Source organism: Algoriphagus marincola DSM 16067 (genome assembly GCF_000429405.1).
GTDB classification, from domain to species: Bacteria; Bacteroidota; Bacteroidia; order Cytophagales; family Cyclobacteriaceae; genus Algoriphagus; species Algoriphagus marincola.
This window is the reverse complement of the sequence record NZ_AUBU01000002.1, coordinates 460,043-517,713: the sequence shown is the minus strand read 5'-3', so window position 1 is coordinate 517,713 and position 57,671 is coordinate 460,043. Positions and strand designations below refer to the sequence as shown.

52 protein-coding genes (2 of these 52 running past the window's edge) are annotated in these 57,671 nt (G+C 42.4%); 21 read left to right on the top strand and 31 right to left on the bottom strand.

Annotated elements, in window-relative coordinates; genetic code table 11:
* A protein-coding gene (locus G457_RS0105360; RefSeq protein WP_026945545.1) for a c-type cytochrome crosses the window boundary here: on the top strand, positions 1-394 show its 3' portion. The gene continues 56 nt to the left of window position 1, outside the view; 394 of the gene's 450 nt are visible here — the last part of the coding sequence; the start codon falls outside the window, past its left edge; it ends in the stop codon at positions 392-394.
* Here G457_RS0105360 and G457_RS0105355 read toward each other — a convergent pair.
* The gene (locus tag G457_RS0105355; RefSeq protein WP_155847088.1) at positions 388-813 is read right to left on the bottom strand and encodes a hypothetical protein; all 426 of its coding nucleotides are present in this window, start codon (positions 811-813) and stop codon (positions 388-390) included. The genes G457_RS0105360 and G457_RS0105355 overlap by 7 nt on opposite strands.
* A gap of 221 nt (positions 814-1,034) precedes the next feature.
* Here G457_RS0105355 and G457_RS0105350 point away from each other — a divergent pair, with 221 nt between their 5' ends.
* A complete protein-coding gene (locus G457_RS0105350; RefSeq protein WP_026945543.1) occupies positions 1,035-1,862 on the top strand; it encodes an aminotransferase class IV in 828 nt (275 codons plus the stop codon).
* 5 nt (positions 1,863-1,867) lie between these two features.
* Here the strand turns inward: G457_RS0105350 and G457_RS0105345 are convergent, their stop codons facing one another.
* From G457_RS0105345 to G457_RS22190, 5 genes are all read right to left on the bottom strand, one after another.
* Positions 1,868-2,275: a hypothetical protein gene (locus G457_RS0105345; RefSeq protein ID WP_051260711.1), complete on the bottom strand. Its 408-nt coding sequence runs from the start codon at positions 2,273-2,275 to the stop codon at positions 1,868-1,870.
* A gap of 98 nt (positions 2,276-2,373) precedes the next feature.
* Positions 2,374-3,741: an ABC transporter permease gene (locus G457_RS0105340; RefSeq protein ID WP_026945541.1), complete on the bottom strand. Its 1,368-nt coding sequence runs from the start codon at positions 3,739-3,741 to the stop codon at positions 2,374-2,376.
* Positions 3,738-4,370, bottom strand: a complete 633-nt coding sequence (locus G457_RS0105335; RefSeq protein WP_026945540.1) for an ABC transporter ATP-binding protein — start codon at positions 4,368-4,370, stop codon at positions 3,738-3,740. The genes G457_RS0105340 and G457_RS0105335 overlap by 4 nt, the downstream gene beginning before the upstream one ends.
* A gap of 4 nt (positions 4,371-4,374) precedes the next feature.
* Positions 4,375-5,550: a hybrid sensor histidine kinase/response regulator gene (locus G457_RS0105330; protein WP_026945539.1), complete on the bottom strand. Its 1,176-nt coding sequence runs from the start codon at positions 5,548-5,550 to the stop codon at positions 4,375-4,377.
* A 42-nt stretch (positions 5,551-5,592) separates the two neighbouring features.
* A complete protein-coding gene (locus G457_RS22190) occupies positions 5,593-9,024 on the bottom strand; it encodes an ATP-binding protein (RefSeq protein ID WP_026945538.1) in 3,432 nt (1,143 codons plus the stop codon).
* A gap of 115 nt (positions 9,025-9,139) precedes the next feature.
* On the opposite strand from G457_RS22190, the gene sucD reads away from it, so the two are divergent.
* Both sucD and G457_RS0105315 read left to right on the top strand, forming a co-directional pair.
* Positions 9,140-10,021, top strand: coding sequence for a succinate--CoA ligase subunit alpha (gene sucD / locus G457_RS0105320; RefSeq protein ID WP_026945537.1), 882 nt, complete (start codon positions 9,140-9,142; stop codon positions 10,019-10,021).
* A gap of 141 nt (positions 10,022-10,162) precedes the next feature.
* Positions 10,163-11,794, top strand: coding sequence for an ABC-F family ATP-binding cassette domain-containing protein (locus G457_RS0105315; protein WP_026945536.1), 1,632 nt, complete (start codon positions 10,163-10,165; stop codon positions 11,792-11,794).
* A 65-nt stretch (positions 11,795-11,859) separates the two neighbouring features.
* On the opposite strand, the gene G457_RS0105310 is transcribed toward G457_RS0105315, so the two are convergent.
* The 9 genes from G457_RS0105310 to G457_RS0105270 all read right to left on the bottom strand — a co-directional run bounded on the left by G457_RS0105310 (position 11,860) and on the right by G457_RS0105270 (position 21,134).
* A complete protein-coding gene (locus G457_RS0105310) occupies positions 11,860-12,609 on the bottom strand; it encodes an NIPSNAP family protein (protein ID WP_026945535.1) in 750 nt (249 codons plus the stop codon).
* A 227-nt stretch (positions 12,610-12,836) separates the two neighbouring features.
* The gene (locus G457_RS0105305; RefSeq protein WP_026945534.1) at positions 12,837-13,532 is read right to left on the bottom strand and encodes a DUF2490 domain-containing protein; all 696 of its coding nucleotides are present in this window, start codon (positions 13,530-13,532) and stop codon (positions 12,837-12,839) included.
* A gap of 48 nt (positions 13,533-13,580) precedes the next feature.
* On the bottom strand, positions 13,581-14,348 hold the full coding sequence (locus tag G457_RS21085; RefSeq protein ID WP_081701379.1) for a carbonic anhydrase: 768 nt from the start codon (positions 14,346-14,348) through the stop codon (positions 13,581-13,583).
* 90 nt (positions 14,349-14,438) lie between these two features.
* Entirely contained in the window at positions 14,439-14,726 is a 288-nt protein-coding gene (locus G457_RS0105295; protein WP_026945533.1) for a hypothetical protein, read from the bottom strand.
* A 125-nt stretch (positions 14,727-14,851) separates the two neighbouring features.
* Positions 14,852-15,718 carry a sugar phosphate isomerase/epimerase family protein gene (locus G457_RS0105290; protein WP_026945532.1) on the bottom strand — a complete coding sequence of 289 codons (867 nt, stop codon included), beginning with the start codon at positions 15,716-15,718 and terminating at the stop codon, positions 14,852-14,854.
* 37 nt (positions 15,719-15,755) lie between these two features.
* Positions 15,756-17,459: a GMC oxidoreductase gene (locus G457_RS0105285; RefSeq protein ID WP_026945531.1), complete on the bottom strand. Its 1,704-nt coding sequence runs from the start codon at positions 17,457-17,459 to the stop codon at positions 15,756-15,758.
* Between the two features lie 793 nt (positions 17,460-18,252).
* The gene (locus tag G457_RS0105280) at positions 18,253-19,557 is read right to left on the bottom strand and encodes a sensor histidine kinase (protein WP_026945530.1); all 1,305 of its coding nucleotides are present in this window, start codon (positions 19,555-19,557) and stop codon (positions 18,253-18,255) included.
* 89 nt (positions 19,558-19,646) lie between these two features.
* Positions 19,647-20,027: a VOC family protein gene (locus G457_RS0105275; protein ID WP_026945529.1), complete on the bottom strand. Its 381-nt coding sequence runs from the start codon at positions 20,025-20,027 to the stop codon at positions 19,647-19,649.
* Positions 20,028-20,093: 66 nt separating this feature from the next.
* Positions 20,094-21,134: an NHL repeat-containing protein gene (locus G457_RS0105270; protein ID WP_035483166.1), complete on the bottom strand. Its 1,041-nt coding sequence runs from the start codon at positions 21,132-21,134 to the stop codon at positions 20,094-20,096.
* 106 nt (positions 21,135-21,240) lie between these two features.
* Here G457_RS0105270 and G457_RS0105265 point away from each other — a divergent pair, with 106 nt between their 5' ends.
* A complete protein-coding gene (locus G457_RS0105265; protein ID WP_026945527.1) occupies positions 21,241-22,065 on the top strand; it encodes a sugar phosphate isomerase/epimerase family protein in 825 nt (274 codons plus the stop codon).
* Positions 22,066-22,211: 146 nt separating this feature from the next.
* Here the strand turns inward: G457_RS0105265 and G457_RS0105260 are convergent, their stop codons facing one another.
* From G457_RS0105260 to G457_RS0105250, 3 genes are read right to left on the bottom strand one after another with little or no spacing between them, the layout of a single operon-like run.
* A complete protein-coding gene (locus G457_RS0105260) occupies positions 22,212-23,507 on the bottom strand; it encodes a TRAP transporter large permease (protein ID WP_026945526.1) in 1,296 nt (431 codons plus the stop codon).
* Between the two features lies 1 nt (position 23,508).
* The gene (locus G457_RS0105255) at positions 23,509-23,997 is read right to left on the bottom strand and encodes a TRAP transporter small permease (RefSeq protein ID WP_026945525.1); all 489 of its coding nucleotides are present in this window, start codon (positions 23,995-23,997) and stop codon (positions 23,509-23,511) included.
* A gap of 1 nt (position 23,998) precedes the next feature.
* Complete coding sequence (locus tag G457_RS0105250; protein WP_026945524.1) at positions 23,999-24,982, bottom strand: TRAP transporter substrate-binding protein; 984 nt, start codon at positions 24,980-24,982, stop codon at positions 23,999-24,001.
* Positions 24,983-25,175: 193 nt separating this feature from the next.
* On the opposite strand from G457_RS0105250, the gene G457_RS0105245 reads away from it, so the two are divergent.
* Positions 25,176-26,807, top strand: a complete 1,632-nt coding sequence (locus G457_RS0105245) for a UxaA family hydrolase (RefSeq protein ID WP_026945523.1) — start codon at positions 25,176-25,178, stop codon at positions 26,805-26,807.
* 4 nt (positions 26,808-26,811) lie between these two features.
* Positions 26,812-28,203 (top strand): tagaturonate reductase, encoded by a 1,392-nt coding sequence (locus G457_RS0105240; protein ID WP_026945522.1) that lies wholly within the window; start codon positions 26,812-26,814, stop codon positions 28,201-28,203.
* Here the strand turns inward: G457_RS0105240 and G457_RS0105235 are convergent.
* The 8 genes from G457_RS0105235 to rpsT all read right to left on the bottom strand — a co-directional run bounded on the left by G457_RS0105235 (position 28,189) and on the right by rpsT (position 35,664).
* A complete protein-coding gene (locus tag G457_RS0105235; RefSeq protein ID WP_026945521.1) occupies positions 28,189-28,953 on the bottom strand; it encodes a zinc-dependent peptidase in 765 nt (254 codons plus the stop codon). The genes G457_RS0105240 and G457_RS0105235 overlap by 15 nt on opposite strands.
* Positions 28,954-29,106: 153 nt before the next feature.
* Complete coding sequence (gene rny / locus G457_RS0105230) at positions 29,107-30,672, bottom strand: ribonuclease Y (RefSeq protein WP_026945520.1); 1,566 nt, start codon at positions 30,670-30,672, stop codon at positions 29,107-29,109.
* Between the two features lie 69 nt (positions 30,673-30,741).
* Positions 30,742-31,026: a cell division protein ZapA gene (locus G457_RS0105225; protein WP_026945519.1), complete on the bottom strand. Its 285-nt coding sequence runs from the start codon at positions 31,024-31,026 to the stop codon at positions 30,742-30,744.
* Entirely contained in the window at positions 31,027-31,311 is a 285-nt protein-coding gene (locus G457_RS0105220; protein WP_026945518.1) for a hypothetical protein, read from the bottom strand.
* A gap of 3 nt (positions 31,312-31,314) precedes the next feature.
* Entirely contained in the window at positions 31,315-33,729 is a 2,415-nt protein-coding gene (gene pheT / locus G457_RS0105215; RefSeq protein ID WP_026945517.1) for a phenylalanine--tRNA ligase subunit beta, read from the bottom strand.
* 113 nt (positions 33,730-33,842) lie between these two features.
* Entirely contained in the window at positions 33,843-34,460 is a 618-nt protein-coding gene (locus G457_RS0105210) for a DUF1684 domain-containing protein (protein WP_026945516.1), read from the bottom strand.
* A 159-nt stretch (positions 34,461-34,619) separates the two neighbouring features.
* A complete protein-coding gene (radC, locus tag G457_RS0105205; protein WP_026945515.1) occupies positions 34,620-35,315 on the bottom strand; it encodes a RadC family protein in 696 nt (231 codons plus the stop codon).
* A 94-nt stretch (positions 35,316-35,409) separates the two neighbouring features.
* On the bottom strand, positions 35,410-35,664 hold the full coding sequence (rpsT, locus tag G457_RS0105195; protein WP_026945514.1) for a 30S ribosomal protein S20: 255 nt from the start codon (positions 35,662-35,664) through the stop codon (positions 35,410-35,412).
* 211 nt (positions 35,665-35,875) lie between these two features.
* Here rpsT and G457_RS0105190 point away from each other — a divergent pair, with 211 nt between their 5' ends.
* The 7 genes from G457_RS0105190 to G457_RS21080 all read left to right on the top strand — a co-directional run bounded on the left by G457_RS0105190 (position 35,876) and on the right by G457_RS21080 (position 42,400).
* Positions 35,876-36,817, top strand: a complete 942-nt coding sequence (locus tag G457_RS0105190) for a zinc dependent phospholipase C family protein (protein WP_248602819.1) — start codon at positions 35,876-35,878, stop codon at positions 36,815-36,817.
* A gap of 93 nt (positions 36,818-36,910) precedes the next feature.
* Positions 36,911-38,383: a tRNA (N6-isopentenyl adenosine(37)-C2)-methylthiotransferase MiaB gene (gene miaB, locus G457_RS0105185; RefSeq protein WP_026945512.1), complete on the top strand. Its 1,473-nt coding sequence runs from the start codon at positions 36,911-36,913 to the stop codon at positions 38,381-38,383.
* A 2-nt stretch (positions 38,384-38,385) separates the two neighbouring features.
* Positions 38,386-39,672, top strand: coding sequence for a sigma-54 interaction domain-containing protein (locus tag G457_RS0105180; protein ID WP_026945511.1), 1,287 nt, complete (start codon positions 38,386-38,388; stop codon positions 39,670-39,672).
* Positions 39,656-40,195: an LPS assembly lipoprotein LptE gene (lptE, locus tag G457_RS0105175; RefSeq protein ID WP_026945510.1), complete on the top strand. Its 540-nt coding sequence runs from the start codon at positions 39,656-39,658 to the stop codon at positions 40,193-40,195. The genes G457_RS0105180 and lptE overlap by 17 nt, the downstream gene beginning before the upstream one ends.
* Before the next feature lie 27 nt (positions 40,196-40,222).
* The gene (locus G457_RS0105170) at positions 40,223-40,960 is read left to right on the top strand and encodes a hypothetical protein (RefSeq protein ID WP_026945509.1); all 738 of its coding nucleotides are present in this window, start codon (positions 40,223-40,225) and stop codon (positions 40,958-40,960) included.
* Between the two features lies 1 nt (position 40,961).
* On the top strand, positions 40,962-41,324 hold the full coding sequence (secG, locus tag G457_RS0105165) for a preprotein translocase subunit SecG (protein ID WP_026945508.1): 363 nt from the start codon (positions 40,962-40,964) through the stop codon (positions 41,322-41,324).
* Positions 41,325-41,467: 143 nt separating this feature from the next.
* Positions 41,468-42,400 (top strand): sterol desaturase family protein, encoded by a 933-nt coding sequence (locus tag G457_RS21080; RefSeq protein WP_035483161.1) that lies wholly within the window; start codon positions 41,468-41,470, stop codon positions 42,398-42,400.
* Positions 42,401-42,410: 10 nt separating this feature from the next.
* On the opposite strand, the gene G457_RS0105155 is transcribed toward G457_RS21080, so the two are convergent.
* Entirely contained in the window at positions 42,411-43,121 is a 711-nt protein-coding gene (locus G457_RS0105155) for a hypothetical protein (RefSeq protein WP_026945507.1), read from the bottom strand.
* A gap of 216 nt (positions 43,122-43,337) precedes the next feature.
* Here G457_RS0105155 and G457_RS0105150 point away from each other — a divergent pair, with 216 nt between their 5' ends.
* From G457_RS0105150 to G457_RS0105140, 3 genes are all read left to right on the top strand, one after another.
* Positions 43,338-43,616, top strand: a complete 279-nt coding sequence (locus G457_RS0105150; RefSeq protein WP_024281503.1) for a co-chaperone GroES — start codon at positions 43,338-43,340, stop codon at positions 43,614-43,616.
* Positions 43,617-43,648: 32 nt separating this feature from the next.
* Entirely contained in the window at positions 43,649-45,280 is a 1,632-nt protein-coding gene (groL, locus tag G457_RS0105145; protein ID WP_026945506.1) for a chaperonin GroEL, read from the top strand.
* Positions 45,281-45,435: 155 nt separating this feature from the next.
* Positions 45,436-45,822 (top strand): response regulator, encoded by a 387-nt coding sequence (locus G457_RS0105140; protein ID WP_026945505.1) that lies wholly within the window; start codon positions 45,436-45,438, stop codon positions 45,820-45,822.
* A gap of 18 nt (positions 45,823-45,840) precedes the next feature.
* Here the strand turns inward: G457_RS0105140 and G457_RS0105135 are convergent, their stop codons facing one another.
* Together G457_RS0105135 and G457_RS0105130 are read right to left on the bottom strand one after the other, a co-directional pair.
* Positions 45,841-46,935: a serine hydrolase domain-containing protein gene (locus tag G457_RS0105135; RefSeq protein ID WP_026945504.1), complete on the bottom strand. Its 1,095-nt coding sequence runs from the start codon at positions 46,933-46,935 to the stop codon at positions 45,841-45,843.
* Positions 46,936-46,951: 16 nt separating this feature from the next.
* Positions 46,952-48,469 (bottom strand): S10 family peptidase, encoded by a 1,518-nt coding sequence (locus tag G457_RS0105130; RefSeq protein ID WP_026945503.1) that lies wholly within the window; start codon positions 48,467-48,469, stop codon positions 46,952-46,954.
* A 152-nt stretch (positions 48,470-48,621) separates the two neighbouring features.
* On the opposite strand from G457_RS0105130, the gene G457_RS0105125 reads away from it, so the two are divergent.
* From G457_RS0105125 to G457_RS0105110, 4 genes are all read left to right on the top strand, one after another.
* Positions 48,622-48,876, top strand: a complete 255-nt coding sequence (locus G457_RS0105125; protein ID WP_026945502.1) for a hypothetical protein — start codon at positions 48,622-48,624, stop codon at positions 48,874-48,876.
* 184 nt (positions 48,877-49,060) lie between these two features.
* Positions 49,061-52,738, top strand: coding sequence for a phosphoribosylformylglycinamidine synthase (gene purL, locus G457_RS0105120; RefSeq protein WP_026945501.1), 3,678 nt, complete (start codon positions 49,061-49,063; stop codon positions 52,736-52,738).
* Between the two features lie 293 nt (positions 52,739-53,031).
* Entirely contained in the window at positions 53,032-54,729 is a 1,698-nt protein-coding gene (locus G457_RS0105115) for an amidohydrolase (protein ID WP_026945500.1), read from the top strand.
* Positions 54,730-54,986: 257 nt separating this feature from the next.
* Positions 54,987-56,318 (top strand): GntP family permease, encoded by a 1,332-nt coding sequence (locus G457_RS0105110; RefSeq protein ID WP_026945499.1) that lies wholly within the window; start codon positions 54,987-54,989, stop codon positions 56,316-56,318.
* A gap of 3 nt (positions 56,319-56,321) precedes the next feature.
* On the opposite strand, the gene G457_RS0105105 is transcribed toward G457_RS0105110, so the two are convergent.
* A complete protein-coding gene (locus G457_RS0105105; protein WP_026945498.1) occupies positions 56,322-57,110 on the bottom strand; it encodes an SDR family NAD(P)-dependent oxidoreductase in 789 nt (262 codons plus the stop codon).
* 10 nt (positions 57,111-57,120) lie between these two features.
* A protein-coding gene (locus G457_RS0105100; RefSeq protein ID WP_322786333.1) for a sugar phosphate isomerase/epimerase family protein crosses the window boundary here: on the bottom strand, positions 57,121-57,671 show its 3' portion. The gene runs 514 nt beyond the window's last position; 551 of the gene's 1,065 nt are visible here — the last part of the coding sequence; the start codon falls outside the window, past its right edge; its stop codon occupies positions 57,121-57,123.

Genomic DNA, 57,671 nt, shown 5'->3' with positions numbered 1-57,671 from the left:
AAGCACCCAAGAGGAGAATTATCTGTCAGAAATCTCCGATCCAGATGTCATGAAATATGCCATACATGGCAAGACACTCTATGAAAACTACTGCGCAAATTGCCATCAGGCTGACGGCAAAGGACTTGGAAAACTCATCCCTCCTCTAAAGGATGCAGACTACTTTCGAGCTAGTATTCCGCGGGCAGTTTGGATCATGAAAAATGGGCAAAAGGGCGAAATAATGGTCAACGGACAAGTCTACGATCAGCCTATGCCTGCCAATCCAAACTTAAAACCACTGGATATCGCTCAGATTTCCACGTACTTGTACAATATTTGGGGCATGAATGAAGGTGTAATTACTTCGGCTGAAGTAGAGAAGTATCTCCAAGAAGCACCAGAGAATTATTGATCTTCCAATAGACTGGAAGCTTTTGCTAAAGCAGTCTTGATGTCCTCATTGACTTTTTGGACCTTGACCATTTGATCCTCTAGGTAGGCCTTTACTTCCTCAGGGCTGCGTTCTCCGTTTTCCTGCTCATATTGTCTCATCCAAACAAACATCCCCTCATGGGCTTGGTTCAGATCATAAGCCAGCGCCTTTAGCTCTTGAACCCTCAAGCTATCCCCTTCTTCATTAGACTCAAGTTCCTCAGCCAGATTCAAAGCCTGTTTTTCAAGGTTTTTCAGTTTACCCATCTGAGGCATCACCTCATCATGAACTGCAATGACTTCATCTCTCAGTTCTTTATTTTGATCCGAAAGGGAAGGACCACAAGAGTAGATAAAAAAGATCGACAACAAAGTGAAAATGTATGAATACTTAGTCATGATTATCAGATATTTTATATTACTAATTCAATTTTTTCTGAGTTTAATTATAGTTTTTACTGCGAAGTAAACCATTAGGCAAATATAGAATTGGATTGGTATTTAAAGCGTACTTTGAAGAAAAATATAAGTTTAAAAATCAATATTTGATTCAAAGGGCTTAATTTCGAATTCAAGTTCTTAGCGGAAATCACCATTCAAATACCACAAATCATTCAATTATGAAACCATACTGTTTTGCAGATGGACAATTCGTCCCAACAAAAGATGCTACCCTCCACGCTTCAGATTTAGGTTTGATCAGAGGTTATGGCATTTTTGATTTTTTTAGGACAGTCAACTATCAGCCTTTGTTTTTGGAAGATTATTTGGATCGGTTCATTCGCTCTGCGGAAAAAACCTTTATTCCACTTCCCTACAGCCGCTCAGAATTAAAAGAAATAGTCACCGAACTTATCCAAAAAAACGATCTCAAAGCCGGTGGAATTCGAATGGTATTAAGTGGTGGAATGTCTGAAAACCATTTTTCCCCTGGAAAAGGAAAGCTATTTCTATTTGCAGAAGAACTCATTTTCCCTGCAAAAGAAAAATATGAGAAAGGCATCAAGTTATTGACTTTGGAACACGTCAGACCTATCGCCAGTATCAAAACCACCAATTATGCTTTGGCCGTATGGCACTCTCATATTTGGAAGGAGCAAGGAGCCGAAGATGTACTTTACCACCAAAATGGATATGTAAGCGAAAGCTCGAGAAGTAATTTTTTCATTGTGAAAAACAATGAAATCATCACCCCTTCTGAACACATACTATTAGGCATTACCCGAAAAAACATTCTAAAACTGGCAGATATCCCTGTCCACATCCGCCCATTAACCCTAAAGGAAACTCTTGAGGCTGATGAAGCTTTTATTACTTCTACTACAAAAATCCTTCTTCCTGTCACCCAAATCGATGAGCAACCTATCGGTACCGGGAAACCGGGCCCTATTTCATTGGACTTATTGAAGCGGTTTAAAAATCTAGAATCGGAGCTTACTAAAGCCTGAAAGCACTATTCAACTAACGTTGCGTCCTGAAGAATATACATGAGTTTTTCAGGATCTTTGGAATTCAAGGTTAGCTTGCCACGTACCTTCACTCTTTTCGAAGTGTATTTGATTGGGTTGGAAAGCATGACTTCCATTACCGTCTCAGGGCCTCCGGAACCACAGAAAAAGCATTCAGCCAAAGGAAGGCTTGATAAAATGATGTGATCCGGCTTAAACATCCCTTCAAAAGGAATGATATAGCCATCAGCCTCTACCATTTTGCCCTCAAGCTTCTGAATATTTTCAGAGAAGACAGGGACATAAAGCTCCCCAAATTCATCCTCACTGATTTTATAACTTACCTCGGCCAGATTTCTCCAGACATTATCTTGCTGAGCGAAAACAAAGTATGGCTTCGCGGCGAGGATCATGAACGCTAATACTAAAATTGGGCTTATTCTTTTCATCGATAAATTTCGGTTTACTATCAAAACAGCTTCAAATTTAAGCTTGTTCGAAAGTTGGTTGTTTATTTTCTTGTCAATTGATTGGCGATACTTGTCTGATAAGCGGACCAAGCGGGGATGGCAGAAGCCAAAACACCCACTGTTAACGCATAAATGACTATCCAAAGTTCAGCAGATAGGAAAGTCCATGCCTGCAGGCCAGCAGCAATCCCTTGTTCATTTTGCGCAGCTAAAATAGAGAGGAAACCATGGCCCAGCAATATTCCTAGTAGAGCTCCTAAGAAAGTCAAAGAAATGCCTTCTAGAAATATCAAAATCAGCAATTGAAATTTACTGGCACCAATAGCCCGGAGTACAGCCAAATCATAGCGCCGTTCTTTCAATGAATTGTAAAGGGCGATAAATATTCCCAAACCTGAAATCGCAATCAGCACAAAAGCCAATCCCTCCAATACTTGAACACCAACTCCAAGGAGCTCAAACAAGCGTGACATCTCGAATGAGGGAGAAGCTGCCTGCATATTCGTATTAGAATTGATCATCCGGGGTAGCTGTACGGCAGCCATGGGGCTTCGGTACTGAACCAGCAAGGTGGTAACCTCACGATCTTGATCCGTTGCCGGGAAACCGCTTTTGGCAACTGGGTGATGGAATTTGGCATCGTGGTCATGATCATGATTTTCGTGATCTTCTTCAGTATTTTCATAGTCATCCTCCTCAAGGTCAACTTCTTCGTTCTGATGCTCATGATCATGAGCAAGGGTATCTTGGTCTTCGCTTGTTTCCGAAGTCGGCTCCTCTTCACCTGATTCTTCTTCATCGTGCGTATACCATACTGACTCTATTGAAGTTAGGACCAGTCTATCTACTACATTTCCTTTTGGCTCCAAAACTCCAACCACTCGAAAATCATGATGATCGTGATCATGACTTCCCACACTAATGCCATGACTTCCCGTAAATGTATCTCCAAGCTTTAGACCAGATTTTTCAGCGACCATTGCCCCTAGCACCACCTCAAAAGGTTCTTCCCAGGCTTTCCCTGAAGAAAATCCGACCTCATACAAACTCAAATAGTCATGATTGGTGCCCACGATCCTGTAACCTTGATAGTTATCACCAAGTGCCATGGGGATAGTCTGCTTGACTAGGCGACTTCTAGAAAGGCGAACCGCCTCATTCATAGGAATATTTCCGACAGGAAAATCAACATGATAGACACTGGAAAGAATCAATTGCAGGGGACTTCCTTTGGCTCCCACCACCAAGTCGATGCCAGCTGCATCTTGCGTCATCTTTTTCTCAAACTGGTCCTGAATCAATAAGAGGACGGTAATAATTGCCAGGCCCAGAGCCAGAAGCAATACATTCAGCCCAGTGGATAAGGGACGAAAGGTCAGGTATTTCCAACTTAATTTAAAAAGGTTCATACGGATTTGACTTCGATGTAATTGGAAATTTGTTCTTTGACACGATGGTCATGCGTAACGATAATCAAGGCTGCCTGGATTTTAGTAGCTTGATCCTGCAGCAACTTGACCACTCGTTCTGCATTTTCGTCATCCAAACTTGAGGTAGGTTCGTCAGCAAGGATAAGTTTGGGACGATTGATCAAGGCTCTGGCGATAGAAACCCGCTGAGCTTCCCCTTCACTCAACTGATTCACAGGAGAATGTGATTTTTTTGATAAATCCAGTTCCTGAAGAAGCTCATCAGCATCTTGCCCATTTTTATTTGAAAAATAGCGCGCCATCATGAGGTTTTCCTTTACGTCAAGCGGTGCGAGTAAATGAGGTTTTTGAAAAACAATCCCAATATTCTCACCCCTAAAACGGTCCATTTTGCCGGAGTCAAGCTGATTAATAGCGGTGCCATCTAAAACAACCGAGCCTGAATGAGGGGAAAGTAATCCTGCAATAAGATTGAGCAAGGTGGTTTTTCCACTGCCTGACTTTCCTAAAACTAAAAGGGACTCTCCACGATCCAGGGAAATATCCTGAAAATGGTACTCCTTTTGACCCGGATGGGAAAACTTTAAATCTTTGGTTTGAAAGAGCATAGGATTATTTTACGGGAATCGATACTTCAAAGGTAGTGCCTTTACCTACTTCGCTCGTAAAATTGATTTCACCCTTCATTACTTCCAAGCACTTTTTTACGATTGACAGGCCAAGCCCCGAACCTTCTACGATTCCCACGTTTCTAGCTCTAAAAAAACGGTCATAGAGTTGGCTTTGTTCTGATTTAGGTATACCAATTCCAGAATCTTCAATTTTTCCTTTTAACATCCCGTCTTCGTAATCCAAATTGAAAATCACCTCTCCATTATCCTTGGAGTATTTGATGGCATTGGACAGCAAATTTTCAAAAACCTGATAGAGTAAATCCTGGTCCGATGTGATTGTCTTTGGCAGTTTTCCCAAATTGGTTTTGACCTTTACGCCGTTTTCCACTCCTGCCTGTGTAGTGTCTAGTACCTCCTTCACAAATGCACCCAAAAACAACTTTTTAGGTTTGTACTCCATTTGATTTGCATCTGCCTTTCCAAAAAATAGCACACTGGTTAGCAGGTTATTAAGTGCTCTGACCGAATTCTCGATCTTAAATGCATGCTTACTAATCTTTTGCTTAAAGGGATGATCCTTTTCGGCGTACATCTGTAATAGTTGAGCTGAGCTAAGAATGGAAGTAAGCGGAGTCTTAAAACCGTGAGAAACATTCAGGACGATCCTCGATTTCAGTTCGTTGATTTCGCGCTCCTTTTCCAAGGCCTTGGTAAGCTCTTTATTGGCTTCGTAAAGCTCAGCTGTCCTAAGCTTCACTTTTTCTTCCAATTCATTATTCAGCTTTTGCAGCTCCTTTTCTTTTCTATCCTTGAATATGGCCAGTTCGATAACCATATTTAATTCTCGGATATTAAACGGCTTAATTACATAGGCACTAGGGTTGGTTCCCACCACCTTATTAAGCGTCTCTGCATCCGAACTCGCACTCAAGTAGACAACAGGAATATCATATTTCTCATTGATTATTTCGGTTGTCTTGATTCCATCTAAGTCTCCTGCCAGATTAATATCCATCATGACAATATCAGCTGGCTGCTGTTCAAGGAGTTCCAAGGCTTTTTCCCCGGTATCAGCCACACCGATTATTTGATGGTTATTTTTTTCAAGAGCTCGCTGAAGCAAAAGTGCCGATACCGAGTCATCTTCTACGATGAGAATTTTTAAGGAAAACATCTAGTCGAGTTCAAATTGGATTAGGTGGGAAAAATACAAAATTTATATTTCCGAAAAGGGAATCTGTACGATTACGGTTGTACCCTTCCCTTTTTCACTATCGATTTGGATTTTTCCTTCCAGCATTTTCACTAGACTATGCGTGATCGTCATCCCTAGTCCTGTACCGTCAAATTTGCGCCCATTACCTGTACTTTCCTGCTCAAAAGGATCAAATACCTTTTCCAAAAATTCAGGGGAAATCCCGATACCCTCATCTTTAACCAAAATATTCAACCAATCATCTTCTTGGGAAACATCTACTTGAATCCTTCCCTTCTCAGAATATTTAATCGCATTACCAATTAAATTATTTAGGATAATGGTTGTAAATCGCTGATCAATGAATCCTTGCACCCCAGTCTTAGGGTAATTTTCCTCCAATATGAGCCCCTTTTTTTCGGCCAAAGAAGATAATGGATATACAATCTTCTTTATGAAAGCGATAACATCAGTTTGTTGCTTAACGATTTCAAGTTTTTTGGCCTCAATTTTAGCCATATCCAAAATGGAATTGATGGTAGATAGCAATCGCTCACCACTTTGAAGAATTATTTCCAACTCGGATAAAAGTTTTGGGTCATTTTTCCGAGTCATCATCACATGCTCGGTGCCTCCCAAAATCACATTTAGCGGAGTTCGAATTTCATGACTGACATTCGACAGGAGACTGGTTTTAAATCGATTAGCCTCTTCTGCACGATCTTTGGCCTCCCTAAGTTTATGTTCGATTTCTTTCTCCACCGTCACATCCCTGAAAACTGTAAGTAACAACCTTTTGCCTTCGAATTGGGAGGGGATTTCTTTGGTATAAACTTCATTTTCCATTTTTCCTAAAGGCCAGAAAACCTGACAGCTAAAAGAAAAACCAGGAAGATTATTCGCTTCAAGTTCTTGCATATACGACTTAAAAAAAACAGAATCATTGATGGCGTCATGGAGAACCTGGCCTAGTAAATTTCCCTCTTTCTGAAGAGACCACTTTTCGAAAACAGGGTTGACTGCTACGATTTCCTGACCATCAAGAGTCAATACTAGTGCATCTTTTGAGCTATCCCAGACATTCTTAAACTGCTCTTCGGCACGAATTTTCTCCTTTTCCTTCTTATCAACTGCCGACTCCAATATCCCTAGCTTTCGAAGCTGAGAACTAAATGAATTGACCAAAAACCCAACCCCAATCAGAAAAAGGGAAACCAAAGCCAAAAACCAGAATCTAAAATAAAAGGGTTGGAGAATCCTCATCTCTGCGGTAGAAATAGTCTCGGTCATCCGGTAATTTTCGTAAGATGACTTTATCTCAAATTGATAGTCTCCCGGTGGAAGATTCGGATAGAAAATTTGATTGGATTGTGGATTTTTTAAAATCTTCCAGCTTCCATCAAAACCTAATAACCGATAGTGCACCCAAAGCTCTTTTTCTCGATTAAATCCAATTGCAGAAAAATCTACCTCAAGGCTATTTTCTTCAAATGGTATTTCCACAGTTTTTCCCCAAGTAATGGCACTCGAGCCTGCATTTATGCGATTTATGGAGATTTTAGGTTTTCCTGAGGCGATGAATTTTTCTTCCTGAAAATAAATAGACAGCCCCTCAATGGTTCCGATCATGATTCGTTGATCGTTTCCCTCTATCAAAGCCCCCCGATTGGTCTCATTATTTGGAAGTCCTAGTTTTTCGGTGAAATGAACTAGCGAGTCTTTGTCATATTTGTAAAAGCCATCATCGGTACCAAACCACAATGCGCCTTTGGAATCTTGAAGAATTGAAAAAACAGGTTTTTTTATTGTACGGCCAGCTGGAAAAAATGGAACTACTGATTCTCCTTGGATCATCTTTAGCCCAGACTCAGTCCCTAATAAAATGCCATCAGGCGTTTCTAGGAAATCATATCCCTCTGCGATACATAGTCCAGGTTTTTGGATCAAAGGGTCTGGATTTTCCAATCTCCCTGCCCTCATCACCATCAATTTCCCATCCCGAAGTTTTTTTGCCTTTCGAAGATGATAAAATCCTTTCTCAAAAATCTCATTAATCTGACGTTCTAAGCCATTTTTAAAAAGGGCTTCTCCTCTATCAGTAATCTTTGCAAAAAAAATATTTTTGGAACTCGTAATGATTAAGCTGTCTCCTTCCACCTGAACGGAGGAAATATTATCACCTTCTGGCGCGGGAAAAATCTCAATTTTCCCGGTATTCAGATCGTATCTTCCCAAACCATTGAGCGTAGCCGAAAACCAAACCGAGTTTTTAGAATCAGTAGAAAAATTTACGATTCGACTTGTAGGGATGCCTTCAGGACTAGGATACTCATAAAGAGTTTCAATGCCTGATCTTGAGAATTTTTGAATTCCATTATTGAAACCCAAAAGATATTCTCCCGTCGGCAAAAGCGTAATCGCCGTCACTTCATTTGCTAAGAGACCTGAATAGGATTTGGTGTAGTTTTGAATAGCAAGGTTATTAATATTGGCAAGTCCTCTGCTACTTGCCAGCCAAAGCAAACCTTCTTGATCAATAAGAAAATCCTGAAGCAAAAAAACCCCAAAAATATCTTGCGAATCGATGATCAGTGATCGTGATGCTCCAAGTCTTCTTTTTCTAAGACTTGAATTGAAATGGTAAAAAACACTCCCCGAGTGAAAACTCAATCCATATAAGTCAGTATCATAAGGGTACGGATAAGTAAAATCCCGATCTACAAGTTTTTCTGGTTGATTTTCATAGGGACCACTTGCTAGGTAGCCGTTGCCCAAAAAATAAAACTCTCCAGTTGCTGGGTTTTCCATGACCATAGCAGGAGGAGAGGGAAGCGGTAGACCCTTAAGTGGGTAAGGCTTCCATTCTCCACCACTTAAAACCAAGGGCTCTTTACCAAGAAAATAAAATACGGGTGAGACAGCAGTTCCTCCAAGAAAAGATAACTTGGAGTTGATTTTATCAGGATCAGAAAGCATTGTAAACCTCCCTTCTTCACGAGAATAATTCAGGCCTTCAGAAGTATTTATGACAAATTCCTTATCAATACCTTTCCCTCTGCTTAGAAATTGTATAAAACTAAACTGAGGTGAATTATCTATTTCCGTAAAAAAGACTTCTTCCCAAGTCCCATAACCACCCTTGAAAAATCGCATTTGTCCCCGGTCATTATACAACCACACGCTTCCGTCCTCATCAATATGCAAAGCGATTTGGTAGTCAAATTTGGCATTTAGGCTATCTGGCAAGGAATAAGTTTGAATTCCATCTGAAAAAAAAACGCCTCGAGTGGTGGAAAACCAAATTCTACCCAAGGTGTCCTGCTCCACTTGAAAAATATTTTGCACCGGCAATCTTACACCTTTGGGATTGGTATCATACTGAAAAGACTGCCCCATTCCTGCAAAAGGGAATATTAAAAAGAAAATGAGGTAAATATCAAACAATCGTTTCATGAGCTCTAAGATAGAAAAAGATCAGAATCGTAATTTTGAATGCATATTGTTTTACATTTCTTTTTGTCAGCGGGTGCTTTCTTTTATTTTTGTGCCAAACTTTATCTAAGCAAGCATGAGTGTACTAGTCAATAAAAACTCCAAAGTAATTGTACAGGGATTTACCGGTTCTGAAGGTTCTTTCCACGCCCAGCAAATGATCGAATACGGCACCCAAGTAGTAGGTGGTGTGACTCCAGGTAAAGGAGGTTCCATGCATTTAGGCAAACCGGTATTCAACTCCGTCGAAGAGGCTGTGGCAGAGACTGGTGCAGACACATCCATTATTTTTGTACCACCTGCTTTTGCAGCAGACGCCATCATGGAAGCAGCAGATGCTGGAATCAAGGTAATCATTGCCATCACAGAGGGAATTCCTGTGTCTGACATGATGAAGGCCAAGCCATACATCAAAGAGCGTGGAGCTGTTTTGATCGGTCCAAACTGCCCTGGAGTTATCACACCAGGAGAAGCAAAAGTTGGAATTATGCCGGGTTTTGTATTCAAAAAAGGTAGAATTGGCATCGTATCCAAATCAGGAACCTTGACCTACGAAGCTGCTGACCAAGTAGCAAAAGCTGGTCTTGGTGTATCTACTGCCATCGGAATCGGCGGAGACCCAATCATTGGTACTTCGACCAAGCAGGCTGTAGAAATGCTGATGAATGACCCAGAGACAGACGCTATCGTCATGATCGGTGAGATCGGCGGAAACTACGAAGCTGAAGCGGCTAAGTGGATTCGTGAGACAGGAAATAAAAAGCCAGTCGTAGGATTTATCGCTGGACAGACTGCACCTCCAGGACGTAGAATGGGCCATGCCGGTGCTATCATCGGTGGAGCGGACGATACAGCAGCTGCCAAAATGCGCATCATGAGAGAAAACGGAATTCACGTTGCAGAGTCTCCAGCTGAGATTGGCGCAACCATGGCTAAAGCCCTAGGGGTAAACGCATGATAAATGTATGATGTCCGATGTTTGATTTCGGATGTTTTGAAAGCCGCTTCGATTGATTTCGGGGCGGTTTTTTTATGATTTGACCAAGTCTGATTTTTCAATATTCAAATCACTACCTTTGCGGCATCAATTCATTTACCTATGATCTCAGTAGATAACGTCGCGGTCATTCACAGCGGCAGCACCCTTTTCAGCAATGTTTCTTTTGCCATCAATCCAAATGATAAAATCGCCCTGATGGGTAAAAACGGAGCCGGCAAATCTACTCTATTGAAAATCATAGCCGGGGAGACCAAGCCAAGTTCCGGGGCTGTTTCCGCACCAAAGGACTTCGTCGTCGCATACCTTCCGCAGCACCTCCTTACTTCAGATGACTGCACAGTGGCTGAGGAAACTGCCAAGGCCTTTTCAAGCTATCTTAATATGAAATCTGAAATCGATCGGATCAATGAGGAATTGACTGTGAGAACGGATTATGAATCGGAAGATTATTACAAGCTGATTGAAAAGGTTTCGGACCTCAGCGAGAAATTCTACGCAATCGAAGAAATTAACTATGAGGCAGAGGTGGAAAAAGTATTATTGGGATTAGGATTTGAAAGAGAAGATCTAACCCGATCTACTTCTGAGTTTTCGGGAGGATGGAGAATGCGTATCGAGTTGGCAAAAATCCTACTACAAGATCCAGATCTTATCCTCCTAGACGAACCAACCAACCATTTGGATATTGAGTCCATTCAGTGGTTGGAGGATTTTCTAATGAATAAGGCCAAAGCAGTAGTGGTTATTTCTCACGACCGGGCCTTTGTAGATAATATCACCACCCGAACGATCGAGGTGACTATGGGTAGAATCTATGATTACAAAGCCAAATACTCCCACTATTTGGAGCTGAGAAAAGAAAGAAGGGAGCAACAGCAAAAACACTACGAAGAACAGCAGCGCTTTATCGCTGAGACCACCGAATTTATTGAGCGATTCAAAGGAACTTATTCCAAAACCCTTCAGGTACAGTCTAGGGTAAAAATGCTTGAAAAATTGGAGCTAGTCGAAGTGGATGAGGTAGACACCTCTGCTTTGAAGCTTCGTTTCCCTCCTTCTCCCCGTTCAGGCAAGTATCCTGTGATTGTAGAGGAATTGAGCAAATCCTACGGAGACCATGTGGTTTTTAAAGATGCTTCAATGACGATCGAGCAAGGACAAAAAGTGGCCTTTGTAGGAAAAAATGGAGAAGGAAAATCTACTATGATCAAAGCGATCATGGGAGAGATTGATGTAGAAGGAAAGTGCGAATTAGGTCACAATGCCCTAGTAGGATACTTTGCCCAAAATCAAGCCTCACTTCTGGACGAAAGCCTGACCATTTTCGAAACCATCGATCAAATAGCGGTAGGAGAAATCCGAACCAAAATCAAGGATTTGCTAGGAGCCTTTATGTTTAAGGGAGATGATATCAACAAAAAAGTCAAGGTGCTCTCTGGCGGGGAAAAGACTCGGTTGGCAATGATCAAATTGTTATTGGAACCAGTGAACCTGTTGATTTTGGATGAACCGACGAATCACCTGGATATGCGGACCAAAGATATCATCAAGGATGCATTGAAGGCTTTCGATGGGACGCTTATTGTAGTATCTCACGATCGAGACTTTTTGGATGGCTTGGTGAACAAGGTGTTTGAATTTGGAAACAAAAGAGTAAGAGAGCACTTCGAAGACATCAATGGATTCCTTCGAAACAAAAAAATGGAAAACCTGAAAGAAGTAGAAAGGTAAAAAATGGTAAAGCGTAAGAGGTAAATAGTACAGCATACTATTCACCTCTTACAGTTTAGCGGAAATTATTTCATGGGTGAGAAAGGAAGTGCTTTCAAATAAATCGCATCCACTCGCTCGACGATTTTTCCATTTTCTTCAGAAGCATCCCTTGCTTTAATCCAATCTGGATCTTTTCTGAAATTATCAAATGCTTGGTCAAATTGTCCCCGGTCACGGTGTCCAAGCAAATAAACCAATTTGGGTTGAGACCCATCATTTTCCTCCGTCAAAAAATAGGGATAGTTGATTAGGCCCTGCTTCTCGAATAAAGCTTGGGTATGATTTTTAAAACGCTTTTGAATATCATCAATCTTTCCATCGTAGCAGAAATAAGTTCGCAATTGAAAAACACCGGATTTTTGATTGAAATCACCTTTATTTAGACCAGGTGCTAAAGTCATAAATTGCTCATCTATTTTGGCTACCAAAGGACCATTTTCTCTTGACTTTTCGTAAGCAGCTTTCCAGTCAGGATCATTCAAAAAGCTTTGCCACATTCGATCGCGGGAGGCTTTGTCCGGATATCCAAGGATGTAATAGAGCTTATTTTCATCATTTTCCACCGGTTCAAAATAAGCCACATTCGTCATCCCGGCTTTTTCAAAAAGACCCATCGTATGGTTCTTAAACCGATTGATCAGATCCGGTAACTTCCCCTCATGTGCGGTGTAAATTCTTAGCTCGAAATAGGTGGCGTTTTTTAGAGGCGATTCCTGTGCTAAAACAGGTACTGAAAATAAGAGGAAGAATAGGGTGAGAAGCTTGAGTTTCATCTATTAAATGGGGTTGGTTTTGACAAATCAAAGTAGGGGATTCAATCCATAAAAAAAAGAAGTCTTTTATACCTCTTACACTAATCAATTTGAAATAGTCAAAAGTATCTAGCTTGCTCCAAAAAGAGGTGGAAAATAGTAGTTTCTACAGATGATTTCATCCCATAAAAAGCCCCAAAAATAGAATCTTTTTGGGGCTTCCGCTTCTTCAATTTAACAACACAGGTTTAGAAACTGTGATGAAGACTCAACTGAGTCTGTCCTTTACTCCACTGTGAGGTAGTTTGATTCATCCAACCTGCCTGAAGGCGAAGATTGTCCCGAAGGCCAAACCCCAGCCCTAAATAGGTACGGTTTCGATCGAATCGCTCCACCATGCGCCCATCTCCTATATCAGTCTGTCCATTAATAAATATTTCATTGTAAAGCGCTGCATAAAGTACATTCTTCCTCAACTCCGTTCCGTTGATGGGAACATTGATAAACAAATTGTACCGGTATCGAGTCCTGAAGTCTTGATTTTGAACCCACCGCTGTTCATACCGAAATCGGTGTGTCAAATACACCCGATTACCTAGCTTTTGGGGCAGGAGAGCCTCTTGATAAATTCGGTTTTCAGGAGTAGTAGCATCACCTTCCCCAAATTCGCCGGAGGATATAAAGGCATAACCTAGCGTAAACATCAGATTCGTATTCTGGGGTGTATAAGTGAATCCAGTCCGAAGTAATATTTGTTCCAAGTCTGAACCCATATTCCAATATCGAAACTGATAGTCTCCTTGGATTCCAAATTGACTGTCACCAAATTTCTTATTGAAGAAATACATGTACCAAGCCCCCAATTGACTATCATCCACCTCAGTCTGAGCTCTACTAGAAATAGCCAAGCTCATCACTACACAAATCATCAATAACTTTTTCATATCATCTCTAATGAGCAGCCGGCCAAAAGGCCAGCTGAATCGATAGAATTAGTTGAATTTTGGAAGTGAGGTGATCGTCTCCTCGATGAAATGCACATAGCCAGACTGCAGATTGTATACAGCTCCTACAATCAGGACTTCGCCCCCATCGGACTTTCTACTCAGTACCGGCTCTAATCCTCGCAATAAATTGACCTGCTCAATCACATTTTCTTTGACTGCATAATTGAGAGCCTCTTTTGCCGGTAGGTTTTCTGCTTTGGCACGCAGCGATGCTGGTTTTATCGCATTGATTAGCGTCACGACGTGGCCCGGAGGGTTTGCTGGTAATTTCATAGCTGCATCCACTGCACCACATGACTCATGACCCAATACTACGATCAGCTTGGTTTTCAAGACCTCCACCGCATATTCAATAGTCCCATAGGAAGCCTCAGCCATGACCTGCCCAGCAGTGCGTGTGATAAAAAGATCCCCGACTCCTTGGTCAAAGATGATTTCGTTTGGCACTCTGCTATCGGCACATCCAATGATGACCGCAAAAGGCGACTGTCCGGCTTCATTGCTCTTCAAGTCAGCATCTGTTTGTCTTGGCCTAATGCTCTTATCTTCAGCAAAACGCCTATTCCCATAGATCAATTTTTTTAAACCATAATAGGGATCCAGGTAGGCGCTGTCGCGATCTGCAAAATATTGCCCCGCTTCAAGTCCTAAACCTTTTTGGACCGTGGATGAAAGCTCCTGTCCATTTACCAGGGGAATGATTGCCGAATAGAATATGATAATTAGAAATAAACTTTTAAATAGATTTTTCATTTTGAAAATATTAATTAGTTGATTTAGGAAAACGCAAAACCTCCCAATGCCTTAAATCAGGTATTGGTACGTTTCAAAAAAGAGATGAAATCAAACTAATTCAGGAGGGAAATCTATGGTTATTCTTGCACCATCAGGAATTGAAAAAATCACATTTGTGGAAGTTGATAGCTCCACACAAAAGGCTCTAAAAAGCTCGTTACTGGAGAAATCGGAGTAGAAATTTGATTTCTCTTTAGAATCTTTTTTTTCCTCTTCACCATCCAAGTTTTCCACTAGTTCAATAGAAAAGATGCTGTTTTCAGCATCTGAAACACTAATGGAACTCGTCAAAACGGGAATCAAAATCAGAAAAGAAAAGAAAAGAGCTAAACGCATATTTTTTATTCGAATAATAAAGAACCTTTATGTATTGAAAAAGTTTTTGACAATCATAATTATTTTGAATCCAACAAAAAAGCCACTTCTCTGGAAGTGGCTTTTGAATAAGTTGCTTTTGGATTCTAATACCTCAAGCTTTTGAGATAAGCAATGCTTTTGGGTAGTGCTTCAAGCTCATGATCGCTTTCATCCTCGATAAACATGTGCTTGATTCCGATTTTGTTTGCCTCTCGAAGGATACTCGGAAAATCCAACTCCCCCTCACCCAAAGGAACATCATTTTCAGGACCGGTCAAACCAGTCATATCTTTGGGAGCATCATTCCGGAAGTCTTTCAAGTGCAAGGATACCCAACGCTTCCCATACTTTTTGAGCAAAGAAGCTGGGTCCGCTCCACCAAAATGAGTCCACATCACGTCCATCTGAAGCGCTACGTATTCAGGATTGGTATTCTTCACTAAATAGTCGAAGAGCGTTTCTCCTTCATAAGGCTGAAATTCATAGCCATGAACATGATATTTGAAGATCAATCCATTTTCCTTCAATATCTTTCCTCCCTTATTGAAAGCTTCAATAGCCCGATCAGCATCCTCTTTAGAAAATTGTCCTCGCTGATGGGGAATCCAGGCGCACATTACATATTTCACACCTAAGGCTTTGGCTCGGTCAGCTACTGCCTGAGGATCCGACTCCAATTGTTCAAAACCAGTGCCTGTAGAGGGAATGGAAATCCCTCGCGAGTTCAACATTGCTTTAAATTCATCGGGGCTAACTCCATTGGGAACACCTCCCTCATATTGTTTGAAGCCCATCTCCTGAATAATATCCAGGGTCTCCGAAACTCCATTTTCCCATTGGTTGCGAAAGGTGTAAGCCGCAATTCCAAGTGGGACCTGAAACATAAGATCTCCCTTTTTTTGGGCTAAAGATTCCTTTGGCAAAGTTGTCATACCGCCTAAAAGACAAAGTACCAAAAGTAGATTTTTCATTTGCTGGGGGTTAAGGGTTTAAAGGAAGTACATCTTCTTACAAATTCTGTTTCTTTAGCTCCTCTACGGCGTAATTCGCTGCTCTAGCCGTCAAGGTCATAAACATGAGTGTCGGATTCTGTGTACTGGTACTAGTCATACAAGCTCCATCTGTCACAAATACATTGGGACAGGTATGAAGCTGATTGAATTCATTTAGAAGGGATGTTTTGGGATCTCTCCCCATTCTTACTCCACCCATTTCATGAATATCAGATCCAGGAGGAGCTTTGGTATCGGTCACATTGATATTTTTGAAACCCATGCGCTCATACATCTCAGACTGCTGCTCGAGAAAATCCTGAGTCATTTTATCATCATTTTCGGTCCACTCGACTGACATGATGATTCTTGGAATTCCATACTTATCGGTTTCAGCTTCGCTCAATCTCATATGATTAGACTCAATCGGAATGACTTCTCCCTGCATCCAAGCTGCCATGGTCCAAACACCATATTGTCTGTTGAGAAGATTATCTCTCAACTGATGACCTATGCCTGAAGTGTCGGCATCTACCCTTCTTCCTCCTGCCATTCCTATTGCATAGCCGCGGAGGAAATCAGTGTCTTGCCTGAAGACATTGCGAAACCTAGGTACATAGGCATGGCCGGGATGCCTTCCCTCAGTAGCTTGATCAAAAAACCCTTCGAAAGAGGCATTTCCTTTACCCCTATAATTATGACAAGCCATAAACTTACCCATCAATCCATTATCATTTCCAAGTCCATTTGGAAAACGGCTTGATTTAGAGTTTAGCAGGATAGCATTAGAGTTAATGGTAGAAGCGTTGACAAATATTATTTTGGAATAAAATTCCGTAGCCTCCTTAGTATGTCGGTCTATTATCCGAACACCGATTGCTCGTCCCTTTTCCTCATCATAAATAATCGACTCAACAACAGAGTCAGGACGAATAGTCAAATTTCCAGTCTTTTCTGCCCAAGGCAAAGTGGATGCATTTGCTGAAAAATAGCCCCCATAGATGCAGCCTCGATTACACATATTCTGATGCTGGCACTTGTTTCTCCCTTGCTGTTTGTGTATTTCCTGCGGGTCGGTCAGGTGTGCACATCTTCCTTGGATCAAATGCCGATCACCATAAATGCTTTTCAGCTGCTCGCTGTAATATTTTTCGATACAACTTAATTCAAAACCTGGCTGAACAATCTGATCAGGAAGCTCCGGCAGACCATCCTTCGAGCCACAAAAACCTACGAAACGCTCCACATGATTGTACCAAGGCTCCAGGTCTTTGTATCGAATAGGCCAATCAACCGCATAGCCATCCCTTGCAGGACCTTCTAGATCATAGTCAGACCAGCGCTGAGTCCCTCTAGCCCAAAGCAAGGATTTCCCCCCTACATGATATCCCCTAAACCAACGAAAAGGCTTCTCTTCAATGATTGGTTGTTCATCTTCTGCCAGAGCCCAATGCATCGTCTCCTCTCTTCCCCACCGTGCTGCACCTATCCCGGATCTTTTTTCTATGGGCACTGTACCTCTAAATTCAAATTCCCATGGTGCCTTAGATGCTGTAGGATAATCTTCAATATGCCTGACCATTCGTCCTCTTTCCAGAACCAAGGTCTTTAATCCATTTTCGCAAAGTTCCTTCGCTGCCCAGCCACCGCTGGCACCAGAGCCAATTACGATTGCATCATAGGTTGTTTCGGGCTTTGCTTTTGTATTCAGATTTGCCATTTTCAGCGGATTGATAAGGATTGATAAATAACCAAAATTCAAAACATTATACTATCAATAAACCGCAAAAGGTAAAAAAATCCTGACAAACGGGTTTAGACAGAAAGAATAAAAAAAGCGGAAAGCAACCTTTGAAGTCACTCTCCGCTTCACAGTCAATTACCGTAGTACTTGACTGCGTCAAGATAAGTATTAGACGAAGTCTATTTGCTTAGAGCTTCTATCTCAGTTATCCAATGGACAGCCACTTCTACAGACAAACCTTGCGGTCTTTTAACCTAGCCATTTCAATTTTCCGAAAAAAACCGATAGGCTCTGTAAGTCCTTGATGCAGCAAATTGACATTGCTGTCAACCTCGCAGGTCGCCTAACTTTCGCAAGGCTTTGTGAATCATTAAAGTCAGATTAATCCAACTAACCTAGACTCCCCTAAACAACTTTAGATTGCTCTTCATTGTGACCCTTGATGGCCAATAGGTGAATGGAGTCAAGCCTCTGTGCTAGGCACTGGGCTGTGGTCTTTGATCACTACCGCGAACTTGCAAGTTTACTTCCAAAGAAGCATTCCAACAAGATCCAAATTTCAAACTGATATTTAGGACTTAATCCTAATATTTTACCTTCTTGATGAAATAAAGTTGTTAATTATTTCACTAAATGGCAAATATTCAGAATAATATTTTTTAACAATTTATCCCCCAAAAAGACATGAATTATAAACAACTTACACACAAAATTTCAGCTGTTTTCCACAATATTCAGCTTTCAAAAAATACAGGTGATTATTGATGATTTATGAGGACAAGTCCTTCTCCAAAAAGAATATATTTCCAGCATCACTATCCACTTCAAAACCCAGGCTCAGCTCAAGTTGATCGGCTATTTTCTTACATAGAGGCAAACCAAGACCAGTTCCTTTTTCTGAGCGTGTACCAAGAGAACTTTTTACCTTAAATTCAAAAATATCTCCATGAAGATTTTCGGGAATAGGGTGTCCAGGGTTAAAAATCCTCCATTCAATCTTCTCCTTGCTGACTTGGGCTTTGACCTCAATATTTTCACCGGTCGGAGTAAATTTAACTGCATTATCCAATAGGTTTTTCAAAATAATCTTGACTTCATTCACCTCTAAATCACAGACCAAATTCTCCCCTAGTTTTTGAAGAACTATCTGCTGCCCTTTTCGATGAGCAGGCACTCTCATTGCATCGACGATCTCTTCTGTGAGCTCATGGACATTTATGGGACTCTTTTGAGCCTTTGTACCATCCATTTCGGCCATTACCCAGCCCAACGTATTATTTAAAATCCGATTGAGATGCACCGATTGGTTTTTCAAATCTCCCAAAATCAAATTGACTTCGTCCTGATCAAAAAGTCCTTGATCCACCATTTCTAGTGTAGACTGAAGTACTGCAACAGGACTTTTCAAGTCATGGGAAAGTAAAGCCAATAGTTGATTTTTCTTAAGATTCAAGTCCTCGAGTTTCTTAAGAGCTTCATCTTTTTCCTTCTGAACCTTCAAAAGAGCAGCATTTTGAATGCTGTAATTCTTTAAGAGCACGTAGATACCGAGAAAAATAAATAATCCACACCAAAGAATAGTGATCCAATGGTCCCAAAATAAATTTTCAAGACTTGAATATTGAGAATCAACCAGATACCAACCGCTTATCTCTCCATAAAAAAGTAGACTGTACAAAAGAAAAGTAAATCCAAGCCAAAAAAACCGCTGCCAACCTCGGATCAAAATTGCCGTAACAGCAGAAAAAATAAAAATAGTATACAAGGTAGGACCACGAAATCCTTCATTATTTGGATAGTTTATTGACGCAATTAGTAGCCCAAGCAGAAGCATCGCCTGAATAATCTGCTGATGCCAACCCCATCTCCGCATAGCCCAATACCCTGTCAAAAAAGGTATGGCAAATGAGAGCTTGATAATGATAATGAAACTGGAAAGACCTATAAAAAAATCACTGAAACCTAAAACAATCATTAAGACCCCTGCCAACAAAGCAAATATTTCTGCAGACTTGTCTTGTAGCTTGACTAGATCACCTTTTACCCCCTCCGAATCAAAAAAACCAAATCGCACTTACTTATTTTTTTTCAGAAAATAAAACTAACAAGAAAAATAGATTTTCAAACTATTGAAATATTATTCATCGTTATTGTTTGATTATTTTATCGTTTGGAATGAAATGCAACCCGGTTTCCTTCAGAATCAATGATTACTCCCATATAGCCTATATCAGGAGCAATCATCCTTTTTGGGATCTCCACCTTTCCTCCAGCAGCCTCCACTCTGGAAAGCTCCACCGCACAATCATCCACACCAAAATAAACCAAAACTCCAGCTTTTGGACTTATTTCATAAAACTCCTGGTGATAAACTAGACTTCCTGATGCTCCACCTTTTTCAGGATCGAATGGAAACCAAGCCATTTGAAAACCATCAAGCACCTGCTTGGATAATTCACACTCAAAAACCTTCTGATAAAAATTAATCGCCCTATCCATACCCTGAACAGGTATTTCAAACCACTGAACGCTGACCGATTTCATAATTGAAAGATTTAATTTTTGAATTGAGCTAACCAATCAGGTTAACAAAGCTTATATAGACACTACCTACACCCTAGTCAATTTGATTGGATAGGTTTTTCCTGCATTCCATTGGCAGACGTATATATTTTCATCCTGATCAATACATACATCGTGGCAATGCTTAAATACAGGCTCCGCTTGCTTCATTAATTGAAGTTCACCGTCCCGATATTCAGGCTCTGATCCTCCTGGATTCGAAACCACCCTATTATCCTTATCCAAAATAGTTACAAAGCCAGAGTCAGGCGTTTGCTCCAAGTATCTGAGCCTAGACCAACAAACTCCAGCATATAAATTTTCGCCATGAATTACCGGTCTACAGACAAAAGCGCCCGGTAAAAATATGGTCTCCATATATTCTCCATTAAGGCTGAACCGCTTAAATGAATTATGACCTCTAGAAGTACAGATCAAAGTCGGGCTTTTACCATTTCGCTGGTCTACAGCAATTCCATGAGCAGTACTGAATTGATGGTCTTCGGATCCAGGACCTCCAAACTTTCTGATAAAATTTCCATCCGAATCATAATGAAGAAAGTACTGCGATCCATATCCATCAGCTACATACAAATGCCCGTTGGGCGCAATGGCCGTTTCAGTTGGAGTCCAACGCATTTCACTTTCATAAATCCCTTCCTTTCTTGGGTCTACCAGTTCTGATACTACCGTCCCATTCAGCGTAGCTTTAATTACCCTTCCTCCATTATCAGAGATCCACAGATATTCAGCATCTCCTTCATCGATAAGCGTCAAGCCATGTGCAGCCTGTAGACCTAGAGTCCAAGTATCCAAAAGCTTACCGGATTGATCATAAACAATGACATTATTCTTGGGCTCGTCTGTCATAAGAATCATTCGCCCCTTTCGATCCATCACCATCTCATGACAATTGACAACCGGAAACTTATCTGGATCAAGATTCCCCCATTTGAGGTCAATCTTGTAGCGAAAATCGCCATGTCCAAGAATTTTATCTTTTGATTGAAATAATGAAAGATCAGGTCGAATAGTCATAGACAAGCCTAAAAGCGAGGAGTTTTGAATAAATTTTCTTCTGGATATCATAATTTTACCTAACAATTTATAGCTAATTAATGAAAAATCAGCATTTTGAGGATTATGAAATTAATTTTTCTAAAATTTACTATTTCTCAATAAACTAAACCCGAAAATGAAACTCAAAAGCCTATTACTCTCACTTCTACTTGCAGTTCCGGCCTTGTCATTTGCTCAGGAAATCGGCATTCAGACTTACTCTCTCCGCAATCAATTACCCAATGATCCTGAGAAATACTATAGAATGATTGCGGACTGGGGCATACATGCAATTGAAGGTGGGGGAATGTATGGGATGTCTCAGGAGAAATATGATCAGGTTTTCCAAGAAAACAATCTCCGAATAATTGGAGTAGGCGCAGATTATAATCAATTGCTTCGAGATCCCGCGCCAATCATTGCTGAAGCCAAAAAACACGGTGCTAAATATGCTACTTGTTATTGGATTCCTCACCAAGAGGGACCTATTTCTCTGGATGAAATAAAAGTTGCTACAGCCCTCTTCAATGAAGTGGGCAAAACATTTAAGGAAGAAGGAATCACGCTACTTTACCATCCTCATGGCTATGAATTCTCGCCTGCCGGCAAAGGCGTCGTATTAGACTGGATGCTGGATAATGCAGAAAATTTTGCTTTCAATATGGATATTTATTGGGTAAAAATGGGCGGGGGAGATCCTCTAAAAATCATGAAAAAACATAAGGGAAAATTCCCAATGCTTCACCTAAAGGACCGACAAATTGGAACTCCCAATAGCATGGATGGCCGCGCGGATGTTGAGACGAATGTTGTCCTAGGTACCGGAGATGTAGGTCTTGCAAAAATCATCAAAGAAGCACAAAAGCAAGGAACAGAATACTTGGTCATAGAAGATGAAAGTAGCCGCTCTGTGGAGCAGATCCCTCAATCAGTTGCTTTTATTCAAAGTATCTTGAAGTAATTTAATTCGAAGCTAGCAATGGTACCAATAACCTAAGTGCTTTTGCTTTTCTGCCTGGATGACCGATGACCGATGAAGATAAAATTTGAAACCTGATATTACCTAAAGTCAGTTCTACTATCACCAAGAAAAATAAGCTCCTTACTTTATAGACCAAAAAGTGAAGGCAACCAAAGACTAATTTGCGGAAACAGCATGATTAAAATCAAGGCCAGCACCATCGCCAAAAAGAAAGGTAGAAGGGGTTTGATTACTTTTTCGATACTGGTCTGAGCGATCCCCACTCCGATAAAGAGAATAGAACCTACCGGAGGTGTACATAATCCTATGCAAAGGTTGAGCACCATCATGATCCCAAAATGAACTGGATCTACTCCCAACTCCGTCACCACCGGAAGGAATATGGGGGTAAAAATCAATACTGCCGGAGTCATATCCATAAATATCCCGACAAAGAGTAAAATCAGGTTAATCAGGATCAAAATTACAATAATATTATCACTCAAGGAAAGTAGCGAATTGGCGATTTGCTGTGGGATTTCCTCCGCTGACATGACCCAAGACATCGCCATGGAAGTAGCTATCAGGAGCATGACCACTGCGGTGGTCTCCGCTGACTTGAGCAAAACACTAGGCAGGTCAGAAACTTTCAATTCTCTGTAAATCATCGACAAACCCAAAGCATAAAGCACTGCGATTGCTGAAGCTTCAGTAGCAGTGAAGACACCGGCTACTATCCCACCAATGACCACCACCAAGAGCAATAAACTCGGAATAGCTTTCCAAAAAGTAGAAAGTAAATGCTTAAAACTTGAAGACTCACCAGCTGGTAGCTTTTTGATTTTGACCATGACAGCCCCAGTAATCATCAGCATCAAGCCTACCAATAAACCGGGTAAGTAACCCGCTACAAATAGCGCTGCTACCGATACACCTCCAGAAGCTAAAGAATAGACAATCAGTACGTTAGACGGAGGAATGATTAAGCCTGTGGTGGAACTCGTGATATTGACAGCAGCTCCCAATTCCTTTGGATAGCCCTCATTTTCCATTCGCTTTCCTAAGATTCCTCCCATCGAGGAAGCTGCCGCCACGGCCGAACCTGCGATTGCTCCCATGAGCATGGCCGCAATTACATTCACATGAAGCAGACCACCGGGTAATTTCCCAGTCATTGCTTTGGCAAATTCAATCAAGCGATTGGCAATTCCTCCTCGGTTCATCAACTCCCCAGCCAATATAAAAAAGGGAATTGCAAGCAGAGAAAAGCTATCCAACCCTGTCCCCATTCGCTGTGCTATAGTCGTAGCCGCAGGCATTGCTGAGACAGTTACCAGCAATGTCAGCAGACTTGAAAGCCCCAAACTCCAGGCTACGGGAACACCGATACCCAAAAAGAACAAAAAGGAAAAGACTAAAACTAAAATACTCAAAGTCTCCATATCAGTCTGCTTTGGGGTTAGATAATAAATATTGAATAGCCAAAGCCTGATAGTACATTACCAAAAGCCCGCTGAAAGGAATGATCATATAGACATAGGCTAAGGAAATCTTCAAGGCTGCAGATGTTTGACCCAAGGTGAAGGTGATGTAGACCAAATTGATCCCTCCGATCACCATAGCTGCTAATGCAAAAATCAAAACCAGAAAATGAATTAAAACCTTGGTCTTTCTTCGATTCTCCTCATTCATCTTGTTCATCAGAATATCTATCGCCAAATGCTTATCCTTACCCGCCACATAAGCAGCCCCGAGCATACCCACCCAAATGAGCATATACCGGGCTAGTTCATCCGTAAAAGAACTCGGATTTTGGAAAACATAACGAGACGCTACCTGCCAGCTCACATTAATAACCATCAAAGCCATCAACAAGACCAAGGCATGAGCAATGACAGAGTCAATTCGGTTTTTCAGTCGGGATCCCTGCATGCTATTGGATTTTTTGGATCTCTTGAATGATTTGATAGATTTCAGGCTCATCCGTTTTCAAAGCCTCATACATAGGTTGAACCGCTTGACGGAAAGGCTCCTTATCTGGATAAGAAATGACCACACCGGCTTTTTCGAGTTCTTCCAAGGATTTTTGAGTAGATGCCTCCCAAAGCTCGTATTGGTAAAGAGCAGATTCATCAGCTGCCTCTTGAAGCCATTGCTGTTCTTGCTGATTGAGACTATTCCAAACCTTCGTACTGACGATGACTACATCAGGCAAAGCGGTGTGTTCATTCATGCTGTAATACCCACAAACTTCATAGTGCTTTGATGTATATAGACTGGGCGGATTATTTTCTGCACCATCCACTATCCCCTGCTGAAGAGCGGTGTAGAGTTCACCGTAGGCAACGGGCGTTGGAGACCCTCCCATAGCTCGCACCATATTGGTGGCCATGTTGGACTCCATCACTCTCACTTTTAGTCCTTTCAGATCTTCCGGTTTCTCAATGGGCTTATCTTTGGAATAAAAACTACGCTTGCCTGCATCGTAAAAGCAAAGGCCCCGTAACCAATATTTTTCAGCCCCTAAAAGAAGGCTTTTTCCGATATCACCTCTTAAAACCTTGGTCAAATGCTCATCATCCCTAAAAAGAAAAGGCACTCCTAATACCTGCATCATGGGTGCAAAACCCTCCAAAGCTGCCGATGACACCTTGGTCATGCCTAAACTGCCTATTTGCAATAGCTCAACCAGCTCCCTTTCTGTGCCAAGCTGCTGATTGGGATACACTTTGATTTTGAGTCTGCCATTTGATTTCTCTTCTACCCTTTTGGACAAAAAAAGCATCGCCTCGTGTACAGGATGGGAAGTCACCAAAGCATGCCCCATCTTGATCACCCGAACATTGGAAGGTCCTGAGCAAGAAAGCGTCAATGAGCAGGTAAAAAGGAATAAAGCAATTATTTTTTTGTACTGCATGAGTCATTTTGGGTTCTCAACAATAATACACTTTTTGACAGACTATTGATAAAGGAATTACGGAAACGATTTTCTGACTTTATCAAAAGCCCAAGCCATTTTACCACTGAATCGCCAAATAGAAAACAGCCTATCGACTGAATCTGACCTGTATTTTCCCGAAAAGAAATTTATCTTGCTTCTCATTCTTACTATGGAAAAGCAATTCTTACAAATAGATCCTGCCGATAATGTGCTAGTGGCTCTGCAGAATTTGGAAAAAGGTGCAGAAATCCTCCACCTGGGAAAAACCATCCATCTTGGGGAGGAAATTCCAGCCAAACACAAATTCGCGATTCACCCTTTTGAGCCCGGTGATGAAGTCAAAATGTATGGAGTCTTAGTGGGTAAGGCTGTAAAGAGTATTCCAAAAGGAGGACTTTTGACTACAGAAAACATCAAGCATGAAGCTTCCTCATTCACTCATCAAAGCGCTCATTATCAATGGAATGCTCCGGATGTATCCAAATTCGCTGAAAGGACTTTTGATGGATTTCACCGGGCAGACGGTCAAGTAGGAACTGCTAATTTTTGGCTAGTCATCCCCCTAGTTTTCTGTGAAAACCGAAATGTAGAAGTGATCAAAGATGCCTTTTTGGAAGAGTTGGGCTATGCCAAACCGAATCCCTACAAAGGCTTGGTGAAAAACCTGATCAATCAATATGAATCCAAGAAACCGACAGCTTCTGATTCAATTAATCAAACGTCCTCAAGTAGGATATTTCCTCAGGTAGATGGCATCAAATTCCTCACCCACCAAGGAGGTTGCGGAGGAACCCGTCAGGATGCGGAGGCTCTTTGTGCCTTGCTAGCTGGCTATATTCACCATCCAAATGTGGCAGGTGCTACAGTTTTGAGTCTGGGGTGCCAGCATGCCCAAGCAGCTATTCTCAAAAGAAAGCTTTACGAATTCAATCCGTCCTTTGATAAGCCATTGCTTGTTTTTGAACAGCAGCAGGAAGGAACAGAGCCTGCCCTATTATCCAAAGCCATCGAGGCTACCTTTTGGGGAATGGCGGAGGCGAACAAGCTTTCTCGAAAACCAGCCCCTCTATCCAAACTGAGTATCGGCTTGGAATGCGGAGGCTCAGACGGCTTTTCCGGTATCTCCGCAAATCCTGTTTTAGGGAGAGTTTCTGATTTGATCGTGGCATTGGGTGGCAAGGCAATTCTTTCTGAGTTTCCTGAGCTTTGTGGAGTAGAGCAAAACCTCATTGACCGATGTGTCAATGATCAGAAGGCCGAGCGCTTTTCCAGCTTGATGAAAGCTTATTCTCAGGCCGCAGAAAAAGTGGGGTCTGGATTTGATATGAATCCCTCACCTGGAAATATCCGAGACGGCTTGATCACAGACGCTATCAAATCATGTGGAGCAGCAAAGAAAGGAGGCAACTCTCCGGTCACGGATGTATTGGACTATGGAGAATATGTCCAGAAACCCGGACTAAATCTACTCTGCACACCGGGAAATGATGTGGAAAGCACGACCGCACTTGCTGGGGCAGGTGCCAATTTGATTTTATTTACTACTGGCTTGGGCACTCCCACCGGAAACCCCATCTGTCCAGTCCTCAAGGTATCGAGCAACGACCAGCTTGCACAACGAATGCCAGATATCATCGATTTCAATACCGGAGGAGTAATCACCGGAGAGAAGAATATTGAGCAACTTGGTGAAGAACTTTTGGAGGAAATCATCACTATCGCAAGTGGCAAAAAACTCACCAAAGCTATGATGCTAAATCAAGACGATTTTATCCCTTGGAAAAGAGGAGTTTCCCTTTAAACCTATGTTAAAACAAGAGCCTCCAATCAGAATCTTACAGGTCGGTAATGGAAACTTTCTTCGGGGCTTCCTCGATTGGATGATTCAAAAAGCCAATGAAAAAGGAGTTTGGGAAGGTGGAATTCACAGCATTCAGATTCATTCCACAGAAATTGACCAGCGAATGATCCGGCAAGCAAATCAATTCCACGTCTGGACTGCTGGAATTGAAAAGGGAAAAAAAATCAACCTCCTTGATAAAATCGACTGTGTAAAACGCTATACCTGCCTGACATCCGATTTCTCAGAATTAAAGCAGATCAGTCAAAACCCCTCTCTTGAATGGGTTATTTCCAATACCACTGAGGCTGGGATCAAATACGAAAAAGAGGTATTTCAAGCAGGAACTATCCCCAAAAGCTTTCCGGCAAAAATGACTGCTTTGCTTTGGGAGCGCTTTCAATATTTCGGAGGGGACCCCGAGAAAGGATTGACTTTTTTACCCTGCGAATTGATAGCCAATAATGGTGGTCAACTCCAAGAAATCATACTCCAGTATGCCGATGATTGGTCATTGGAGGAGGCTTTTACCGATTGGATTAAAAAGAGCTGTAAGTTTTGTAATACCCTGGTGGATCGAATCGTGCCGGGATTTCCAAAGGACAAAATCAATGAGCTCAGTGATAGGCTGACCACAAAGGATGAATTGTTGGTCATGGCAGAACCTTATCATTTTTGGGCCATTGAGGGAGATGAGCAAGTCGAAAAGTCTCTCCCACTTCATCGCGCAGGATTAAACGTCCAATTTGTTGCAGATATCAAGCCTTTTCGGGAGCGAAAGGTTAGAATATTGAACGGCGCGCATTCTGCCTTGGTCCCTTTTGCTTATTTGCAGGGTCTTCGGACAGTTCGGGAATCGGTTGAAGATCCTAAGATTGGAAAGTGGCTGCGAGAGTTAGTTTTTGAGGAGATTGTCCCGCATGTTCCGCTAGACCAAGAAGAGACTTTCCGTTTCGCAGAGACTGTAATGGAGCGCTTCGCCAATCCTTTTATCCGTCATGAACTTGAAAGCATTGCCCTCAACCAAATTTCAAAATTCAAGGTTCGGGTACTTCCTTCCCTCTTGGACTATTTTGAAGAAAAAGGACAATGGCCCCAAAGACTCATGGAGTCATTTGCCTCAACGCTATTGTTTTACAAAGGACAGGTAGGTGATCAGAAAATTCCGCTTAATGATGATCCTGAAATTTTGACCCTTTTTGAAGAGCTTTGGAAAAACAATTCTGAGAAAGAGCTTGTCCAGAAAGTACTTTCTGAAGAAAAGCTTTGGGGAGAAAACTTATCACTTTATCAAGGGCTATCTGAAAGTTTGGAAAATGCACTTGAAAAGCTGCAGACCGATTTAGGATTGCTTTAAAACGATGGGATTTTGCCGCAGCAACTTCACCAAAACTGTGAAAAGCAGAGGCTTTCTATTTTGGAATTCCTCCGGTCTTTCGAAGAAATTCTCCAAAGCTACCGCAAAAAACTCATGGGCATCAGCCCCTCCCCTTTTTCGAAAAAAGTCATCTTTTCCTTCTTGAATTTGCTCCATTTCCATTTCCGATAGCTCCAAATACTCCGACCATAATTTGGGATGTAGAAAATTAATTTCATCATTAGACCGAATCCAATTTTCCAATTTAAGAGCATGGGCTACTTCATGAATCCCCAAATTAACCCCATCCTTTTCATCAGCTAAGCCTTTGGCAAAGCTTTTCCAAGAAAGGACGATGGCTCCATGCTTGGGATTCACTTCTCCGGCGTGCTGCTGATTGGAAATGGTGGATAAGTAGGTATCCGGATAGATCAAAATATTTTGAAAATGGCGTAGGCGAAGTTCTTTAAAGCCAAAAACCACCTGTACGATAGTAGCCCCTATCAAGAGCTTCATCTCCTTTGTTACTTCTTTCAGTCCTCCTCGAGCATAAAAGCGTTTCTCTGTCAGGACAAGCTCCAACCGATGCTTGAATTCCTTTTGATGCTGGGGACGAAGTGACTTAAAATAGGGAAAAAATTTTCGAAGGGTTTCTAAATCTTGCTCCTCCAGTCTTTTTCGAAAAATCTGCGTCCGGGCTCTATCAAGCCCTTCAAAAACATCTGATACAAGCCGAATAGTTAACCACATAGATAGAAACGGTTGTCTTTATTGCATGATGTTTCGTCATCGCAAGTGAAACGAAGCGATCTCAATAGTAATTAAAGATATAATTAGATTAGATTGCTTCACTTTGTTCGCAATGACGAAAAGCCTTTTTAGACAACCACCATAGATTATTGTTTAACGAGCATAATTAACAGCACGCATTTCTCGAATGACCGTGATCTTGATCTGTCCAGGGTACTGCATCTCTTTTTCGATTTTTTGAGAAATATCGAATGAAAGCTTACCCGCAGTCTGATCATCGACATGGTCTGCGTCTACCAATACGCGAAGCTCACGTCCGGCCTGCATCGCAAAGCATTTATTGACTCCATCAAATCCTAAAGCCATTTCTTCCAACTCTTTCAGACGCTTGATATAGCTATCCATGATCTCCCGACGAGCTCCAGGTCTAGAACCTGATATGGCATCAGAGGCTTGGACGATTGGTGAAATCATGGAGGTCATTTCGATCTCATCGTGGTGGGCACCGATGGCATTGCAAACCTCAGGATGTTCCTTATATCGCTTCGCAAGCTCCATTCCCAGGATAGCATGCGGAAGCTCTTGCTCTTCATGCCATACCTTTCCGATATCGTGCAAAAGCCCTGCTCGCTTGGCAAGTTTCGCATTCAATCCCATCTCAGAAGCCATGATAGCAGCAAGCTTGGCAGTTTCGCGTGAATGTTGCAATAAGTTCTGCCCGTAAGATGAACGGAAGCGCATCCTGCCAACCATTCGGATCAGCTCAGGATGCAGACCATGAACGCCCAAATCAATACAGGTACGCTCACCGATTTCCACGATTTCTTCTTCGATATTTTTCTCCGTTTTGGCGACCACTTCCTCGATACGTGCAGGGTGAATACGTCCATCCTGTACCAATCGGTGAAGGGAAAGTCTTGCAATCTCTCTTCTGACAGGATCAAATCCTGAAATAATAATCGCTTCCGGAGTATCATCCACGATGATTTCAACACCTGTAGCGGACTCTAGGGCTCGGATATTTCGACCTTCTCGTCCGATGATTTTTCCTTTGATGTCATCGCTTTCTATGTTGAAAACAGAAACACAGTTTTCTATAGCATGCTCAGTAGCCGTGCGCTGAATAGTATCCAACACGATCTTTTTGGCTTGCTTGGTAGCAGAAAGTTTTGCCTCATCCAGAATATCCTTGATTTTAGAAGAAGCCTTACTCTGAGCTTCATCAGTCAGCATTTGAACCAATTGTTCTCTTGCTTCCTCACGAGTCAATCCAGCGATTTTTTCCAAATCAGCAATTCGTTGATTCGTCACTCGATCGAGTTCTTCTTTCTTCACACGAACAGCATTCAACTGTGCGTCGAGATTTTCCTTTTTACTGTCGAGTTCCGCTTCTTTTCGCTTGACCTGCTCCAGTTCTTTGGATAAATGCTGCTCCCGTTGCTTGAGTTTATTCTCATTGGTGCTGAGAATATTTTTCTTATTAGAAAACTCCTCATCAAACTCAGATTTGAGCTTGAGATACTTTTCCTTGGCTTCTAGAATCTTGTCTTTCTTGAGTGATTCGGCAGAAATTTCTGCCTCTCTGAGCATGGATTTGACTTTTTCTTTCGTCTCCTCCTCTAGTTTCTGATGCTTATTTTTAATAAAAACGCTTGCAAGCGCAGCTCCTGCACCCAGACCCACCAGGCCGGCCAGGATAATATATAACACTTCTCCCATAGGTATTTTGGTATTTATTAGACCTTTTGGGAATCCTCAAACTCGGAAAAATCAGTGGGAATCAAAGAATTATATGGCTTTGGAAAGTAGGGAATTGACATGGGCAATACTGGCACGAATGTGCTCACTGTCTTCTTGATTGACCGCATTGGTCTCCAAGGACTCAACCATGCAGTCAAAAGCGACCATGGCAAGAAGATCCTGATTGTCGTCTAGTCCAAACTCCGATTTATACTTCCTCAGTTTTTCATTTATCAACTTACCGGCATGCCTGATTTTGGCTTCATCCTCCTGAGTCACCCGCATGGGGTACTCTCGGTCTCCGATTTTGATGCGTATGGCAAGTGTCTCCATTTATTCTGACAAATAATCGATCAGCTGATCGATCTCTTTTATATAATTATTGATTAATTCACTCATTTCGGCCGAATCCTCCGGATTCACCGTTCGGTTATCCACAATGTTAGTAATTTTAATCTTATTTTTAAAATTCTCGATTTCCTGCTCCCGCTGACTCAATTGACTTTCTACCTGCCCCAATTTCTCCTTCAATAATTGGTTTTCGGCAGCCAACTCACTGATTTTCAGACTAGCTTGACGAGCTAGTTTTTCCAGTTTTTGCAGTTCTTCTTGAATCATCTTTTAGCTTCGAATGACGGCCCCAACTTCATTTTGAAAGGCCTCCATTAATTTATGCATTGTTTTGTCAATTACCTTATCCGTCAGTGTTTTTTCCTGATCCTGAAGATGAAAGCTCAAGGCATAAGCTTTTTTGCCTGCATCAATTTTATCCCCTTGGTAAACATCAAAAACTCCGATACGCCGCAGTAGCTTTCCACCTGCCTTCTCCGCTACCTCTTTCACTTTTGCATAGCTCACCGCTTTGTCAATCACCAAAGAAAGATCCCTACGCACTTCTGGGAATTTGGAAATCTCCGCATATTGCTTCAATCCGCTGGCTTTTTTGCAAAGCAAGTCCCAATCCAAATCTGCATACCATACTTCCTGCCGTACTTCAGTCATTTTCAAAAGTGAATCCTTCACCAAACCCAAGGTTCCCAGTTCCCTTTGGCCCAGCATAAGACGCAGACCATATTCAAATGGGGCTGATTCTAGCATCTCTGAATTGGAGATTTGAAGGTTAAGCTTATCCAACAGCCGTTCGATAGTCGCATACAGGTCAGCAAAGCCAAAAGGTCTCGCCGGCTCCAGCCAACTCTCAGCAGAACGATTACCCGAATGGAAAATTGCCAACCGACGTCCCTCTTGATATCCGGCTTCAGTGTTTTGGTAGACTGTACCAAATTCGAAGAATTTCAAGTCGCCTTGACGTCTGTTGATATTATGTGCCAAAACTTCCAGTCCGCTGAAAAGCAAGCTCTGACGCATCACACCCAAGTCCTCGCTGAGCTTGTTGTAGATTTCCACATTCAGTGTAGGGTCCAAGAAACCTGATTTCTCTGCATAAACAGGCTTGGTTAAGCTATTGGTAATCATCTCCTGATAGCCCTGCGCTCCCAAAATCTCAGACAGTCTATATTGGAGCTTATTGAGATCTTTGACCGGATGCTCAGCCAGATAATCAGTTTTGAGATTTTCGGAAAGCTCGACCTGCTGAAAACCGTAGATCCTCAGAATTTCTTCAATAATATCTGCTTCACGGATGACATCCACCCGATAGGGCTTGACGATCGCTTTGAAACCTTCTTCTGTCTCATTCTCTACTCGAATATCCAATCCTTCCAGAATGGACTTCACTTGACTCGGTTCAATCTTCTTTCCGATCAGTCGGTTGATATGACCGTATTCCAGGTCAATTTCAAAGTCAGCGATCGGATTTGGATAGAGGTCTACCATTTCAGAGCTCACCTTGCCTCCGGCAATTTCCCGCAATAATTGCACAGCCTTTTTTAGAGCATAAACCGGCATATTTGGATCTGTCCCCCGCTCAAAACGGAAGGAAGCATCGGTCTTCAAGCCGTGGTATTGAGCGCCTTTTCGGATCACATCCGGAGAAAAGTAGGCCGATTCCAGGAAAATAGATGTAGTCTGATCGGAAACTCCAGAGCCTTTTCCTCCGAAAATTCCTCCGATACACATTCCTCCTTCTGCATCACAAATCATCAATTCCTCACCGGAAAGTTTTCGCTCTTTCTCATCCAAAGTGATGAATTTGCTGTCTTTGGGAAGTTTTTGGACGATGATTTTACCTCCGGAAATTTTCTCAAAGTCAAAAGCATGCAAGGGCTGTCCCAAGTCATGCAAAATAAAATTGGTGATATCGACTACATTATTGATCGGCTCCAGATCCAGCGCCCGAAGGAAATCCTGAAGCCACTGCGGAGAAGGAGCTACCTTCAAATTAGAAACAACTACCCCCGCATATCGTGGACAATCAGCTGCATCAGCTACCGATACTTCCAACGCTTTCCGATCAGCTTCAAGCGTCAAATCAGAGACTTCATCGATGCAAAGCGGCCGTCCTAAAAGTGCTTTTAAATCCCTTGCTACTCCCAAATGAGAGGCTGCATCTGCCCGGTTTGGAGTCAATCCAATTTCCAAGACATGATCAAAAGTCACAGGAATCAATTCAGAAGCGGGAGTTCCGTTGGGTAGGTCTGTGTCCAAAACCATGATACCGTCGTGACTGCTACCGATCCCCAATTCATCCTCAGCACAAATCATCCCTTCGGATACCTGTCCGCGGATTTTAGCCTTCTTGATCGTAAAAGAATCTCCTCCTGTAGGGTAGAGTGTGGCTCCAACGGTGGCTACCAACACCTTTTGCCCTGCAGCCACATTGGGTGCACCACAGACAATCTGCGATGGAGAATCTGCTCCGATATCCACGGTGGTTAGGCTGAGTTTATCCGCATCGGGATGCTTCTCGCAAGTCAATACTTCCCCAATTACGATCCCTTCCAGTCCTCCGGGGATGGAAACAAACTCCTCGATCCCTTCCACTTCCAGGCCGGATTGAGTAAGCAAGTCGGCAATTTCTTCCGGTGATTCAGTTAATGCAATGTATTTTTTTAATCGATTGATTGAGATTCTCATAAAACTAGGTTCTTTTATTGCCTTCCCTAGGCTTTCAAATAAAGAAAAAGGGTTCGAAAACCCTCTTTCTCAATTAACACAGACAAATTTAAAGCTTTTCAGGAAGGCCGAAGCTATTCCTTGTAATTTTTCTCTCCAGCCTCAATAGCGATATCCAAAATATTTTCCCTGGGTGGAATCGGACAGGCATAGTCGGGATTATAGGCACAATAGGGATTATACGCCAAGTTAAAATCGATCGTAATGCTGTTTTTCCCGTCCTGTCGGGCATTGATATAGCGCCCTCCACCGTAAGTCTCACGACTACTCGTCTCATCGGCAAATGCCAAAAAGAAATTGCGCTTATCCACCTCATCCATAGCCTGAAGCAAGAGGAGTCGATTGGTCTTACCTCCCAGCTCAAACTCCGCATAAGCATGCTCGATATAGCGCTCTTTGCTCCCATCCGTCAGAGGAACTTCCCGTACCTTTTTGTCTTCCTTGGGGATGATTCGAGCCTTCACTTTATACGCAGGGTCAATGGGATAAAAAGTCAATTCCTTAAAATTCCGCTTTTGCTCCTCAGTCAAAGGCGACTCGATATTGTAGCGGATGAATTTAAACTGACGCTCCCGCTCGGATTCGATGGTCTCAATGTAGGTCTCCGGATCCTCAGCACTGGTAAGGGTGTAAGCTATCGCGGCCAAGACTACAACCGAGACAAATGTTAAAATGATATGATTGCTTTTCATAAATCGATTCAGACTGTCCATTTCTTGTTTGAAACAACAAGAGGAACCCTCAAAGGTTGTCCAAAATTACAATCTATCTCCGTCACCTCCCAGCTTGGGAATTCATTTCTCTAGTTTCTTGATTCTAAGCTCTAGTCTCTTGCCTCTAAGCTCTTGCCTCTATAAAATCCCTTCATCAGCAAAGCTAAAATAACCTGAGTCAGTAAAAATCACATGGTCCAAGACCGGCAGGTCCATCGCCCGACCGATTTCTGTCAAGCGCTTGGTCAGCCTACGATCCTGCTCAGAGGGACTCAGACTCCCACTTGGATGATTGTGTACGAGGATGACAGACTGAGCCTGATGATCCAATGCCGCCTTAAAAACTAACTTGGCATCGACGACTGTCCCAGAAGTCCCCCCTTGGGAAATTCGTTCTTTTTTGATGACTTGATTAGACCTAGTCAAGAGGACCAAGTAAAAATGCTCAACAATTTCGTCATACAATTCTGGCTTAATCAGGTCATACACATCTCTGGAACTGGTAATCTTGAACTTTTTTCTCGGCTCAATTTCTTTTCGCCTTCTTCCAAGCTCCATGGCACTGACAATGCTAATAGCCTTCGCTTCTCCTATTCCCTTGAATTTTTTGAGATCCTGGATCGTCAGTCTGGCCAAGGCCGAAAGATCATGATTAACAGAAGATAGGATATGCTTGGACAGATCCACCGCACTTATGCTTGGTGTGCCTGAACCGATAAGAATAGCGATCAATTCAGCGTCTGTCAGGGCAGATTTGCCTTTTAACAATAGTTTTTCCCGGGGCCGATCTTCCTCGGCAAGTTGCGCGATTTTGATTGAAGTAAAGTTCTCCATGCCTAAATCAAAAAAAGTGAAACTAAATCTATTGATTTTTAGGCATAAAAAAAACCCTGACAAGCAGGGTTTTCAATAAATTGGTTGACTATAATTAGCCTAAAGCATTGACAAATTTTGCCAGCTTTGATTTTTTATTGCTCGCGTTATTCCTGTGAATGATATTCTTCTTAGCAAGTTTGTCAAGCATAGAAGATACTTTTTGGAATAGCTCTTGCGCTTCTGATTTATCCGTGGCCGCCTTCAAACGCTTGATGAACGTACGAGTAGTCTTGGACTGATATCTGTTTCTCAAACGCTTCGCTTCGTTGGCACGAATTCTCTTTAGAGCTGATTTGTGATTTGCCATATCTTGAATTAAATAAATTTCTTAAACGATCCCCTAACCGAATTGGAGTGCAAATTTAGATCAAATTATTAACTCCACCAAAGGAAATTAATAATTATCAGTAGTACCAACTCTATTGAATGATCGAATATTTGGGATAATTGATTTTAATGGGACAAATATAGTGTAAACATCTATTTTTTTAGCGGAATATTCGCTGTATTTTCAAGAGATGATTTTTTCAGTTATTCCACATATTTCCGTTTCAAGCCTTTTTCTTGGGCTTCTTTTTTGGGGTTTCTTCGCTCACCAACTGATAAACAGGGTAGCTGTTTTCTCCCTACCTGAAGAACTAATTGCTTTTTACAAGCCTCAAATTCAATTTGTTACAGAAAAGGCCGTGAACCCTGATCGTCGTCGCTATGCCGTAGCAGGCGAAGCAGAAAAGCACTACATCGACTTGGACGTTTATGGTGATTCTGCGCTACATGTGCTTCCAGTTTTTTGGTTTGATGCGGTAGAAAAATTCGGTGAGGATAGCTTGAGAGCACACGGCATCGGGCCTTGGGCTGCCTATCTTACCTTTACCAACCTGACCAAGGCATTCGAAAAGAAAAATAAAGACGCCATCCTTCGGCTATCCGCAGATTTGGGTCATTACTTTGGAGATTTGAACGTTCCACTCCACACCACCAAAAACTACAATGGGCAACTAACAGGACAGGAAGGAATCCATGGTTTTTGGGAAAGCAGAGTTCCGGAATTACTTTCCGAAAACTTCAGCCTCTGGGTCGGGAAAGCCGAATACGTTGATAAACCTCAGCAAGCCATCTGGAAAGCTGTAGCAACTGCCCATAGCCAAGTCGATAGTGTATTGCAAATCGAACGTGAATTAAGCAAAAGCTTTTCTGAAGAATTGAAATACAGCTTTGAGGAGCGAAATGGCTTGACGGTCCGGGTCTATTCCCGTGAATTCACCGAAGCCTATTCCTTTGCTTTGAATGGGATGGTCGAGCGACAAATGAAAAATTCTATTAAAATGATTGCTGATTTTTGGTACACCGCATGGATTAATGCGGGACAGCCTGACTTGAATACCGATGATTTTACGCTGACCGAGGAAGAAGAAGTCCTCAACCCGGATCCTAAACTCAAAGTCCGAGAACACAATTGATCGCCAACTGTGAATATTTCTTATAATAGTTTGGAGAACACTGCCATTTTGTCCGATTATTCGTAATTTCGCAGTTCGAAAAATGAGAATTGAATGGATCAGTTGATTAAAGATATTGACATCATCACCGGAGAAGAGGCTCAGGCAGTAGATTACAAAACTACGCTGGAGGAAAACACCGGTAAAAGCAAGAAAATTTATATTGAAAGCTACGGTTGTCAGATGAATTTTTCAGATTCTGAAATCGTCGCCTCCATCATGAAGGAGAATGGCTACGATACAACTTCTGACTTTGAGCAGGCAGATGTGGTTTTTTTGAATACTTGCTCTATCCGGGAAAAGGCAGAGCAAACCGTCAGAAACCGTCTCAATCACTTCAACGCGGTAAAAAAATCCAAACCCGAGATGACGATCGGTGTATTGGGCTGCATGGCTGAGCGACTGAAGGACAAACTTCTCGAAGAAGAAAAAATCGTTGACGTAGTCGTAGGACCTGATGCCTACAGAGACCTACCAAACCTAGTAAATGCTGCAGAAGACGGTAGAAAAGGAGTCAATACTTTCCTTTCCAGAGAAGAAACCTACGCCGATATCGCTCCTGTCAGACTAAACTCAAATGGGATCACTGCCTTCATCTCCATCATGCGAGGCTGTGATAATATGTGTTCTTTCTGTGTAGTACCATTCACCCGGGGAAGAGAGCGAAGTCGAGACCCACATTCCATTGTAGCAGAAGCGCGTGATTTATTTGAAAGAGGGTATCGTGAAGTGACGCTCTTGGGTCAAAACGTGGATTCTTACAAGTGGTCTCCTGAGGAAAACAATAAGGCTAGGCTCAATAAAAAAGAAGGGGAAGTAACGCAGGTTATCAACTTTGCCAACCTATTGGAAATGGTTGCTCAAATCGACCCATTGCTTCGGGTTCGTTTTTCCACTTCCCATCCAAAAGACATTACAGATGAGGTACTCTACACCATGAAAAAGTACGATAACATCTGCAAGTATATTCACCTTCCGGTTCAATCCGGAAATAGCCGCGTATTGGAAATGATGAACCGAACCTATACCCGTGAGTGGTATCTGGATCGGGTTCGTGCCATCCGAGAAATCCTTGGGGAAGAATGCGGCATTTCCTCCGACATGATTGCGGGATTCTGTACTGAAACAGAAGCCGAACATCAGGACACCTTGACCTTGATGGACCTGGTCAAGTATGATTTCTCTTACATGTTTTTCTATTCGGAGCGTCCGGGCACTTTGGCGGCTAAAAAATATGAGGATGATATCCCGCTCGATATCAAAAAGCGAAGGCTAAGTGAAATTATCGCTAAGCAAAACGAGCTTTCCCTCGAGCGAAACAAATTGGATATCGGAAAAGAGCAGTGGATTCTTATTGAAGGCACTTCCAAAAAATCTTCTGAAGAACTCAAAGGAAGAAACTCAGCCAATAAGGTAGTGATTGTACCATCTGCAGGGCTAAAATTAGGCGATTACGTCAAGGTGAAAATCACCGATTGTACCACAGCAACTTTGTTTGGAGACGTCTTGGAAGTAAATCCCCTTTAAGCATGATCACTCCCCACGAAATACAAAGTGTCAAGCAGCGATTCGGAATCATCGGAAACAGCCCCCTGCTAAATCATGCCATTCAGGTAGCGATGCAGGCTGCACCGACTGATATGACGGTCTTGATTACTGGAGAAAGCGGTAGCGGAAAGGAAAGTTTTTCGAAAATCATCCACTCCCTATCTACTCGAAAACACGGGAAGTTTATCGCGATCAACTGTGGTGCAATCCCTGAGGGAACGATAGACTCTGAGCTTTTTGGCCATGAGAAAGGATCCTTTACAGGAGCTCATGAGGCCAGAAAGGGATACTTCGAAGTGACTGATGGCGGTACAATATTTTTGGATGAAATCGGAGAAATGCCCCTAGGCACCCAAGCCAGACTGCTTCGGGTCTTGGAAAATGGGGAATTTATCCGCGTCGGCTCTTCAAAGGTTCAAAAAACCAATGTTCGCGTCATCACAGCCACTAATGTGAAGTTGTTGAGAGCGGTAGAAAAAGGGAAGTTTCGAGAGGATTTGTATTACCGACTCAACACGGTGCCGATTTTCGTTCCGCCCCTTCGTGAGCGGGGTGAGGATGTAGTCTTGCTCTTCCGAAAATTCACTTCTGATTTTTCTGAAAAATACCGAGTTCGGCCAATCTCTTTGGATACTGATGCCCAAGGATTGCTGATGCGCTATCCTTTTCCAGGGAATATCCGACAGCTAAAAAACATTGCCGAGCAAATATCCCTCCTGGAAGAAGAGCGGGAAGTAGATGCGAAGACGCTGAGCAAATACCTTCCTACAGACAACTCCCGACTTCCTATGCCACTTCCATCAGGTGGCTCCTCAGGAGAATCCATGGATTTTTCGGAGCGGGATTTATTGTACAAGGTCCTTTTTGATATGAAAAAGGACATGAATGATCTGAAAAAATTCGTCCTCGAAACTTACCAAAATGGAGGCGTGAGTAGTAGTGTGCTACAAAAGCACAGTGACCTTTTCGATAATCTGGATAATGGTCCCTCCCAAAAAGAGAAACCCGAAGGAGGCTCAGGTTACTCTTTGCCTTTGGTATTGGAAGCACAGAAAAACAGCAGTTCAGACGACTATGAGGATGAGGCCATAGAAGACATCATTCATGAGGAAGATGACAACTCCCTTTCGCTAGAAAAAAAGGAGAAGGAAATGATCCTAAAAGCTTTGCGAAAGCATAATAACAAGCGGAAATACGCCGCCTCCGATTTGGGAATCTCTGAACGCACACTTTACCGCAAAATCAAGCAATATGAAATTGATCAATAGGACATTGCGATCTGCTTTATTTGCAGTAATTCTACTTTTGGGCGGTTGCTCCGTGAATTACAGCTTCACAGGGACCAATATCAATTACGAGTTAGTCCAGTCCTTCTCGGTGGACAATTTCTTCAATGATTCTGGTGGTGGACCTGCCAACATGGAGCAGCTTTTTACAGAATCTTTGAAAGATTATTATCAGAGAAATACTCAGCTAGAGCTTGTCAGATCCAATGGGGATCTTCAGTTTTCAGGAGCGATCAAACGCTATGCCCTGACTCCACAAGCGGTAGTTTCCAGCGGGAATCCAAACCTTCCGGATCGAGCTGGACAGATGCGATTGACGATATCTGTGGAAGTGGAGTACATCAACCTCAGCAATGAGGAAGAAAATCTCAAGCAAAACTTCTCTTTCTTCCAGGATTATGATCCTCGAACGACTACTTTGCTGGATGTAGAAAGTCAATTGGTAGAGGAAATTTTCAGAAACATCATTCAGGACATTTTTACTGCCACGGTGGCAAATTGGTAAAATGTCTATATTGGAAAAAAAGTAATCGTGAACGCCAATCAACTCAAGGAAATATTAAGCCGGGCTAGTAATCTGGAAAAATCAGATGTCCTTCTGCTGAAAAAAATGCAGGAAAACTTCCCATTTTTCCAGCTACCTCATGCTTTGATCGCACGTTATGAATTCCAGAAGGAGTCCCAAAACTCTGAAAATACGCTAGGTTGGGCGGCTATTACCAGCCCTGACAGAATTTGGCTTCGTCAATTGATTCATCAAAAGCCTACCGTCAATTCGGAATCCAAAGACGAGGATCTTCTGCCAGAAAATCTCACTAAACCAGCCGAAGCCGCTAATCAAACCGCAAAGCTTGTTCAACTGGAAAAAGGGCTGAAATCGAACGGGCCTACACCTGAGGAGAAGCCCAAACCCAAGCGAAGAAAGGCTTCCGGAGACGACCTGATTGAGTCTATTAAAAAGAAAGAAAAAAAGCAGATTGTCGATGCCAAAAAGAAGGAACAGATCGATCTGATCAAGGCTTTCAGTAAAAAGGATATCAAGATGGCCACGATCAAAGAGATCGAAGCCAATCAAAACAAAGAAAATCTGGCTGAAAGCAGTACCCAAATCAAAGAAGAGCTGATCACCGAATCTTTTGCCAAGCTTTTGGTCAAGCAAGGGAAAAATCAGAAAGCAGTAGAAATTTATGAGAAGCTGAGTTTGAAGTTTCCAGAGAAATCAGCTTACTTTGCGAACTTAATTCAAAATCTGACTAATACCGACTCATAATATGTTTACGTTCTTGATTACCGTTATCCTGATTTTGGCAGTATTATTAATACTTGTCATCCTAGGCCAAAATTCTAAAGGAGGCGTTGGGGCAGCTTTCGGAGGTAGTGCTTCCCAAATTATGGGAGTGACTCGTACCGGAAATGTTTTGGAAAAAGCAACTTGGGTTTTAGCTGTATCCATTTTGGTTTTATCCTTGGTTTCTTCTGCTTTCTATACCAACCCGCAGTCCAATCAATTCTCATCTCCAAACATTGAAAATGCGAAGCAACAAGTAGTAGCTCCAGCATTCGGAGAACAGGAAACTGAAAGCATCTTACCAACTGAGGAACCCACAACTGAGCCTGATAGCGCAGGCAATTAATCACCGATAGAAATAATTAATGATGTCCGTCTTTTCAAGGCGGACATTTTTTTTGTACCTTGTAATCGAGTTGTTTTTTAGAGCAGGTTTGATGTTTATCACCACCAACTTTCGAAATCTGCTCCTGAATCGAAATTAATTTTATGCAAAATCAACCTCTCCGACTGGAGGACCTTCAACTTGAAAGCTGGCCAAATCTTATTCTATGGGCAGCTCCAATCATGTTTCTTTTGGTATTTATCGAATGGGGAATTAGCTGGTACCAAAAACGTGATGCGTATGATACCAAAGACTTCCTGGCAGCCTCTACCATTGGCCTAGTCAATGTTGGGATTAGCGCCATGATCAAACTGGCCACGTTCGGTGTAGCCCTATTCTTTTACAACCTGGCCCCTTTCAAAATTCCGGCAACATGGTGGTCATTCATTGTCTGCTTTGTCGCCATTGATTTTGCCAGATATTGGGCACATAGAGTCGCTCACGAACAACGTTTTTGGTGGGCTACGCACATCACGCACCACAACAGTTCCAAGTACAACTTCTCGGTTTCTTTCCGTTTGGGCTGGACACAACACATCAAGATCGTCTTCTTCATCCCTGTCATGTTGATGGGCTTTGATCCATTTGTGTTTTTCATCTGTCATCAGATAGCAGTCCTTTATCAATTCTGGATTCATACCGAATACATCAAAAAATTACATCCAGCAATCGAGTTCTTTTTTACCACACCTTCTCACCACCGCGTACATCATGCGAGTGATGAGCATTACCTGGACAAGAACTACGGCTCAACCTTTATTATCTGGGACCGAATGTTTGGGACATTTATGGAGGAGCAGGAGCGACCGACTTATGGTATTACCAAGCCGGTGACTTCCTACAATCCTATTTATCTGGTTTTTCATGAATGGAGAGACATTTTTGTTGACCTTCGAAAGGCAAAAAACCTGAAAGAAGCTTGGTTGATTCTTTTTGACAAGCCAGGTGCCGATGTGATCCAAAAACGTAAAAAGGCTGAAATCACAGCAAATCAGAACATCCCTAATACCGAAAAGGAATTAGTAGAAGCCAGCTAAGCCTTACCTTTCATTTACTGACATGCTGTAATAGCAATCTCTTGCTGATCGGAAGCAAAGTCTCTTCGATGGGAAAATCCTGCTTGCTATGCATTCGCCAAGCGGCGGGATTGGGCAATTCCTTGATTTCACGAATTAATTCCAGCTTCAAAGCCTCTAGGGTTCGGACTAGAGTCCGTTGAAAAATCCCCCCCAGCCACAAAGATATACTTCGGAAACGCTCCCCTGCTATTTGTAGCAAACTGGACTGATAGCGAAATGCATGGATGTCAGATCGCTTTTCCCGAGTTAAAAAAACAAATCCCTCTTTGGTGTAGATCGGTAATATGCCAACCGGCTCGAAGGCTATATGATCCTCCACAAAATCATAGATTGCTCTTCCTTCATAGATCTGATCTTGGATCTTTTCAATCGCAAAATCGGTAATCAGGTGAATCTCTTTCATCATCTCGGAATCATCTGATTGAGATTGATAATTCAACTTCTTCTTTTTGAAGTCCACACTTTCCAAAGCTTTTGGAAACATATCTGAAAGTTGTCTTTTGCCTGACTTGAAAGCATTGAGATTTCGATGATGCTCAATCAGCTCACCAAGCGGTGGGTAAAGCTTGATCGCCTTAAAGGATTTATCAGTTTCCTGCAAATAAGCCAATAATTGGTACTTTTTGTATTCAAAATCAATCAGGCCCTCGGTGATCCAATTTTTCGATAGTTTACTCATATTCTAGAAGCTTTTACAAAAAGTAATGAATTCTGACATTTTTGTCCAGAGCCTTTGGAAATTTTGACAGTTTTTTAGAATGAAAACTTCATAACAGCGGTCAGAAACTGACAAAGTGTGGCCGATTTGTCAGTGTTTTTCTTTAAAAACTCATTGGCACAGGAATCGCTCTAGTGGCTTCAGAATTTTAATCTAACCTTTAAAAATTTCATAAAAATGTCAAACGTGAACATCAAACCACTTGCGGACAGGGTGTTGGTACAGCCTGCTGCAGCCGAAGAAAAAACCGCTTCCGGATTATACATTCCGGATACAGCCAAAGAAAAGCCTCAGAAAGGTACGGTAGTGGCCATCGGAACTGGTAAGAAAGATGAACCATTGACTGTGAAAGTGGGCGACACTGTTTTGTACGGAAAATACTCCGGTACTGAGCTCAACGTCGACGGCGCTGACTACTTGATTATGCGTGAGTCCGACATTTTCGCAATCCTTTAATTATTTGTAGAAACTAAAAATCAAACAGAAAAATGGCTAAAGAATTATTCTTTGATACCAATGCAAGAGACCGCCTGAAAAAAGGTGTAGACGCACTTGCTGACGCAGTAAAAGTGACACTCGGACCAAAAGGCCGAAATGTCATCCTTGACAAAAAATTTGGTGCTCCTACCATCACTAAGGATGGTGTATCCGTGGCAAAAGAAATCGAATTGGAAGAGCCAATCGAAAACATGGGTGCTCAACTTTTGAAAGAAGTAGCTTCTAAAACTGCAGATAATGCAGGTGATGGTACTACTACCGCTACTGTTTTGGCTCAAGCTATCTTCAATGCAGGTATTAAAAACGTAGCTGCTGGTGCAAACCCAATGGACCTTAAAAGAGGTGTTGACAAGGCAGTTGCCGCAGTTGTTGCCAAATTGAGAGAAAACTCAAAAGAAATCTCTACAAGCAAAGAAATCGCTCAGGTAGCTACTGTATCTGCTAACAATGACGATGAAATTGGAATGATGATCTCCAACGCTATGGAGAAAGTCGGAAAAGATGGTGTCATCACAGTAGAAGAAGCAAAAGGTACAGAGACAGAAGTAAAAACTGTCGAAGGAATGCAGTTTGACCGCGGATACCTTTCTCCATACTTTGTGACCAACACAGAGAAAATGGAAGCTGAGCTTGAGTCTCCATACATCTTGATCTACGACAAGAAGATTTCTTCCATGAAGGAATTGCTTCCTGTATTGGAGCCAGTAGCACAGTCTGGCAAGCCATTGGTTATCATCGCTGAAGATGTAGATGGTGAAGCTTTGGCTACTTTGGTAGTAAACAAAATCCGTGGCGCACTTAAAGTAGCTGCTGTAAAAGCCCCAGGATTTGGAGACAGAAGAAAAGCTATGCTTGAGGACATCGCTATCCTAACTGGTGGTACTGTAATCTCCGAAGAGCGTGGATTCAAGCTTGAGAACGCTACAGTGGATATGCTTGGTCGAGCTGAAAAAGTAAATATCGACAAAGACAACACTACAGTAGTAAACGGTGCTGGACAAAGTGATTTGATCCAAGCTCGTATCTCCGAGATCAAAGCACAAATCGACAAGACAACTTCTGATTACGACCGTGAAAAACTTCAGGAAAGACTTGCTAAGCTTTCCGGTGGTGTAGCTATCCTATATATCGGTGCTGCTACTGAGGTTGAAATGAAGGAGAAGAAAGACCGTGTAGACGATGCATTGCACGCTACTAGAGCGGCTGTTCAAGAAGGTGTTGTTGTAGGTGGTGGTGTTGCGCTTATCAGAGCAGCAGAAGCACTTGAAAACCTAACAGGCATCAATGAAGACCAGGATACCGGTATCAACATCGTGCGTATGGCGATTGAGTCTCCTTTGAGAACTATCGTGCTAAATGCAGGAGGTGAGCCTTCTGTGATCATCAATAAAATCAGAGAAAATAAAGGAAACTACGGTTACAATGCCCGTACCGATCAGTACGAAGACCTTTTCAAAGCTGGTGTAATCGATCCTACTAAGGTAACTCGACTAGCTCTTGAAAATGCAGCTTCTATCGCTGGATTGCTATTGACCACTGAATGTGTAGTGGCAGACGTGAAAGAAGATGCTCCTGCTATGCCACCGATGGGTGGTGGAGGAGGAATGGGCGGTATGATGTAATCTGCTCATTCTAAATTATTTGAAAAGGGAAGCTTCGGTTTCCCTTTTTTTATTCACCTTTGCTAAACGAAACAACTTCATTAAAAATCTACCAAAACCTTTTTCTTGCTATTGGAATAATCGTATTTTGCCAATGCCTGATCCAATGACACTGCATGATTCAATTTGATGCCATTTTTCTAGTGGATGATGATCCGATTAATAACCTGATCAATAAACGACTGCTTGGAAAGACAGAAGTGAGCGAGAGCATTCTTGAATTTTTAGAAGCAGATTTAGCATTAAAAAAGATTGAAGAGTTTCCGCAAAACCAACAACTTTTGATTTTTCTTGACATCAACATGCCGGTCATGAATGGTTGGGAGTTTTTGAATACCTATCAGGAAAAATTTCCTGAAAGAAAAGATGAAATCGTAATTCTATCAAGCTCCATCGACTTCCAAGACAGGCAGAAAGCACTAAGCTTCAATATTGTATCGGGATTTCTTGAGAAACCATTGTCTCTGGATAAAATCAATTACCAGCTCAGCAAGTATATTTAAACTTGTCTGGATACTAGCTTAATTCCCACTGATCACTGGCCCGAGTCTTTCCCAAATCTGATTCATCAATAAAAAAGGTATTTGAGAAGTATCCGAACTTGCTCCCATTCGGACGATGACCACATTTTGAGAAGGGATCACCATCAAAAATTGTCCATTTTTACCCAAAGCCATAAACATGTCCTCGGGTGCATCCGGCACCAATGAACCTGGTAAATTTCTTCCCATGCCCGGCAACCTGTAAAAGCTTTGCCCATTTAGCCAGGTCAATAATCCGTAACTTGGATTAAAGTCTTGCGATGGACTGATCATTTGCTCTACAAATTCGGAATTTAGAACCTGTTCGTCTTCCCATTTTCCTTTGGCTAGAAGCAAAAGTCCAAAGCGTGCCATGGATCGAGGACTTGAATAGTACACATTATTTCCTCCGGTATTTTGCCAAAGGCCATTCATCCCGATCCTATCTCTGATTTTTTCATGAAAATAATCTTGGAAGGACCTGCCGCTTGCATTTTGTACCACTTGTTTGAGGACAGTATATGGAGCATTGTGATAACTCCATCGGGTTCCGGCTTTAGCCCTAAAGCGGAGGTCCGAAGGAGTCACGCTATTCAAATCACCTGTATCATCAAGCCCGGTGGTCATGCTTAGCTGATGAACAATCCTGATTCTTTTCTCCTCCTTATTTTCTAAAGAAGTCCATCCTTTCCCAAGGTATTTTTGGCTGCGATCCTTTAGCTTTAGGAGCCCTTCCGCTTCGGCGATTCCAAGAAGTGCCGCAGTAAGTGTTTTGCCGGCAGAGGCCCAATACCAAAGGGAACTCTCATCCATAGGCCCCATTCCGGTAAGGCGGTTTCCGCGGTATTCTTCGACAACGAGTTTCCCATCTTTCAAGATGAGAAAAGCTCTAGTATTGGTGCTTTCCAGCCAAGATAAAAACTCTCCCATTCCAGCTTGATCCCAGCCAGTTTCAGGGAAAGACATCCGCTCCCAAGTCAGACCAACCTTTGGGGGAAAATAAAGCTGAGACTCTGAAAGAGCTTGGGCTCTAAGCAAAGCAGAAGATGAAAAGCTAAGAAAAATCGTAGCTAAAAGTGTGAGACTTTTGGTCATTTGAATCTAAGCTGGATTATTTTCTCTGAGTATCCTCAATAAAACTCTTAAGATCAACTCTAAACTCCTGAGCGGAAGGAAGATGCGTGTACATCATATGACCTGCTTCATAGTAAGTCATAATAATGCGATCTATCGCCTGCTGAGGCAAATCCAGATGCGAAATAGAATGCTCTACTCCATAGAAAACAGTAGCCAAATCATAGTAGCCGTTCATGATCAAAACTTTCACATTGGGATCCTTGCTAAGTGCCTCCGCCATATCAGGAAGGGTGGTGACAGCGGCATCTGCACCCCAGAAGTTATTTCCCTGATGCTTCCAATCCCAATTAAACCCTGGCTTAGAATAAGCCGAAGTTGCATAAAGCCAATCTTTACTCACGCCCAACTGACCATGGAAATAATCCAAAAACGCCATGGTATAGGCTGGGGAAATTGCGTCACTTTGTGGATCTGTGAAGGAATCCATGGACATCGGATCGATATTGATTCCCTTGTATCGGGAGTCTAGTCTACCTACGGTGTTCTCCTCGTCGCGAAGTAGCTCTTGGAAATACTCTGATGCAGTGATTTTCAAATCTGCTCGCTCCCAAGTACCTGCTGCTATCCCAGTGATATCTTGAAGTTTTTGGGCAATTTGAGATTTTTCTGAGGCTGAAATTCGATTCCCCTTGAAAAGCGCAGGGGCATATTCATTCTCGGTGAATTCCCGTACTTCTTGCACAAATTCAGGTAAACTTTCTCCCTTATCAGCTACCCGATTGTGATACCAGGATGTCGCTGCCATGGTTGGTAGATAGACGATGTAGGAGACATCTTCATTGGGAGCGAAAAAGAGCGTTCGCAAATCAAAAACCGCCGAAACCATGATCACACCATTGAGCGCGTATCCTTTCCCCAATAGGTAATTCATTACTCCTGCGTTTCGGAAAGTACCGTAACTTTCTCCCAAAATATATTTAGGTGAATTGAGTCGATCATGCTCCTTCAGAAACTGCATGATAAATAAACTGACACTTCGGATATCCTGATCCACTCCCCAGAAATCCTTTCCTGTAGCCTCTCCTATTGGAACCGATAAACCTGTTCCCACGGGGTCCATCATTACTACATCTGCCACATCCAAAATCGAAAACTCATTATTTACCAATTCATAAGGAGCTGCAGGATTGTAATTAGGATCATCTACCACTACTCTTCGGGGCCCCATGATACCCAAGTGAAGCCAATAGGATGAAGAGCCCGGGCCTCCATTGTAGGCAAAGACAATCGGTCTATTTTTCTCAGGATTTTTCTTGAAATAAGCCGTAAATCCAAAAAGTGCGATTGGTTTGTTGTTTTCATCTTTGAGCTCCATCGTACCGGCATGAGCTCGGAGATCGATGGACTTACCGTCAATGTTGACTGAAATATCAGATTCAAAAACTTCTGCTTTAGGGTCTTGCTTTTTTTCAGCATTAGAATTTGTCTCCTGTGCCGAAAGGGTGAACGAGAGAAATAAAATAACGAAACAAAGGCTGTATATCTTGTTCATTTTAAAATTAGTTGATCATCAAACCCTTAAGATATATAAAATCAATCTGTCAGGATGGATTAGTAGTAAAAAACAATAATTTGCTGTAAATTAAATTCTAGTTGATAGAGTGACGTCATCATTTTCTAGAATTTCTTAAAATTTAAATACCTATGACCGGAGGGGCAGGTTTTAGTCGATCAGCAAAGCAGTCTTTTGATGAAAATCAGAAGCTTGGGAAATTTCGCGATAAGCAAAATGCCTATTCATCTGCAAAAAGAGGAAATGCTGTTCCAAAAGATCTAGATGACTTGATTGCACATCGCTATCGTAGAAGGGATTGGTACCTAAGGACTCGAAAAATCGTGATCATATCCTTTTTTATTGCAGTGATTTTATTGTTGAGCTACATACTCTTTCTAGCCTAATTTAACACGTCTTTTAAGTCTTCTCTTTTTTGAAAGCGGATTATTTTTAATCTGATTTTTGGCCTTAAACATAAACCAACTACTTCCCTTTTGACTTTTTCACTTTCAAGTGGCCAAGATTAAAAAGGGAATTTTCCAAAGCTTCTCTCAATTCCTTACATTTGCAGCTTACCAGCTAATGGACATGATTTTCTTCTTCGAATCACCCCAAAAAGTAGTCTACGCAGTACAGACTCCCCAACCTTTCGCCCAGGAAGACATCCAAAAACTGACATGGCTTTTCGGCGAAGCAACCCAAATCAATCAAGAATCTCTTTCCGGAAAATTTGCCGGTCCTAGAAAAGAAATGATCACCCCTTGGTCTACCAATGCTGTGGAGATCACGGTGAATATGGGCATTTTGGGCATCCAACGAATCGAAGAATTTTTCCCTTTGAAAGATGGGGAAGAAATTGACCCAATGCTTCAAAAGGCTTATGAAGGGCTGACACAGAATATTTTCGAAATTGATTTGGAGCCAGCACCTATTCAGGCAATCACCGACATCGCTGCATACAATAAAAAAGAGGGGTTGGCGCTGAGCGATGAAGAAGTAGCTTACTTAGAAAATGTTTCCAAACAATTGGATAGACCGCTGACGGACTCCGAGGTTTTCGGATTTTCTCAAGTGAACTCTGAGCACTGTCGACATAAGATCTTCAATGGTACTTTTATCATCGATGGAGAAGAAAAGCCTAAAACACTTTTCCAATTGATCAAAGAAACCTCCAAACAGCATCCTAACCGTATCGTCTCAGCTTACAAGGACAATGTCGCTTTTATCCAAGGACCCAAAGCGCATCAATTCGCCCCCAAAACCCAACATCAAGCGGACTTTTTTGAGGCAAGAGAAATCGACACGGTCATTTCGCTAAAAGCTGAAACACATAACTTCCCAACCACTGTAGAACCTTTCAACGGGGCTGCTACAGGCTCTGGAGGGGAAATCAGAGACAGGCTTGCCGGTGGTACTGCATCCATTCCACTTGCAGGGACGGCGGTCTATATGACTTCATACCCTCGATCCGAGAAAGGTAGAACTTGGGAAACAAATCTCCCTGAAAGACCTTGGCTGTATCAAACGCCCATGGATATTTTAATCAAGGCGTCAAATGGTGCATCTGATTTTGGTAATAAGTTTGGTCAGCCTCTGATCTCTGGTTCACTTTTGACTTTTGAACATGAGGAAGGCGATAAGCATTATGGCTTTGACAAGGTCATCATGCTGGCTGGCGGTATTGGTTTCACCAATGCCAACTATGCCAAAAAAGACGAACCAAAAGCAGGAGATCAAATCGTGGTCATGGGTGGTGACAACTACCGGATCGGAATGGGTGGATCTGCAGTTTCCTCCCTCAATACGGGTGAAGTTTCCAGCTCTTTAGAGCTTAATGCAGTACAGCGATCGAATCCTGAGATGCAAAAACGGGTGGCAAATGTCATCCGTGCCATGGCGGAAAGTGCTGAAAACCCAATCATTTCCATCCACGATCATGGAGCAGGAGGACACTTAAACTGCCTATCAGAACTAGTCGAATCCACCGGAGGAACGATCCATATAGATCAATTGCCAGTGGGCGATCCTACACTTTCATCCAAAGAAATAATTGGAAATGAATCCCAAGAAAGAATGGGCTTGGTGGTTTCTGAAAAAGATATTCCCACACTATCCCAACTTGCGGCCAGAGAACGTGCTCCTTTCTATGTAGTGGGAGAGACGACTGGCGATATGCACTTCATTTTTGAAAATCAAAAAACCGGTGAAAAACCGGTTGATTGGAATCTGGCTTACATGTTTGGATCTTCTCCGAAAACTATTTTAGAGGATCAGCATCAAAAGCCAAATCTTCAGGAAGGCCAATACAATTCTGAGTTGGTTTTAGGCTATATCAGAGAAGTGCTACAACTGGAAGCCGTGGCTTGCAAAGACTGGCTTACCAATAAAGTTGACCGTTCCGTAACTGGCCGAGTAGCCACTCAACAGACTGTTGGGGAAATCCAACTTCCTCTCAACGATGTGGCGGTGATGGCTTTGGATTTTAATGGAACCAAAGGAATTGCAACCTCCATCGGACATGCACCGGTGGCAGCATTGGCTGATGCTGAAGCAGGCAGTAGATTGGCTATCGCTGAAGCATTGACCAACTTGGTTTTTGCTCCTATTGAAGGAGGACTTCAGGGAGTTTCACTAAGCGCCAACTGGATGTGGCCTGCCAAGAATTCCGGAGAAAACGATCGCTTGTATCGAGCTGTTGAGGCTTGTTCTAAGTTTGCAATAGACCTGGGAATTAATATCCCGACTGGTAAGGACTCGCTTTCCATGACACAGAAGTATCCTGACGGTAAGGTAGTTTATGCTCCGGGTACAGTGATTATTTCTACTGTCGGCGAATGCTCTGACATCAACAAAACCGTTCAGGCTACACTAAAGCCACACCAAGGCTCGAAGGTCTATTACATTGATTTTTCAAAAGATCGGGCGAAGCTGGGAGGATCTAGCTTCTATCAGACACTTAACAAAGTGGGAACTGAATGCCCTGATATAAAAGACAGCTACTATTTCAGTCATGCTTTTATGGCTATTCAAAAGCTCATTGAGCAGGGGCTTGTATTGGCAGGACATGATATCTCCTCCGGAGGTTTGATCACAGCGCTTCTGGAAATGTGCTTCCCTAGTGCTTCGGTCGGTCTCAAAGTCAAAACGGACAGATTGAAAGAAAAGGATCTTATCAAGGCTCTTTTCTCTGAGAATTCTGGTGTTTTGATTCAGATTGAGCAGGTAGAGAAAGTCAGAGCCATTTTGGATAATTATGACATCGATTATATTTCTATTGCAGATGTGACTTTGGATTCGGCTGTTTCCTTACCGGAAATCGGCTTGAACCTAGATGTAGCCGAACTACGGGATGTATGGTTCCGCTCTTCTTACCTTCTTGATCGCAAGCAAAGTGGAGAGAAGCTTGCAAAAGACCGCTTCGACAATTACAAAAATCAAAAGCTCAGCTATCAATTTGGAAAAGATTGGACTGGAAACTTTATAAAGTCGGGAATTGATCCTTTCAGAAAAGAAAAAGGTCAATCTAAAGCTGCAATCATCCGGGAAAAAGGAGTCAATGGAGACCGGGAGATGGCCTATTCGCTGTGGCTGGCAGGTTTTGAAGTGAAGGACATTCACATGACCGACTTGATTACTGGTCGCGAAGACCTCAGCGATGTACAGATGATTGTCTTCGTTGGTGGCTTTTCCAATTCAGATGTTTTAGGGTCGGCAAAAGGTTGGGCAGGTGCTTTCCTTTATAATGAAAAGGCCAAATTGGCATTGGATAATTTCTACGCAAGACCGGATACCCTTTCTCTTGGGGTATGTAATGGCTGTCAGCTGATGGTCGAGTTAGGTTTGGTAGGAAAAACCAACAGCTCCAAGGCTAAAATGCTTTATAATGAAAGTCATAAATTTGAATCAGCTTTTGTAAATGTGACGATTCCAGAAAATAATTCTGTCATGCTTCAAGGTTTGAGTGGGCAGCGCTTGGGAGTATGGGTGGCGCATGGTGAAGGTAAATTTTCCCTACCAGAACCAGAAAATGAATACAATGTCGGCATGAAATACAGCTATGAGGCCTATCCTGGAAATCCAAATGGATCGGATTATTCGGTAGCTGGAATTTCTTCAAAAGATGGTCGCCATTTAGCAATTATGCCTCATATTGAGCGAAGCTTGAAGCCCTGGAATTGGCCATACTATCCAGAACAGCGCCACGATGAGTTTACGCCTTGGCTAGATGCCTTTATAGCAGCCCTTAAATGGTGTGAAAGTCAATAATAAATCTTTAGACTCCTTTGGTACTTTTATCAAAGGAGTTTTTTTTATAATAACCTGGATGAAATTTTCTCCATTAAGTCAACAAATTCTTTTTTTTGGTTTCTTTTTGAGATGTTTTGCTAAAAACCTGCTATAAATATTAGTCAAAAACTGTATTTTAAACCTCTAATAATCAAACAATAACGGTTCCTCCACATGAAATGCCCATGAGAATTAATTCTCACACAGGGGGATGCCCCGATACATCGGGGTAGGGCATTCCATCTGACCTCTAAAAATCAATTTATAAACAGATGAAATATCTTAGTCTAGCCCTCAGTTTACTTCTACTTTTTGGAGCCTGCCAAACAGTGAAAGAAGAAATCCCTGCAGTAGTCTATTTCGGAGGAGATATTCTGACCATGGAAGGCGACCAGCCTCAATATGTAGAAGCCTTGGTCATCAAAGGTGATAAAATTGATTTTGTAGGGAGCTCGGACGAAGCAATGCGAGTAGCGGGCCCCAATCATAAAATGGTCAATCTGGAAGGAAAAACGCTACTTCCGGGTTTAATCGATGGGCATGCTCATTTTGGAAATTTTGGATTGCAGGCAGTCGGAGCGCAGTTGCTAGCCCCGCCAGACGCTACGTGTAAGGATATCCCTAGGCTGATCCAATTGCTGAAGGAATGGAATACACCGGAAAACCTGGCTCTGACAGGATGGATCTTTGGAACAGGCTTTGACGATTCCGTTTTGGAAGAGAAGCGTTTCCCAACCAGACATGACCTAGACCAAGTCAGTACAGAAATCCCAATTATGATTACGCATATCTCTGGGCATTTTGCTGTAGTCAATTCTAAAGGACTCGAAGTCTTGGGCTTTGATGAGAAAACACCTGATCCGGAAGGAGGAATCATTCGAAGAGAAGCAGACGGAAAGACTCCGAACGGTGTACTTGAAGAACTCGCTGCAATCCCATACATGCTAAAAGCACTCATGCCCAAGGATCAAGCAGGGGCAGACCGGTTTTTTCAGGCAGGTCAGGACATGGCTCTTTCATTCGGATATACCACTGCACAAGAAGGTAGAGCCATGCAAAATCACGAACTATTGGCTGCAAATGCCGAAAAAGGAGAGTTGAAAATAGATGTAGTCAGCTACATTGATTATGCCTTTGCAGATCAATACATGGGATCAACCTGGAATAGCAAAAATTACACGAATCATTACAGAATTGGTGGAATGAAAATTACCCTGGATGGATCTCCACAGGGCCGAACTGCATGGCGTACACAACCCTACCTACTTCCTCCTGATGGAATGGGAGCTGATTATGCTGGCTATCCCGCAATCCCCGATGACGCAACGGTGCAATCTATCATGGAAAAAGGCTTCCAAAACAACTGGCAAATCTTAGTACATGCAAATGGAGATGCCGCGATTGATCAATTGATCCGGACACTTCGCCCAAATGTAGATAAATATGGAATTGGCGATAGAAGAAACACGCTGATTCACGGCCAATATGTCCGCCAGGATCAGTTGGATTCTTTAAAGGCTTTGGATGTAGTCGCTTCACTTTTCCCCTTACACACTTTCTATTGGGGGGATTGGCATAAGCAAATTATCGGAGATGAACTTGGAAATAAAATCAGTCCCGTCCGAACAGCCTTAAACAAAGGCGTAAAAATCACCATTCATACCGATGCTCCGGTAGCACTTCCCAACTTAATGCGTGTTTTGTGGACAGCTGTCAACAGAACCTCTCGATCTGGGGCCATCATTGGAGAGGGCGAAAGACTAACTCCTTATGAAGCGCTTCAGGCCATTACGATTTGGTCTGCCTATCAGCATTTTGAAGAAGATGAAAAAGGCAGCCTGACCCAAGGGAAATTGGCAGATTTGGTCATTTTGGATAAGAATCCACTAAAAGTTGCCGCGGATGAAATCAAGGATATTCAAGTATTGGAGACGATCAAGGAAGGGGAGACTGTTTTTTCAAGGGAATAGCTTTGATTAGAATCCACCCGTTGCCTAGACCATCCCATAGATTTAGATTATTCCCTGAAAACTAAATACGACACACAACTGAGCAGAAGCTGTGCCACCCAACCCTCTCAAAAGCACATGAGAGGGTGCTTTTTTTATAGAAAACCTATTCTTCTGTAGATACTTTCAAAAGTATATTTGGGTGCCTACATCAATTACCTTTTATTTTTCGGTTTTTTAGGCTTTTTTAGTATTCATCAGCCCAAAACAAGCCTCACATGGTATTAATTCTATCTGTTCTTTTTGTACTTGCTTTCATTTTAATAGCCATCGTCAAATATGACATTCACCCCTTCCTAGTGCTTTTTGCTGCTGCATTACTCTACGGCTTGCTGTCTGGAATGTCCTTTGACTTGATTATTCAATCTATCTCTGAAGGCTTTGGCGGTGTTTTGGGTTCTGTCGGATTGCTAATTCTTTTGGGAGTAATTTTGGGTACTTTTTTAGAAAAAACGGGAGGAGCTTTAGTCATAGCAGAAAAAATTCTAAGCTGGATCGGTAAAAAATCAGTGAACCTCACCATGATGCTGGGAGGATATGTTCTTTCTATTCCAGTTTTTGGGGACTCTACAATTATCATGATGAACCCCATTGCCAAATCCTTGGCAGTAAAAAGTAACCGTTCTTACGCAGGAACCATGATTGCCCTTTCGCTAGGTGCCATGTGTAGTCATTCGCTTGTCCCTCCCACACCTGGCCCTATAGCCACCGCCGGGATACTTAATGCGGACTTGGGACAGATGATTTTCTGGGGTGTAATCGTATCGCTATTGACTCTCATTCCGGGCTATATTTTTGTCAACAAATTCGTTTCGCGAATTCCACTTGAAGCAACTATCGAAACAGATCAAGAAGCCGTCTCTCGAAATGATTATCCTTCAGCAATCAAGTCATTTCTCCCGATCATCATTCCCCTGTTGTTGATCATTATGGCTTCCATAGCCAATTATCCCACCAAGCCTTTTGGAGAGGGACAATTATTAGGAGTGATCAAATTTATCGGCTCACCGGTCATAGCATTGCTGATCGGTGCGCTGCTTTCTTTTACCCTACCCAAAAAACTCGATAAAAAAATGCTGTCGGCAAGTGGTTGGGTCGGCAAGGCACTCTTGATTGCTGCCCCGGTTATTTTCATCACAGGTGCCGGAGGTGTATTTGGGAAAATGCTTCAAAATTCAGGAATAGGAACTCTGGTCAGCGAAGGGATGAAAGATGCCAATTGGGGTATTTTCCTGCCTTTTCTGATCGCTTTTGCGCTTAAGACAGCTCAAGGTTCTACTACAGTCGCGATGATTACGACAGCTTCCATCATTGCTCCTTTGATGGTACCACTGGGTCTAGATACAGAAACGATGAAAGTACTGACTGCCCTCTCGGTCGGTGCAGGAGCCATTGCCATTTCCCATGCCAATGACAGCGGATTTTGGGTAGTCACTCAGCTCTCTGGCATGACCGTGAAGCAGGGAAATCAATCTCACAGCCTAGGTACCCTGATAATGGGGATTTCGGCCATTGTGATTATATACCTGATTAGTTTATTTGTTGGATAAAAATTACCGCGCCGTCCAGCCTCCATCTACGGTGATCAAGGAACCTACCATGTATGTAGCGGCATCGGAAGCCAAAAAGAGTGCCGCTCCCTGAATCTCCTTCAACTCACCCCATCTTCCCAGCGCTGTGGCTCCGACGATAAATTTCTTTCCCTCCTCGGTATTAGCAATCGGCTCATTCATTTCAGTCAGAAAAGGCCCGGGACAAATGGCATTTACGGTGATATTCCATGGAGCAAGCTCCAAAGCTAAAGCTCGGGTCATATTAACAACCGCCCCCTTACTTGCGGTGTAGGGAGTACGATTAGCCAAGCCGACCACACCCAGTGTGCTCGCCAAATTAATAATTGCCCCTTTTTTCTTTTCTTTCATAGAAGGAATAACCGCCTTCGAGGCCAACCAGGTCCCATTCACATTGATATCCATGACTTTCTTAAAATCCTCTTCCGAAAGCTCATCAATCCCTCCCCGAATATTTATCCCAGCTGAATTGATGAGTGTATCAATTCGTCCAAACGTATCCAAGGCTTTTTGGGCCATAGATTCCATCGCTTTTGCCTTGGTGACATCTGCAGCAAAACCAATGGCTTTGACCCCATATTGATTGGAAAGTTCCAAAGCAGCTTCGTCGCATTCGGCTTGATTACGGCTGACAAGCATCACATCTGATCCCGCTGAAGCCAAGCCCGCTGCCATGGCAAAACCCAATCCTTTGGAACCACCTGTGATGATGGCGGCCTTGCCTTTTTGAGTGAAAAGTTCTACTCCCGGAAGTTTGGTGAAATCAGTCATTTGCTTGGATTTAGGTTAAAAGGTTTGATTTGGAGAAGTTTAAGCATTTTTTGACGTTTTCTTCCTCCACTTGTAATTTTTGTTGGTCTGAAAGGCCAAAAACCTGAGGTAAAGAGCCCGGATAGCTTTCTTTGCGGACAAAGGATAAATGCCTAGAGAGCTCGGAACCTGAAACACTTTCAAAAGTCTCCCAATACTTATCTGTAAGGCAAGGAATTTTCAAAGGGTCCCGGGTGATCATTTCCAGTGAAAACTGAATATCCGGATTGTATTTCCTGCAGAGATCCATACCTTTTTTCAAATCCACAATCCCCTCTCCTAAAGGCACTTCTGAGAGTAAAAAACCATCCTCGTATTCCTGAACTCCCATGTCTTTCACATGAGTAGAAAAAGCAAAAGGGGCCAAATTCTCGATCACTTTGTTCGGGTTTTCCAAAAGGGAAACATTATTTCCAAAATCAACCGTAGCACCCACCCACTCAGAACTTAAGTTTTTTAAAATTTCGACAAGTTCCTCCGAAGTCCAGTCCTTATGGTTTTCCACTGCCAATTTCACCTGAT

Bases quoted from the DNA above. Each gene is read 5' to 3' on its own strand.
- G457_RS0105355 (WP_155847088.1), bottom strand. From the start codon at position 813: ATGACTAAGTATTCATACATTTTCACTTTGTTGTCGATCTTTTTTATC.
- G457_RS0105350 (WP_026945543.1), top strand. From the start codon at position 1,035: ATGAAACCATACTGTTTTGCAGATGGACAATTCGTCCCAACAAAAGAT.
- G457_RS0105345 (WP_051260711.1), bottom strand. From the start codon at position 2,275: ATGATCCTCGCCGCGAAGCCATACTTTGTTTTCGCTCAGCAAGATAAT.
- G457_RS0105340 (WP_026945541.1), bottom strand. From the start codon at position 3,741: ATGAACCTTTTTAAATTAAGTTGGAAATACCTGACCTTTCGTCCCTTA.
- G457_RS0105335 (WP_026945540.1), bottom strand. From the start codon at position 4,370: ATGCTCTTTCAAACCAAAGATTTAAAGTTTTCCCATCCGGGTCAAAAG.
- G457_RS0105330 (WP_026945539.1), bottom strand. From the start codon at position 5,550: ATGTTTTCCTTAAAAATTCTCATCGTAGAAGATGACTCGGTATCGGCA.
- G457_RS22190 (WP_026945538.1), bottom strand. From the start codon at position 9,024: ATGAAACGATTGTTTGATATTTACCTCATTTTCTTTTTAATATTCCCT.
- sucD (WP_026945537.1), top strand. From the start codon at position 9,140: ATGAGTGTACTAGTCAATAAAAACTCCAAAGTAATTGTACAGGGATTT.
- G457_RS0105315 (WP_026945536.1), top strand. From the start codon at position 10,163: ATGATCTCAGTAGATAACGTCGCGGTCATTCACAGCGGCAGCACCCTT.
- G457_RS0105310 (WP_026945535.1), bottom strand. From the start codon at position 12,609: ATGAAACTCAAGCTTCTCACCCTATTCTTCCTCTTATTTTCAGTACCT.
- G457_RS0105305 (WP_026945534.1), bottom strand. From the start codon at position 13,532: ATGAAAAAGTTATTGATGATTTGTGTAGTGATGAGCTTGGCTATTTCT.
- G457_RS21085 (WP_081701379.1), bottom strand. From the start codon at position 14,348: ATGAAAAATCTATTTAAAAGTTTATTTCTAATTATCATATTCTATTCG.
- G457_RS0105295 (WP_026945533.1), bottom strand. From the start codon at position 14,726: ATGCGTTTAGCTCTTTTCTTTTCTTTTCTGATTTTGATTCCCGTTTTG.
- G457_RS0105290 (WP_026945532.1), bottom strand. From the start codon at position 15,718: ATGAAAAATCTACTTTTGGTACTTTGTCTTTTAGGCGGTATGACAACT.
- G457_RS0105285 (WP_026945531.1), bottom strand. From the start codon at position 17,459: ATGGCAAATCTGAATACAAAAGCAAAGCCCGAAACAACCTATGATGCA.
- G457_RS0105275 (WP_026945529.1), bottom strand. From the start codon at position 20,027: ATGAAATCGGTCAGCGTTCAGTGGTTTGAAATACCTGTTCAGGGTATG.
- G457_RS0105270 (WP_035483166.1), bottom strand. From the start codon at position 21,134: ATGATATCCAGAAGAAAATTTATTCAAAACTCCTCGCTTTTAGGCTTG.
- G457_RS0105265 (WP_026945527.1), top strand. From the start codon at position 21,241: ATGAAACTCAAAAGCCTATTACTCTCACTTCTACTTGCAGTTCCGGCC.
- G457_RS0105260 (WP_026945526.1), bottom strand. From the start codon at position 23,507: ATGGAGACTTTGAGTATTTTAGTTTTAGTCTTTTCCTTTTTGTTCTTT.
- G457_RS0105255 (WP_026945525.1), bottom strand. From the start codon at position 23,997: ATGCAGGGATCCCGACTGAAAAACCGAATTGACTCTGTCATTGCTCAT.
- G457_RS0105250 (WP_026945524.1), bottom strand. From the start codon at position 24,982: ATGCAGTACAAAAAAATAATTGCTTTATTCCTTTTTACCTGCTCATTG.
- G457_RS0105245 (WP_026945523.1), top strand. From the start codon at position 25,176: ATGGAAAAGCAATTCTTACAAATAGATCCTGCCGATAATGTGCTAGTG.
- G457_RS0105240 (WP_026945522.1), top strand. From the start codon at position 26,812: ATGTTAAAACAAGAGCCTCCAATCAGAATCTTACAGGTCGGTAATGGA.
- G457_RS0105235 (WP_026945521.1), bottom strand. From the start codon at position 28,953: ATGTGGTTAACTATTCGGCTTGTATCAGATGTTTTTGAAGGGCTTGAT.
- rny (WP_026945520.1), bottom strand. From the start codon at position 30,672: ATGGGAGAAGTGTTATATATTATCCTGGCCGGCCTGGTGGGTCTGGGT.
- G457_RS0105225 (WP_026945519.1), bottom strand. From the start codon at position 31,026: ATGGAGACACTTGCCATACGCATCAAAATCGGAGACCGAGAGTACCCC.
- G457_RS0105220 (WP_026945518.1), bottom strand. From the start codon at position 31,311: ATGATTCAAGAAGAACTGCAAAAACTGGAAAAACTAGCTCGTCAAGCT.
- pheT (WP_026945517.1), bottom strand. From the start codon at position 33,729: ATGAGAATCTCAATCAATCGATTAAAAAAATACATTGCATTAACTGAA.
- G457_RS0105210 (WP_026945516.1), bottom strand. From the start codon at position 34,460: ATGAAAAGCAATCATATCATTTTAACATTTGTCTCGGTTGTAGTCTTG.
- radC (WP_026945515.1), bottom strand. From the start codon at position 35,315: ATGGAGAACTTTACTTCAATCAAAATCGCGCAACTTGCCGAGGAAGAT.
- rpsT (WP_026945514.1), bottom strand. From the start codon at position 35,664: ATGGCAAATCACAAATCAGCTCTAAAGAGAATTCGTGCCAACGAAGCG.
- G457_RS0105190 (WP_248602819.1), top strand. From the start codon at position 35,876: ATGATTTTTTCAGTTATTCCACATATTTCCGTTTCAAGCCTTTTTCTT.
- miaB (WP_026945512.1), top strand. From the start codon at position 36,911: ATGGATCAGTTGATTAAAGATATTGACATCATCACCGGAGAAGAGGCT.
- G457_RS0105180 (WP_026945511.1), top strand. From the start codon at position 38,386: ATGATCACTCCCCACGAAATACAAAGTGTCAAGCAGCGATTCGGAATC.
- lptE (WP_026945510.1), top strand. From the start codon at position 39,656: ATGAAATTGATCAATAGGACATTGCGATCTGCTTTATTTGCAGTAATT.
- secG (WP_026945508.1), top strand. From the start codon at position 40,962: ATGTTTACGTTCTTGATTACCGTTATCCTGATTTTGGCAGTATTATTA.
- G457_RS21080 (WP_035483161.1), top strand. From the start codon at position 41,468: ATGCAAAATCAACCTCTCCGACTGGAGGACCTTCAACTTGAAAGCTGG.
- G457_RS0105155 (WP_026945507.1), bottom strand. From the start codon at position 43,121: ATGAGTAAACTATCGAAAAATTGGATCACCGAGGGCCTGATTGATTTT.
- G457_RS0105150 (WP_024281503.1), top strand. From the start codon at position 43,338: ATGTCAAACGTGAACATCAAACCACTTGCGGACAGGGTGTTGGTACAG.
- groL (WP_026945506.1), top strand. From the start codon at position 43,649: ATGGCTAAAGAATTATTCTTTGATACCAATGCAAGAGACCGCCTGAAA.
- G457_RS0105140 (WP_026945505.1), top strand. From the start codon at position 45,436: ATGATTCAATTTGATGCCATTTTTCTAGTGGATGATGATCCGATTAAT.
- G457_RS0105135 (WP_026945504.1), bottom strand. From the start codon at position 46,935: ATGACCAAAAGTCTCACACTTTTAGCTACGATTTTTCTTAGCTTTTCA.
- G457_RS0105130 (WP_026945503.1), bottom strand. From the start codon at position 48,469: ATGAACAAGATATACAGCCTTTGTTTCGTTATTTTATTTCTCTCGTTC.
- G457_RS0105125 (WP_026945502.1), top strand. From the start codon at position 48,622: ATGACCGGAGGGGCAGGTTTTAGTCGATCAGCAAAGCAGTCTTTTGAT.
- purL (WP_026945501.1), top strand. From the start codon at position 49,061: ATGATTTTCTTCTTCGAATCACCCCAAAAAGTAGTCTACGCAGTACAG.
- G457_RS0105115 (WP_026945500.1), top strand. From the start codon at position 53,032: ATGAAATATCTTAGTCTAGCCCTCAGTTTACTTCTACTTTTTGGAGCC.
- G457_RS0105110 (WP_026945499.1), top strand. From the start codon at position 54,987: ATGGTATTAATTCTATCTGTTCTTTTTGTACTTGCTTTCATTTTAATA.
- G457_RS0105105 (WP_026945498.1), bottom strand. From the start codon at position 57,110: ATGACTGATTTCACCAAACTTCCGGGAGTAGAACTTTTCACTCAAAAA.